The sequence below is a fragment of the Bradyrhizobium sp. SZCCT0231 genome, from assembly GCF_018130245.1.
Lineage (GTDB): Bacteria > Pseudomonadota > Alphaproteobacteria > Rhizobiales > Xanthobacteraceae > Bradyrhizobium > Bradyrhizobium japonicum_F.
The window spans coordinates 282,221-328,915 of the sequence record NZ_JAFCKP010000006.1 but is presented as its reverse complement, the minus strand read 5'-3'; the positions used below and the strand labels follow the sequence as shown (position 1 = coordinate 328,915).

Genomic DNA, 46,695 nt, shown 5'->3' with positions numbered 1-46,695 from the left:
CTGGAACTGATCGAGGTCCAGACCGGAAGCTATCTGGGGGAAGACGACATCATCCGGATTGAAGACGACTATCAAAGAGCTTGAGGGAGACTTGAAATGCGCATCGCGATGATAGGCACGGGCTATGTGGGACTAGTGTCCGGCGCCTGCCTTGCGGATTTCGCCAAACGACATCACCTGCGTCGACAAGGACGAGAAGAAGATCGCTGCGCCCCATCGCGGCGAGATCCCGATCTATGAGCCCGGGCTCGACGAGCCGGTGGTGAACAATGTGACGCGTTCCTGGCGACCAAGGTCACCTTCATCAATGAGATCGCCGATCTCTCCGAGAAGGCCGGCGCCAACGTCCAGGAGGTCGCGCGCGGCATTGGCCTCGACAACCGCATCGGCACCAAGTTCCTGCATGCCGGTCCCGGCTTTGGCGGCTCGTGCTTCCCGAAGGATACCAAGGCGCTGATCAAGATCGCTCAGGACTATGACGTGAACCTGCGCATCGTCGAATCCGTGCTCGCGGTCAACGAGAACCGCAAGCGCGCGATGGCGCGGAAGGTGAGCCAGGCGCTCGGCGGGGGCTTGCGCGGCAAGACCATCGCCGTGCTCGGCCTCACCTTCAAGCCCGACACCGACGACATGCGCGACGCGCCGTCGATCCCGCTGGTGACAGGCCTGATCGACATGGGTGCAAACGTGAAGGCGTTCGACCCCGTCGGCATGGAGCAGGCCAAGTGCGAGTTGTCCGATATCACCTATTGCGAGACGCTTATTCCCGCGCGCTCGATCTCGACCGGTTGAGGGCGACAGTGGCGCTGCCGGTCGTCGTCGACCTACGCAACATCTATCGCCCCGAGGAGCTTGGAGGCCGCCGGCTTCGTCTATGAGAGCCTCGGGCGGTCTGCTGTTCATCCCAGAAGTTAGTTCGGTTATTGAAACCTGATAGTGCGGAAATGGCTCGGAACGCTCCTCTGCCAAAACTTTGCTCGCCGCTTATTTGACGAATGCATCACGTCCCCGATTGAGTGGGACCCACGTTCTGATCATATGTGGCGCTACGACACCGTTTTTCCAGTCGATCCTCTCGTGGGATACGTTCTGTCACATGCCGGGACGAATTGGATTTGGCAGAACTAAGCAAGATGACGCAGTAAATTGCGTCGAGGGGGGCTTACGCACCGAAATGACTTTTACATAAAGTGTGCGCATTATCCCTGAGGTGAGATTAGCTATTGATCGCAGCATCGATTGCGCTGAACATTAAAGGAGGCTGGAGGCAAAAGCCGAGGGACCGGCTGATGCCAAGAACTCTCCAGGAACGACTGGATCAGGTTGACCGTGATATCGAAAGGTACATAGAATTTGATAAGGCAGAGAGAATTCGATTCAATCGCGAGTCTTTATTATGGACTGCTGAAGATCGCCTCGAGTGGCAGGAGACGCAATTCGCAAATGCTCAACGTATTCGCGAATTACTCAAAGAGCGTGACGCTCTGCGCAGGTAGTTGAGCCCGTGAGAGCGTGCTCTCGCATTTTCTCTAGCCTGAGGAGAGTAAAAACATTCTCAAACAAATCATTGGCCTCTCAAGAGTTCAGATCGTGCCAAAAGACGCTATCGGGTAGGTCCACGTTGGGACTTCGTCGTGCAAAATCGGATGGGCGTCTGCTTAAGGAGCTTCGTGGGCAACTGCTCGAGGGGAGGTAAGCGTTTGAGAGGATAGAGAGAGCGCGCGCGTCAACGCCGACCGGGCAGCAGGAGCAAGACGGGGAGGCGAGTCGTCGCGATGGGATCGGATCGGGAGCAAGAACTCAACTCATGATACGGCGAAGAAATTTTGACGATGGCTGATCCTCTGTTGGCTCGCGCTTAACTTGCCCAACGCGTACACTAGGCCGAGTACGATTACAGCAAATATAAGAACCGCAGCGCTTGCCGATGATGCTCTGCATCCCCCATCTTAGTGGCAGCCGGCCAGTCGCGTCCACTCCCTCGGTGCAATTGATGCACCTGCGGACGAAATAGGTTGGGAGCTCATGAAGTCTTATCCTGGCGCAACCCGCGAGCGGGGGAATAGACGATTCAGGAAATATCGCGCTGGCTTCTCGACGATGTAGAAACTGAAGGTCGCGCTCACGAAGGCGAATATCAAAAACATCAGTCTCGGCTGGTTGCCCGCAAATGGTTGCTGCCAAAGATAGAGCGAAAAGGACCAGACTCCGAGAGTTGTGAGGGCAGGTATCGAAAGAAGCGATCGGACAAATCTTGCCGAGCTTGGCAACGTCGCTAGCGCAAGAGACAACCCGAATGTTCCAACAGTGTACCTCACTGGGTCTGGGACCAAGAAACTCATGGCAAGTCCGAAGGCGCCCGAGATGATGGGGATTGCTGGGTGAACAGCTCGGTCTCGAAAAAGCAGGAAGAGTGCCGCCGAAACAAAAACCGAGGCCATTCTGACATCACTATGCCAGTAGACTTGGTTAAACCCGCGATGGAAAATCCAAGTCTGTATCGCTCCGTTAAGCGCGCAGGCGAGGCTCAAGACTATAAGCACTGGCGTTGGCCGGATCGAAAAGCGCCTTTGCAGGAATGCAATGATCGATAGGACGACGTATGAGTGTTCTTCGATGCACAGCGACCAGATGTGACCAAGAGTTGTGCTCTCGCTCGGAAAATAGTTGATGGTGAAACTCAGCGCTGCCAGAGCCGACCAAGGGTCAACGGCAAGCTTGGGCCAAACTGTAGTCGCAAAAAGCATCGCGAGGGTGAAGAGCCAAAGTGCGGGGAAGATGCGGGAAACGCGCCGCCAATAGAACAAATCGAGCGGAACGCGTCTAACGAACAGTATTTCGGCCATTAGTCGGCCGCTAAGGACGAAGAAGCACTCGACCCCGAGTCTCCCAGTATAGAACGGCAAGAGCGAAAAGTGCCCAGCCAACAGCAGCAGAATGGAAATTCCTCGCCAGCCGTCTAAGTACAATTCGTGCTTTATTTCTTTAGGGATATCGGTTTGCAACTCAGTCTCTGAGGAATGACGTGAAGGGATGGGAACCTTACCCCATGCCGAGAGACCCGCCTAGGCCCTACGGGTCTCGCCGCGTAAGTCAGGGATTGCGGACCTTGTGATTCCGCCCGGAGCTTCGGCCGCTCGTGAGCCTGCTATTTGCCAACTCAGAGAGGCGCCGGTCCGCCGTGAGCATTGCAGCGAAGAAGGAAGAAAGCGAACCCTTGATCGTTGAAACCGGCGCACGTTCGTGCACCGGTGGTTGGAGCCGGGGCGGGGCAGGACTACGATAGGGCAGAAGAATACCCGCCCGAAAGGCGCTGCCGGCGGCAACGGGGTTCTGGTGGAGGATGCCGTTCGGTCGTCTTGAGGCTTCCATCGCCATTGGGTGCCGTGATTTATAAACAAAAATGAACGCCGCGACGGGCGTTCATTTGCTTGGCTCGGTCGCCCTCTGGTCTACGAGAACCATTCGTGTCGCGGATAATATCTGAAGCCGTACTGCTTGATCAGCTCGTCGCGCTTTGCGGACTCGAGATCTTGCTTCATCATCTCTCGAACCAGGCTTTCAAACGGCGTCTTGGGCTCCCAGCCGAGTTTCTGCCTGGCCTTTGACGGATCACGAAGAAGCGTCGCAACCTCAGTGCGCGGAAGTGGCACGATCGACGGAAACGACACCCTTGCCGGTCTTGGCGTCATATCCCTCTTCTTCGACGCCGCTTCCTTTCCAACGGACCGTCATCCCGACATTGACCGTTGAATTGATCTGCGCGAGTTCTCGCCAGCGCTGAATTGAGGAGCGGAAATCTCTGATCCTGCGATCATCGTGGTGCTGGCAATCCTCGGGATATTGAATGCAGAATTGTGAAAATGACAGCGGTGGTGTCACCGCTTGGAATTCGTAGTTTGAATAGGCGGGCTGGCTGCAAACGCAATACATTATGGCCAGCATGCGGGCCGCATGTCGGATCATCGAAAGTTCGCCTGACATTCTTGATTGCTAGGCGAAGTATATTGCGATGCAATGCAAGCGCTATGACAATTGTGAGGCAATCGATGCACAATCGTGGAGCAGGGGCGTGCGCTCGATCTCCACTGGGCTGAAGGCGACCATGGTGCAGGCCGCGGCCTTAAATTTCTGCAAGATCTATCCCCTAAGGACATGGAAGCCGGCTGCTCCTGCTCCATCATCCTGTCCTTAGACTAGAGGTCGAATACCGAATGAAGCTACGGTCCATGCAAAGCCCCGTCAGCAAGACCTCTTCTGTGGAAACGTGACGTCGCTTGGCTGACTTTTACGCCCAGCAACATTGGCAAGATCTGCCATCTTTGAACGTCGAACGTTGTTGATCTCCTTCAGCAGCATCAGGCGTCGAAGCTGTGCTCCGTTCAGGAGTGATTCAAACAGCGCGAGGATCTCACGCGCCTGAACGTACACTTCCATGCTGATAGCGTGTTGATCGAAACCGTACGATCGAAGACGCGCTTCGATATCGACCGCAGCAGAAGCGTCCAGTTGCCAATCCAGGGCGTTATTGATGGTGTAGATTTCGGCTACATCCTGGAAGTCCGGGGCAATGCCTGCCAGATCGACGCGGCGAAGGGTCATCTCGACGGCCTTTTGGCGATAGGTGCTCAGGAGCCTATGCCGCAGAACCCGGTAGCGTTGCATCTCCCAGGAGAGTTCTGCGATGTCGATAGCGAGCAGCCATTCGATGGCAGACTGGGGATCGAGGTCGCGGAAGATGACAGCCTGAAGAGCCTGATAGTTGTCGATGTTCTCTCCGGGAAGAAGTTGCGGCGGAGGACACAGCGCCTCGAACTGAGGCGGCAAGACGCTAGCCGACTGTGGTTGACGAAGGTTGACAGGACCATTCATTGACCTTGCGCCTCTGATAACGGGCGCGAAGGCGGCGCAGAAACTGTTGCTCCGTTCGCCAGATGGACGGGGCTGCCATCCCAAAGCTGTTTCGCGATCGGCAGCGGCGAAATTTGCAGGTTGATCCACCAGGCTCTTTCGTCTCCGTGTCGATGCAGGGATTGATGATGCGATCGGCAGAGCGGCACCGTGAACTCGTCGCTGACTTTGCGACCCAAGGTGCGGGGTTGAGCGAACTTCAGGTGATGCGCATCAGCAGGTGTCTTCTGACAAACGAGACAACCTTGGCTGCGGATGAAGGAGAGGTGGTCCTTGCTCCGTCGCCGGGGCGGCTCCTTTGGGAAGGCGAGGCCGACCTGCTGTCCGGGAGAGGGGCTGGCAGGTTTGAAAATGTCGCCTGATGCCTCCGAAGGAGAATCCCTAGGTAGAGACCGTCCGACCGCTGACACGGCCCGCTGCTCTGCTGGATCGATGTCTGGAAGGGCAGCTTCCTCGAGCCTCTTCTCGTAGGCGGCCTCAAGAGCGCGAGCGTCCGCCTCTAGAAGAGTGTTCTTGAGGGGAAGGCTGATCTTGGCCCAGGCAAGCAGCTCCTCGCCGCCCTCCTGAAGAGCAAGCTCGCCTAAGAGCCGATCGAGAAGCTCGGCGGAGTGTTCGGGAGCTAACATCGGGGGCCGGTTCAGGACGCGTCCAGCTGGCTTTCCTTTCGGTCCTGGCGGAGTCTGAGGCTCGCGGGCCGCCGGAGACCCCGTTATGACATCAGGCGCATCCAAATCGTCTTCCCCGGCGATCCCGACCAAGGCGAATAGGGCATACCGGCGGGCATAGGTTAGTGCCGCACCCATCCGGTGCGGCGCCTCGACCTCCTTGCAGGCGCAGACCGGTAGATCCGAGGAGATCCATTCCCCGGAGGCGTGGGCAAGCAGGGTGGTGAGGTGGATCTGGCCAGTGACCTGCTCAATCCGGGTGGTCTGGATGGTGGCGATCTCCTGCTGGCTCAGCGTCTTGCGAACGATGTCCAGGCCGGAGGCCAGGGACGCGTAGCGGAAGGTTCGATCATCCTCCCGCGGGAATGGCGACCGGATCACGGCGGTCAGGGTCTTCTCGGGGTTGGTCAGCTCGGCCTGAGCTCGGGCGAGGGCGGCCGCGATCGTCCCGATGCGCTCACTGGACTGATGCATGGGGCCCCTCCGTCGCCTGGGCTTCGAAGCTGATCGCGCCAGACTTGGACCGCTTGGCCTTGATCCCGTGACCGCTCGCCTCTTTGGCATCCTCCGGCATGAGCTGCTTCAGTTCGGCCTTAGCTGTCTCGTGCTGCCAGTGTGCGTCTCGGGTTCGTAGGTATGTGGCCGCCAGCTCGGCCCATTGATTGGAAGTGGACATATCGACGACCTTGATCGCCTCCAGCCGCGGGCGCGGCGTCTCGATGTTGAACAGAACGGGCGGCTCGCCACTCTGGACGCAGCGCCAGAATTTTTTCTCGGCGGTGAGGAGAAGATGTTGGTAGAGCGGGTCAGCGTGGATCTTGATCTCGACCCATTTGCCGCCCCCGGTGATGATCGAGAGCACCGCATTGCGGGCGGCGATGACCCACATGTTGTGCTGCAGCTGAGCCATGTGCTTCTCGGCCGCCGCTTCCTCCGTGAAGGCCCAGGGCAGCATGAACTTGGCCTCGAAGACCGCGCCGGTCTGCTCGACGGTCCCGTCCAGCGTTGCGGCCATCCATTTGTGAATGGGATGGCGGACGCGCTTTTGGATGTCCTTGACGGTGTGGCCGCTCGCGCGCTGGTACCAGGCGCGGTTCAAGACCTCGGTGACCGTGCCAAGCTGGACAATGAGATTGTCCGAGAGATCCTCAGGCTCTGCTTCGCCGCGCTTTTCGCGCCAAAGGCGGATGAGGCTTTCCTGGTCATCCCCCATGATGATGCGGGCGTCGGAGCCGCCGATGAAATGGCGGCGGTCGTTCGGGTTGAACCTGATGATTTGATATTGTGGCCCGGCCGGGCCGTCACTCTGTACGCTACGCACTGGTATCTCCTACTCCAGAACAGCGGCTCTCGTCGCCGCACTGCCTGAAGCCCCGCATCTGCGAGGTGAGATACCGGCGGCGCCATCGCGCGCCCGGCCGACTCAGTAACGCTCCAATAGCAGCGGAATGCCAGTCCTTTTTGCAGCAATCTTATTGCTCGAGTTGCCGCGAGATTATTGGCGATGTTCAGGGAAAGCCCCAGACGAGCGGATTGCGAAGGACGCGCTCTCGACCAAAATTGACAAATCAAAGCCAAAACGGGCGAGGGGCAAGTACCAGAAAGGGGGGCCTTTGGTCTTCAACGCTTTAAGCCGGATTCGGCGGACTCCCCTCCTGAATGCATGGAAGCCACGGACCTCGCACGATCAGGTCTGTTTCTCGATCTGAGGCTTGAAGTGGTAGCCGCTTCGAGGGAAGCGTCGGGACGAGAGCAGGAGGCGGCATGGCGTCAGAACGAAAAATCGCAGTGAACCGATCGAACGCCAAACGAAGCACGGGTCCTAAGACTGAGGCCGGTAAGGCGCGGTCGAGCCGCAATGCCCGTCAACACGGTCTCTCGCGCCTGAACCGAGAAGGCGATGTCAGCTCCAGCGCATTGGCCGGCGTCATGACGAAGGGCCTGGCGCAACAAAGCTTATTTGAGATGGAGAATCTCGTCCGGGCTAATCTGTGGCTGGGCCGCATCCGGCAGGCCCGCCATGATATGCTTGTCGCGCTGTTGGAATGCCCGAACCCGAAGCTGGCGAAGCGTCTTGCTGGATTGGAGCGCTATGAGAGACCGATCCGGGCCGCGCAACGGCGGGTCCTGAAGCGCTGGCTGAACGAGGCGTGTTAAGGAAGGGAAGCGCGGGCGGCTGGAGGCTGAAGGTCGGAGGCCTTGCGTCTAGAGAGACTGTCGAAGCCAAATGGCGACAACCGCGCGAACGATGAGGGTCTCAGTCTGGCTCAATCGTGCGCCATTCGAGCAAGGAGGGTGACGGCGTCATGAAGCCGTCCAGCCTCGTAGATCAGCTGCTCAATATCCATGGAGACCCGGACCGCTTCAATCATACCACCTGCCTCAGCGCACGCCTGTGCCGCTTTGGCGGTCTGTTCGGCCGCCTTCAGCTTGGCATGTATTTCTGCGAGGCAGGCTTTGATGGCGGGTTCGATGACTTCCGCTTTCATGACTTGTCGGCCCCCTGACCAGATTCGAATAGTCGAATGCACGCTCAGGTCGGTGCAGAAGTCCAGCTGTTTCGGAGGAATCTTGTGGCTCTTCGGGAGCCCACTGGAGAGCATTGTGATTGGGGACAAGCCAGGCAGCAGGCTCCAAGCCGCAAATTCCCGTATAGGGTTCAATAGCTGCTCCCCTCGGGGCTTGCATGACCTAATCGGCAAGATCAATGGTTTCGTGCGAGGTGTCGAGGCTCTTCGAGAAGTCGCAGGGTCACAAGTGCTGAGATCAAAAAAGGGCGGCGGGACGGCAAGCGTCATCCTTCAACTTATGGATGGTTTCCTCGCGACGAATATCTCGGATTCAAGCCTCCAGTGGTCTACGGGCTGGACGATCGATCGACTGATCAATAACTTATCACACATGTATTGATTTGGACCGAAAAGTCTTCTCCCCGAAAGAAGGTCTTGATTGTGACTGCGATTGCTGTTGTCGGCATTGGTTGCAGGCTCCCCGGATATATCGACTCCCCGGAGGCCTTATGGGGCGCGCTCCTGGCAGGCACCGACCTCGTTAGCGAGATTCCGCAGCAGCGCTGGAATGCGGACGATTACTACGAGCCCGTAGCAGGCGTGGCGGGCCGCTCAGTCTCGCGCTGGGGCGCGTTCCTGGACGACCCATCGGGCTTTGATCATCGCTTTTTCAGCATTGGCGAACCCGAGGCCCTCGCCATGGACCCACAGCACCGGCTGTTGCTCGAGGTCACTTGGGAGGCCGCCGAACATTCCGGCCGCGATCCGCGCTGCCTGTTTGGGACCGATACCGGCGTATTCTTCGGCCTATCGCACCAGGACTACATGCAGGTCACGCGTGACGCGGGTGCGATGGGCCAGGCCTACGCTTTTACGGGAACGCCCTTCAGCATGGCGTCAGGGCGGGTCGCCCATGCGATGGGGCTTACGGGGCCTGCTATCACCATGGATACGGCCTGCTCGTCCAGTCTGGTTGCCGTGCATGCGGCTCGCCGAAGTCTCCTCGCGAGCGAGTGCCGCGTCGCGTTTGCCGGTGGGGTCATGTTGATGTTCTCGCCCACAACGTTCGCCTCGGCGTCCGGCCTCGGTATGCTGTCGCCGACAGGGCGGTGTCATGCGTTTGACGAGCGCGCCGATGGCTTCGTGCGCGCCGAAGGCTGCGGCGTGGTGATGCTCAAACTGCTGAACGATGCCTTGCGCGACAACGACCGGGTGCTCGCCGTCATTCGCGGTAGCGCGGTCAACCAGGACGGACGCACGCACAACATTCTCGCACCTTCCCGCGCGGCCCAGATCGCGGTCATCGATCGTGCGCTTGCCGAGACACACGTTGATCCCTCATCCATCGGCATGATCGAGGCGCACGGCACTGGTACGCCGGTGGGCGACACTGAGGAGTTCCACAGCCTCTCGACGCACTATGGACGACACTCGCCCTGCGCCCTGGGCTCGCTCAAAAGCAACCTTGGCCACGCGGAATCGGCGGCGGGCGTCCTTGGTCTGATCAAGGCGACGCTCGCACTGGCGCACGGCGTCGTACCGCGATCACTTCACTTCCATCGGTTGCCTGCGCATCTCCAGCCAATCGCGACGCGGCTCTTCGTCCCCACTGACACCGTGCCCTGGCCTTCGACTGGCCCCGACGGACTCCGCCGCGCGGCCGTATCGTCTTACGGCATGTCGGGCACGAACGCGCACGTCGTGCTCGAACAGGCTCCCCAGACACCTGCCTCATCTTCTCGACCAGAGGCCGCCAGAACACAAGAGCAGCCCTGGCTGTTTCCAATTTCTTCCACCTCGCCAGAGGCGCTTCGTTCAACGGCCGCGCGCCTCGCGGCTTGGCTGGACGCGAGCGCCGGCGGTCATCGCCCCGGTGAAGTCGCGCGGACCCTCGCCTGCAGGCGTGGGCACCGGCCGGTCCGGCACGCGCTCATAGCGAAGACGCTCGGCGATCTGACAGCGCAATTGCGCGGACTCGCAGCCGATCAGTCTATCGATGCTGATTGGGCCGACCATGATAGCCGCGGTCCCGTCTTCGTATTCTCCGGACAGGGCTCGCAGTGGGAGTCAATGGGCGCGGAGCTGCTCGATATCGACCCGGTCTTCGCCGGGATGGTGGCAGCCATCGAGCCTCTGATTCAGGCGATCGGCGGCTTTTCGGTGACCGATACCCTGCGTCGGCCCGCGCAACTCGAAAGCATCGAACGTGTCCAGCCCGCCATTTTCACATTTCAGGTCGCGTTGGCGGCGTCGTTGAAAGCCCAGGGGGTGGTGCCGTCGGCAGTAATCGGCCATTCGATGGGTGAGGTATCCGCGGCAGTCGTGGTCGGCGCTCTCTCGCTCGAAGATGGCGTGCGGGTGATCTGTCATCGCGCCATGCTGTGCCAAACGCTCGCTGGATCCGGCGCGATGGCAGCTGTTGGGATGGCACCGGCGGCGGTTCGCGAAGATTTGGCGCGCCGACGGATTGACGATGTTGAGATAGCCGTGCTGGCTGCGCCGGCCTCAACGGTCGTCGGGGGCTCTGTCGAGGCCGTGCAACGCCTCGTCGCTGCGTGGCAAGCCGAAGGCCTTTTCGCCCGCGGGGTCGCGGTCGATGTGGCCTCACACACGTCGCAGGTCGAACCGATCCTCGCGCAGCTGTCGGAATGCCTCGCGGAGGTGACTGCGCGCAATCCGCGCACGCCCATGTACTCCACCGTGCTGCTTGATCCGCGAGAATCCCGCGTTTGCGATGGCGCCTACTGGATCGACAACCTTCGGCAACCGGTTCGCTTCCGGCCGGCCGTGCAGGCTGCGCTCGAAGACGGACACCGCGTATTTGTCGAGCTTTCGCCGCACCCGATCGTGACCCGCGCGCTGTTGGAGAATGCTGCCGCAACGGACTTCGCCGTCCGCGCGCTTCCGTCGATGACGCGCGGCGAGCCCATGCCCAACGGGGTTCTGGGCCTGGTCGGCGCCATCTATGTCGCCGGCGCGGCGATCGATTTTGATGCCCTGTATCCGGTTGGCCAGCTGCTTGACCTCCCGTTGCCGGCCTGGACGCACTATCCCCTGTTCCTTGCGCCGGCGACGCCAGCCGCAGGTCCGCATCACATGCCATCAACGCATCCGCTGTTGAACGTCCACCGTGTCCTGCACGAAGAACCGGAACGGCACATCTGGGCATGCGAGATTGGCCTCGACGCCCACCCCTGGCTCGCGGACCACCGGGTGAACGGTACGCCGCTCTTCCCCGGTGCTGGCTTCTGCGAAATGGCGCTTGCCGCCGCTCGCACCGCCCTTGGTACATCGCTCGTCGAAGTGCAGGCGATCACGTTTGACCACGCGTTGCGGTCGGAAGCCTCGATGCCGATTGTCTGTACGGCGATGTCGGATCGCCCATGTGAGTTGAATTTCAGGCTCGAGAGCCAGGCAAGGAATGAGGCGCCGGTCCATGCACGTGCCCGGCTCTCTGCGGCCGCCTCTGCAGAGTCGCGTGCAGCGTACGATGTCACCGCGCTGCGCGCCGCTCACGTGACGGCAGTCGCCGCGGATGAGGTGTGGCGGTGGTTCGAGACTCATGGCATTCAGTACGGGCCGTCATTTCGCGCACTGGCCCCGGGCTTGGCGTTGTCCGCGGACGGCGCCTCGCTCCTTGCGGATCTTCGGCTCCCGAGCTCGCTCCGAACGAACGGACGGGGCTACACGGTGCACCCCGTGCTGCTTGACGCGTGCTTCCAGTCCGTCGGCGCGTTCCCCCGGGTCGTTTCGGCTACAAACGGACGCCTGCTGCTGCCGCTCTCGGTGCGAAGCCTCCGGCTCCAGCGCACAGACGCCGACGCCGCCCACTGCATCACCCGCCTGGTTGCGGTCGACGCGCTGCACGTCGAGGCGAACATCGACCTGCTCGACGCCTCCGGTCGCGTGCTGCTCAGTGTCGAGGGATTGGCAATGGGGAGCGGCGCCGCCGAACAGCATGCCGATGCCGTCGCCTGCAACTCGCGCCTGCTCGATATAACCTGGCAGTCATGGGACATCCCTCGCGCCACGGTCCGGCCGGACGACGGCGCCTGGCTGTTGCTCGATGCCGATGATGCGGGGCACGGCTTGATGTTGGATCTTGAAGGAAGCCTGCGCGAGAAAGGGTTCACGTCTCGCATCCTCGGCAGTGCCGGGGCCGAGAAGGGGGACGCATGGCGCGAGCAGATTGAAGACGCTCTGCGTCAGCATCGCCCTGGAGGCGTGGTGGTGGTCTTGCCACGCGGCAATGAGCCCGCGAGTCCCGACGCATCTCGGGCGAACATAAGCAGGCTGCTCCACCTGACCAACGCACTGAGGCAATGCGAGCGGCGGCCCCGGCTCTACGTCGTCACATGTATGGCTCAACGCGTACTACCTGACGACAATGTTCAGCTCGCGCATGCCGGTGTGCGTGGATGGCTGCGAGCCGTCGGTGCCGAGTGTCCCGCACTCCGTCCCACCCAGATCGACGTGAACCCGCAGCCTGACGTGTCGTTGCTTCGGGCTCAGCTGCTGAGCGGCTCGGACGAAGACGAAACGGCGCTGCGCGGAGCGAGCGCGTATGTCGCACGATTGCAGCGAAGTCCGCTTGGTCACGCCGATCGCCGCATTTTGGACCGCGACGCGGCTCGCGATGGTTTTCGTTTGGAAATCCGCGTGCCCGGTGATCTGCAGAGTCTGGAGATGGCGGCGTTCGAGCGGCGTGCGCCGGGCGTAGGCGAGGTGGAAGTGGCGGTGCATGCCACAAGTGTCAATTTTGCCGACGTGCTCGTTGCTCATGGCCGCTATCCTTCATCCGATGGACGTGCGCAGGAGCTTGGCCTGGACTTCGCCGGCATTGTCACCGCCGTCGGACCAGGCGTTTCGGCATTTCGCGTCGGCGACCGCGTGGCCGGGCTCTGCTGCGGGGGCGCCTGGAGCACCTATGTGACTTGCGATGCACGCTTGCTTGTCGCGATACCCGCCACGCTCACGAATGCCGAAGCGGCCGCGATTCTCACGACAACTGCCACGGCCATGTATGGCCTCGAGGATCTGGCCCGGATCGGGCCTTGCGACAAGGTGCTCATTCACTCGGCGACCGGAGGTGTCGGGCAGGCGGCTGTGGCCATTGCCCGCGCGGCCGGTGCAGAGATATTTGCAACAGCGGGCTCCGAGGCGCGGCGAGAGCTGCTGCGCGCCGACGGCACCCGCCACGTGTACGACTCTCGAACCGCGGCATTCGCCGAACAGATCCGGCAGGACACGGCGGGTTACGGCGTGGACGTAGTCCTCAATTCGCTCACGGGCGCGGCACAGCGCGCCGGCCTGGGGATCCTTGCGGCAGGCGGGCGGTTCATCGAGATTGGCAAGAAGGACATCTATGGGGGCACGTGGCTAGGACTGTCTCCGTTCAAGCGCAACCTCTCGTTCTTCGCCGTCGATCTCGCGCAGATGTGTATGATGGCTCCGATCTGCGTGCAGGCACTGCTGTTGCGGGTCATGCATCTTGCCAGGGAGGAGCGGCTGCCCCTGCCGGACATCGCGACCTATCCCCTTGCCGAAGCGGCTTGCGCCATTCGCATTGTCGGCAGCGCCGGTCACACCGGCAAGCTCGTGCTCACCGTCCCGAGGACCGGCCGCTACCGGGTACCGGCGGCACCGGAGCGCTTCACGCCGTTCAGGCGCGATGGTGCTTACATCGTCACCGGCGGTCTTGGCGGGCTCGGCCTGTTCTTCGCTGACGCGATGTCCGCCGCCGGGGCCGGTCGCGTCATCGTCAACGCGCGGTCCAAGCCCACCGACGCCGCGACGAGCGTGCTCGTCGCGATGAAAGCACGGGGCACCGAGGTTCGGGTGATTAGTGCGGATATCGCGGAGCCATCGACGGCGCGACGTCTTGTCGAGGCCGCGACGGCGACGGGCCTGCCGTTGCGAGGTGTCCTGCACGGTGCAGCCGTCGTCGAGGACGGCATCCTTCCCTCCGTGACTGAAGAGAGGCTGCATCGGAACTGGGCACCCAGGGCGGAGGGCGCCTGGCATCTGCATGTGGCAACGCTGGAGCAACAACTCGACTGGTTTTGCTGTTTTTCTTCGGTTGCGGCGCTCTTTGGTTCGCCTGGGCAGTCCGCGTACGCAGCCGCCAACAGCTGGCTCGATACGTTCACACAGTGGCGGCGCGCCCAGGGGCTGCCGTCGTCGGCGATCGCCTGGGCGGCGTGGGCGAATATCGGTGCCGGTGCGCATCTGTCGGCCCGCGGCGATACGCGAATGATCGAGGCGCGCGACGGTGCTTATGCATTCGAGACGCTGCTGCGGCACGACCGCGGCTATGCCGCATACGTCCATCTCGACGGCGCCCCATGGCTGACGGCGCTCGCTGCGCGGAGCCCGTTCGCGGCGGCGTTGTCGCAGGCTTCAGAAGCAGCGGGCGAACCGGCGCGCCGCCTGCGCATGGAGTTGAGACGCGCGCCGCCCGGCGAGCGGCCGGCTCTGCTGCGGCGTCTGATCATCGAGCATCTCGGTGTGATCCTGCGCCGCAAGGTGAATCCAGACCGCTCGCTCTTCGATTACGGCCTCGACTCACTCGGCACGCTTCAGTTGCTGATCGCGCTCGAGGCCGATACAGGCATCCGGCTCCGGTCCGTGAACGTGACGACTGTGCGCGCACTCGCCGACGCACTGAGTCGCGCCATGCAGGAGTTGCAGCCCGCTGGAGCAGATGCCCGTGACTGACCTGCGTCCGCTGCACGACTGGTCAGGGCCTCCCTCGACGCTGACACTCTGGTATCCGTCTGCTGCCTCAATCGAAAGTGCGAAGCGCGCACCGGTGTCTCCGGTATTGCCGAGCTACGAACAGGAGCAGCATCTGCACGCTTTCCGCGCCTGTGAGCAGCGGCACGAGGCGATGGCGCGGCTCCTCGTCGTCGTGTGGGACGAACCTGGGCGGTGTGACCTCAGAGCCATGACCCATGTCGTGACGGCGCATCTGCGCAGGCACGACACATATCACAGCTGGTTCGGAGAGCGTGGCGGAGCGATCGTACGGCACGTGCTCACGGACCCCACGGCCATCCAGATGGAGCCTTCGACGCTGGGCGAGGTGCGCGCGGAGGACTGGCAGAAACATGTCATGGCGACTCCTTCGCCGTTCGCATGGGATTGCTTTCGATTTGGCATTCTCCAGCGCCCGGGTGGATTCACTTGCTTCGCAAGCATTGACCATTTGCACGCCGATGCGACCGTCATAGCGTTCCTGATGACGGAGATCCGCTCGGCGTATCGCGCCGTGCTCGACGGCGAGAAGCCGCTTCGGCCCGGATTGCCAGGAAGCTATCTGGATTACTGCAGCAGCCAGCGCCAGCGTGCAGCCGCGACGACGCTCGAAGACCCCGAGGTGAAGCGTTGGATTGCGTTCCTGCACCGCAGCGGCGGGCGGATGCCTCATTTCGCACTGCCGCTCGGTGTGCTGGAGGATCGCTATCAGGCGGAGTACATGCATGTGGACATCCTCGATGATGTCGTCATGGACGCATTCGAGTCCGCGTGTCACGCTGCTGGCGCACGAGTGATCGGCGGTTTGTTGGCATGCGCGGCGCTAACCGAACGGGAATTGGCGGGGCGCTCGCGTTACAGCGTCGTCACCCCCACGACCACGCGGAGGTCGCCGAAGGCCTTCAGGACAACCGGCTGGTGCGTGGGAGTGGTGCCAATCGACTTCGACGTGCAACAACGAACGTTTCCTGAACTGGCCTTGACGGCCCAGCGCAACTTTGACGAACGCTTAAGCCTGGCGGAGATGCCGATCGAGCTGGTGCTCGAACTGGCAGCCGGACTGCCGACGATCGATTCCGCCGCCACAGGGGGCGTCATGCTATCCTATATGGATGTGAACGTTCCTCCGCTCAGCGCCCAGATTGCTCGCGAATGGCATCAGGCGAATGGGCGGGTCTATATCAATCGGGGCATTGCCGCGCAGGTTGCGATCTGGTTATTCCGTACCCAACGCGGACTCTCGCTGACGGCGGCTTTTCCGGCAAACGACACGGCCCGGGCTTCGATGCACCGCTATGTCGAGGCGTTTGCGAGCACATGCCGTCAGGCCGCCGAGGCATTGATGCCGGCGTACTCCGATGCCGGTCGTAAGGGATGACGCAAACGATGGCGGACCCCGCGAACGTGTCGCGTAGGCCGATGGCGTTCTTGTCCTTCGCAGATCAGGCACTCTATCTGGCGCATGTATCGCTCGGGCAGCATGCGGTGATTCAGGGGCTGTGGCGCTATCTGCGGCCCGTAGACATAGACGCGCTGACACGGTTTCGCGACCACCTCGCGCATGGTCATCTGGCGAGGCTGATCCGGCCGGCGCTGCTTCCGTTCGGGCGACACCAATGGGCCAGCGCGCCGCCGACGTCGGCTGCTCTGGCTGCTGCCGAGCCGCCGCTCGCTCCTGAGGCGATGCAGGCCTGGGCCGACGCGCAGGTCGAGCTTCCATTGGACCCCGTGCGCGGACCGGCATGGAACTTGACTCACCAAGGCTTCACAGATGGCTCCACCGTGGTCTCGCTTGTGGTGTCGCACTGCATCGCAGACGGACTGACGATTGCAATGGCCGTGAGCGACGCTGTGCGCGGAGAGAGGCGAATTCCAATCTATCCTGGAGTCTCGACGGCGCAGCGTGCGGCGGCAACGCTGGGTGCCGAGCTCCAGCGCGCTCTGCGTGACGCGCCAGCGACATTTCGAGCGCTCGGCCAACTGGGCCGTAAGGCATACACCTCGCTCGGCACGCCCAACACAGCCGCTGCGTCGTCGGTGTTGCCAGCCGCAGATGACCGGATGGTCGTGTTTCCGTCCGCCTTCCTACGCGTACCCACGTCGATCTGGGACGCCAGGGCGCGGAGCCGCGGAGCGAACCGTCTCGCGCTCCTGGCAGCGATGAGCGCGGCGTTCGCCGAGGCGCTCGGTCGCGTCCGTGACGAAGAAGTGACCTTGTTGTTCCCCGTGAACCAGCGCGAGAGTCTGTCGCACACCGGCGGGAACGACGTCGCGCTTGCCACATTGAAGGTGCGTGTCGACGAGCCGCGCGGCCGCCTGCATGGGTTGCAGCGGCGTCTGCGGGCTACGTTGCTGCGGACGCGACGGGAGCCCAATCGACTTGCCAAGCTGCTGCCCTTGGTGCCCTTTGTGCCTCCACGGGCATTTTCGGCCGCGAGCCATCTTGCGCTTGGCGCGCTCGCCGACCTGCCGATCACATGTTCGAACTTGGGCGACTTGCCCAAGGACGTGCTCCAGATCGACGGCCATGCGGCTGATGGAATGTGCTTTCGCGGCATCGACCGCCCGGTCGCGCGCCGCGCGATCGAGGCCCGTCAAGGCGTGGCCACACTCTTCGCCGGCGTCATACCCGGGTTTATCGCCCTCAGCTTTGTTGCCTACCAGCCTGGCGTGGTAACGGAGCCTCAGCATCTTCGTGCGCTGGTCGAACGGCTCCTGGCTGACTACGAACTCGCGGGCGAGTTTTTCGATGCTTGAGACAAGCACGGCCTGCAACGCCACATGCGCGAGGCACCGCCTCGCCTGGCTCGACCAACTAGCCTACGAATTGTTCAGGGTCACCGGCCGGAGCCAGTTGATGCAATGCCTCTGGATCTATGATCGTGACGTGAATCTCGACGCGCTGGTGCAAACATACGAACGGCTCACCGCCCTGTCATTCAATCGGCTCATTGAGCCGTCACCTTTGCCATGGGGCAGGCCGCGTTGGGTGAAGCCGGCCGCAGGGTCCATTCCGTTCGAGCATGGCTCGGACCTGCTGCCACGATCGCAGCTGCTGCACTGGGCCAACCAGCAGGCGCGCGCACCGATAGACCCTGTCATCGGTCCCCCCGGGCGAATGGCCATCCAGTCATTCGATGATGGCAGCACGGCCGTGAGCATCGTCGGTTCGCATCTGGTGCTCGACGGGATGGGAGCCTTGCGCGTCATCGCGGCTGCCGTGAACGGTACGGGCGTTCCGAATCAGTACTTGCCTAAAGGCGCTCGCGGGCTGCTGTCAGGTTGCGTGTCTGACGCGTTGCAGATCCTTGCTGACGCCCCGCAGACGGTCGACGCACTCGCTCGGATTGCGCGGGCGAACTGGAGCAGGTCCGCCGCTCCCGCGAAGGACCAGGCCATTGCAGCCGCCGAGGCGGGTCACGCTCCATCAACGATCATCGAGCTCCCAGCTGTCGCGGTGACTGTTGCGTCACGCATCTGGTCCGCGTGCGAGCAGCGGCTCGGTGGTGGGATGGGTACGCTGCTGCCGGGCTTCGTGGCGTCCCTGGCATCGCGTCTGGGCCGCCGCCGATTCTCGGACGGCGCGATCAGCCTGCTTGTCCCAAGAAGCCGAAGGCGTGGGCTGGCCGACGAACGCGCGCTGGCGATTGAATTCCACATGATGAACGTCGCGCCTGAAGGCCTCACCAGGAATCTGGAGCCCGTGAATGAGGCGAGGGCGCTGCTTCGTGGCGCGAGGAAAAGTGAGACCGATCTACTGACTTCGTTGCTCCCTGCCATCGCCTGGATGCCCCGCACCGCCGCAAAGACGCTTGTGAACCGGTTGTTTGATTATGCCGATGAGCTGCCGGTGAGCTGCTCCGATCTTGGAATGCTGCCGGACGGGCTCGCGCGCATCGACGGCGCACCGTGCCGGCGCTTGCTGACGCGAGCCGTCGATGTCAACGTCACGCGCCAGGATCTGGAGCGTTCCCATGGTCATCTCGTCGTCGTGGCCTCTCGCTACGGCCAGGAGGTTTCTCTGTGCATAGAAGCCTGCCAGTTGCAACCCACGCCGACCACGGCCGACGAACTTCGCCTGGTAGTCTCTCGAACGCTCGCCGATTTTGGACTCGAGGCGGTCATCGACGCCTGATCCCGGTACGTGAACGAAGCCGGCTATTGCATGTGAATTCTGTATCAATGGAAGACCAACTTTTGAACGGGCAGCGGTCACATCGTGCAGCAAGAAGACAGGGGGCGTGGGGGGTGAGCTCTTCGCCGGCCAACAAACGGCTCGGACGGCGCGGCGGCGCGAGCGACCTAGATGCCGGGGCGGACGACGTTCTGTGCTATATGGACCAGGCCTCATTCGTCGGATTGCGGGCGCTCGGACGCGGGCCGGTGTTGCATATCACCTGGATCTATCCTGAGGCGATCGATGAAGCCGCCGTGACGCAGTTCAGCGAGCGGCTCACACGGGGGTTGCTGGGGCGCCGGCTGCAGCGTTCACCATTGCCTTGGGGGCGGCACCGTTGGGTGGAGAACCCTGCGCCAGGCCCTGTGATGTGGCTTCGCAACCCGTTGCCCGACGAGTCTCTCCACAATTTGCGGCGTCTGCTGCTCGATCTGCCGGTCGATCCCGAGCGCGGACCTGGCTGGCGCCTGGTAGTCCAGGCGCTGGAGGGCGGTGGCTGCGCGCTGACAATGTTGGTGTCGCACACGATCGCTGACATGCAAGCCGCCGGCCAGGCCATCGCCGACGCGGTGGCTGGGCGACGCGTCGACTACGGGTTCACCGCCCCGTCCGGGCGATGGTCTCCAGCGATGCTGGCGAGCGACAGCGTCGAGAGCCTGCGCGCCTTGCCTGGCGTTTGGCGCGCCGTGGTGGCTCTCGTGCGGCGGGCGCGCAGGGGGAGGGCGGGCTTGCCGCGCCCGCGCTCCCGCGCGCCAAGCAGCCGGAATTGCTTGGAGCCGGCAGTGGACGTGCCGCTCGTGCAGGTGGTGATGGACGCAGGGGCGTGCCAACGGCGCGCGTCCGATCTGGGCGTTACCAGCAACACGCTGATCATGGCATTCGTGGCACGGCTCGCTTCCCAGATAGGCCGCGTGGACGCGTCAGGACGCGTGAAGCTGGTGCTGCCGGTCAGCGACCGCCATTCCGGCGACCGACGAGGCAACGCGCTGCGGGCGATCACCGTGATGGTGGACCCCGATACTTGCCGCAACGATCCGCAGGCCTTGCAGCGGGATATCAAGGCTGCACTGGCCTCGCTGATCCGGAACGGCGATGACGTGTCGCCGCTGCTTCCGCTGATCCCCTATGTGCCCCTGTGGCTGGCGCGCCGTCTGGAGCGGGAGGCGCTTGGTGCGGATCTTCCCGTTGGCTGCAGCCTGATCGGCGAATTGCCGCTGGACGTGAACCGCCCCTGCGGCGAGGCATCGCTTCTGCAGATTTCTCTGCTGGAGCGCTATACGGCTTCCGAGCTCGAACGGCTGGGTGGCCTGCTGTTCATCCCGTGTTACCGCGTCGGCGAGCGGCTATTCGCAACCGTGCAGGGATACGGGCCAGACCGCGTAACGACCCGCGCTCAGTTGGCGCCATTTGTGCGCGCTGCGCTCTCGGATATGTGCCTGTGCGCGACTGTGAGTTGACGAGAGCCGATCAATAACGAATATCGAGCCACGATCAGGATGAAGAGCGGGAGGGCGCTCATGCGACGCGTAGCGCGTCGACGATCTTCATGCGGGCGGCCCGCACGGCCGGCAGGAAACCGCCGAGAAAGCCCATCACGAGGGCGAAGACGAGCGAGCGCAGCACGATCTCGGGCGTCAGCACAAAGCGAAATGCGAGCTCGGACAGCGACGTCCAGTTGAGCGTCGTGATTTTCACCTGTGTCATCAGTGATGCGAACAAAATTCCAACGGTCCAGCCGATCAGCGCGAGCAGCAACGCCTCTACGAGGAATGCAATCAGGATTCGCGAGCGTCGAAATCCGAGCGCACGCAGCACTCCTATTTCCATCATGCGGCTGGCCACGGCCGCGTACATCGTAATCGTCGCGCCGATGACAGCGCCGAGCGAGAACATCACCGAGAGCGTGAGCCCGAGAATCTGGATGAAACCGGAGAGCAGGCGTGACTGCTCCTCATAGAAGATGCGCTCGCGCTTGGCCTCGATGGTAAGGCGGGGATCGGCTTCGAGGCGCGCCTTGAGGGCGTCGAAGCCGGAACGATCAGCGAGCCGCACCGTGATGGACGAGAAAAAGTCGCGCCGGAACGATTGCACGAGCTGCTCGCTGTCGCCCCATATCTCGGAATCGAACCCGCTGCCGCCCGCGTCGAACCGGCCTACGATCCTCCATTCCCGCTGAGCAAACCGCAGACTCGATCCGATCTCCACGTCTTCGAAACGTCCCGCGAGGGCGCGGCCAATGACGATCTCGTTCGATCCAGGACGAAACATGCGTCCTTCGACGATCTGCACGTGCGGGCGCACGGCAAAGGCGGCCGGACCGATCCCGCGGATCAGGAGGTTGCTCGCCTGCTTGGTCTTGCGCCTTGGCTGCGCGATCAGGACCGCCACTTCCTTCGATACGAGCGGCGCTCCTTCGGCTCCGATGACGATTTCCGGTTGGCTTTCGATGATCCTGGCCTGCCGGCGGTCGATCAGGCTCTGGATCTCGACTTCCGCGGAGCGGCGCACGAAGATAACGTTGGTGTCTTCGCCGGTCGCGACGAGCGTCTGCTTCAGTCCGGAGTCGAGCATGAGCACGGCGGCGTAGACGAACACCACGAGAGCCATGCCTGTCGCGGTGAGCAAGTTGGTGAGCTTGCGCTCCTGCAGGTTTCGCAAGCTGTAGGAGAGCAGCAGCGGCATGGTCAGCCCAACGCCCGAAGACCGTCGACGATCCTGACGCGGGCTGCCCTGCGCATCGGCAGGATCGCAGCGAGAACCCCGACCACCACCGCTGCAAGTGCCTGCAACATGACCGTGTTGAGGCTCACGATCAGCGTCGGGAACAGCGTGGCGGAGAGTTCGGCAAGGCGCGCGGCGACCGGGGGTGTGAGCCCGATGCCGATCGCACCGCCGATCGAGGCGATCAGGACGGATTCCCCAAGGATCAATCGCGCCACGTAGCCGGGGCTGAAGCCGATGGCTTTCAGAGTGGCGTATTCGCGAAGCCGCTCGCGGGCCGTCATGGCCATGGTGTTCGCCATGACCGCCAGGATGATGAAGATCACCACGAAGGAGACGACACGAATGGAAATGAGGATCGCCTCGGTCTGCTTCACGAAGCCGATCTGGAAAGAGCGCTCGGTCTCGGTGAGCGTCTCGGCAAGCGAGTTTCGAAACACTTCGTCGATGGCCTGACTGACGTCCGCGACGCTATCCAGGCTGACGACGTCCACGGCGAACACCCCCACCTGGTCGGCTTGTGCCTTGGAGCGCACACGCAGTGTTTCGTTCAGGTAGTCCCAGCGGAAGAACAGCTGCGACGTGTCGGTTTTGGGATCCCTGCCGTCGAAGACGCCGCAGATCAGAAACTCCCAATTGCCGGGGAACACGGTCCCGCGCAACTGGATCACGTCGCCCGACTTGAAGCCGTAGCGTTTGGCGAGCTTGCGCCCGACAATCGCGCCGCGGCGCTCGTGCAGGAAGGCGCGACGCACCTCGTCCGGAACCAGGATCTCGGGGAACACATCGAGATAGCTCGCGGCATCGATCGCAAACTGGGGAAAGAAGTTCTTCGGATCCTTGTAGATGCCGCCGAACCAGTTCACGTGGGTGACCCGCCGCACGCCTTCGACGGCGCTGATGCGCTTTTGATAGGATTTCGGCAGCGGCAGCGCAAAGGAGATGGCGTTGCGGGTCAACAGCCGCGAGGGAACCGCGCCATCCACCCCCGCGTACCAAGTCTTGACGACGGTCTGGAGCACGCCGAAAGCGAGGATCGCGACGATGAGCCCGACGAGCGTCAGGGACGTGCGGAGCCGGTGACGCAAGACGTTGCGGGCCACGAGCGTAAGCCACTGGTTCATGACCGGCGCTCACTCAAGGCGCTGCTCCACCAGATAGGAAAGATCGCCCTTCTCCAGACTCATGATGCGCTTGGCATGCGCGGCTGCGCGGTGATCATGTGTGACCATCACGATCGTCTTGCCCATGTCGCGGTTCAGCCGCTGCATGATCTCGAGCACCTCCTTCGCCGACTGCCGGTCGAGGTCGCCCGTCGGCTCGTCCGCCACCAGCACCGTGGGGTCGGTGACGATCGCACGCGCGATGGCCACGCGCTGCTGCTGTCCGCCCGAGAGTTCGGAGGGCAAATGCTTGACGCGATCGCTGAGGCCGACCAGGCTGAGCGCGAGTTGCGCGCGGTCCCGGCGGTCGCGCCGCCCCAGGCTGGTGAGCGTGAGAGGTAGCTCGACGTTCTCGAGCGCCGTGAGCACGGGCATCAAATTGTAGAACTGGAAGATGAAGCCCACGTTCGCCGCGCGCCAGTCGGCGAGTTCGGCTTCCGGAAGCAGCGTGATGTCCTCGCCCCCCACCTTGATCGAGCCCTGGTCAGGACTGTCGATGCCGGCGATCAGGTTGAGCATTGTCGATTTGCCCGACCCCGACGGACCCATCAGCGCGAGGAACTCCTTGCGACGGATGTCGAAGGTGAGTCCGGAGAGGACCGGGACGATCTGCGCGCCGCGTCGGTAGCTCTTGCTTACGTCGCTCAGCGCGATCAGCACGTCCTCTCCGGCGGGCCGGTCGGAGATGCGGAGTACGGTCACTTCGTGGCCTGCTTCACTGCGCGCCCGTCGACGAGATCTTCCAGCGGCCGGACCACGACGCGCGTGCCTGCCTTGAGGTCGCGGACCTCGATCTGGTCGCCTACCTTCGCGCCGACATCAACGCTGCGCAGGCGGGCCTTGCCATCCTCGGCGACGTAGACATGCGGTCGCCCCTCGAGTTCGAAGATGGCCGCCATTGGCACTGCAAGAACAGGCTTGCGCTCTTTCTCCGTTACTTCACGTTCGAGGAACGCCACCTTGGCGCTCATGTCCGGAAGCATCCTCGGGTCGCGCTGCACGAACCGGACTTTCACGAGGGTTGACGCCTTGGCACGATCCACGGTCGGCACCATCCGGCTGACCACGCCCTCGAAACGCTCGCCGGGGATCGCATCCAGCTGGATCTCGACCGGTTGCCCCACGTGGATGCTCAGATACGACGACTCCGCCACGTCGGCTTCCACTTCCAGCGAGTCCATGTCGGCAATTGTGACGACCGCGCCTTTGGTGTCGACAGCCTGCGAGAACGGTGTGATCGTGTCGCCGACGTTGGCGTGCCGCGTGAGGACGACGCCGTCGAAGGGCGCTCGGATCTGAGTCTGCCCGACTGAAACTTCGGAGGCGCGGAGATTGGCCTGCGCCGCGGCGATGGCGGCCCCATATCCGGCAAACGCAGCACGCGCCTTGGCGAGGCGTGCCTCGGCGCTTTCACGGGTCGATTCGCTGATGATGTTCTTCTCGCCAAGGGCCTCGGAGCGCTTGAAAGCGATTTCCGCCTGCGTGAGCTCCGCCCGCCCCTGTGCCAGGTTGGCTTCCGCAACCTGCACGTTGGCGGCGGCCTGGTCGCGCACCGCCACCGTGTCGCTGCTCTCGAGCCGGGCGATCACCTCACCTTCGTGCACCTTGCTGCCTTCGAGCACACCCAGCCATTCGAGACGGCCGGTGGCCTTCGAGGCGACGGAGGCCTTGCGTTGCGCAACGACGTATCCGGTCGCGTTCAGCAGCGTCAGCGCCTGTGACGGATAGACGGAGTAGACGACCGCCGTCTCGACGACGATCTGCGCATGCTGGCGCCACACCCATGTCGCGCCTCCAATGCCGACAAGCAGGGCGAGGAAAAGGATGCGCCCCAGGATGCGGCGGAATTGTCTGCGACGCCGCGAGCCGGCGCTACGGTCGATTGCAAGCGCGGACAAATCGGAGGCGTCGGGTGCGCCGTCGCTCAGGGCCTGGGGCAAAGTCATGGTTTGATCATGGATTTCCGAACAAAACAGCGCAGACTTTGAACAAAATATCTATTGAGAAAGCCGTAAGCCATGCGCTTGACCACTGTCAATTAGCATGAAGGGCCGCCCTTGACATCCATGATTTCGTATTCTCCAAATCTTCTTAAGACGAAGCGTAGCCGATGGGGGCCCCGCAACGACGCGATCGCCATAACTCGACGCCGCGAAAAACCGGAGCGGGACCATTAAGTTTGCCATTGCAGTTCACGGTACACGAGAGGCATGAGCCTGCGGCTGCGGTTGCCCGTGAGCTGGCAGCGCCACGGTCGCGACGTCAGCATGGCCGTACCTCCCAATCTCGTACGGTTTGCCGAGTCGGCCGGTCTATGTCCGGTGAATTCTTACGGCCCCGATTCCCAACGCCAGCTCGAGGCGGAGGTTTTCCAGGATTGGTTCAAGTTGCGCAGCCTCTGCATCGGTGCCGACCAGCCGGTATAGGCGACATGGATCAAACGCCTGGGTGTCGGTACCTCGCGTCGTTTCTCCGCAACGACGCAAGCGACCCTTCGCCATGACCTCCGGACTGTTCTGGAGTTAGGATGCGCCACTCGGGCGCGCGAGGTGGCCAATCAAATAACGCCGCCGGGCCGAAGCCTGACGACCACCGTAGGGCTTCTCGAAGAGCTGGCCGCCACGCGCGCGTGATGTTGATCTCAGGTTTCCGCGCACAAAATCGAGGTCGCGAGCTGTTTAGAGAACGCGATCTTGTCCTGACGAGTCCGCTCCAGGTCAAAGCTTGTCCTCGGCAGCATGGACGTGAGCTGCGTGCCTGGTGTGGGAGCCTCCGGGAAGCTGGTGCAAAGCCTCGTCCGCTAAGGGTCAACCGCGTCGGTTTGACTGCGGATCAGCCACTTCCGGTTTGGTCCGACAAGCCGACCAGTGATGAAGCCCGCCCGGGTTCGGCGAGAGCAAAAGCCCACTTCTATTGTTTTCTGTCGCGCATCCATCGCCGAAGCAGTTTCAGCGGGTCAGCCCCAAGCGCCTCGGCAATGGTGATGAACTCGATGACGTCAAGGCGCCGCTCGCCACCTTCGTACTTGGCTATGAAAGATTGCGGTTTGCGGAGCTTCTTGGCGAGCGCCTGCTGACGGATACCGGCTTTATGTCGCGTTGCGACAAGCAGGGCGATCAGGCGGGCATATTCGGCGGATTTGAGGGATTTTTCCATGGCCGCCGGGCGCGTTTCGATTCGGCGGCAGCCAATCTGATCCTAGAACGGGATTATCCCAAAACAGGATAGAATTAACCCTCAGGTGCGAAGCTGGTTGGCGAGGCGCTCGGTTGTGCTGGACTTGTGCGGTCAGCGGAGCGCAATGGCGGGGTATGACTAACCCCAAAAGGAGACTCACAATGCTCACTGAACTGCATCAGGATTCGACGACATCCCACTCTCGCGCCTCGAACATTCGGGAGCAGGCGCTCCTCCATCTTCTTCTCGGGCAGCTCATGGCCGCACGCTGGCAGCAGGGCCGCCACGACATCGAGGTGCTCACGAGCGAGGTGGACCGGGGCGGCTACGACATCGTGCTGGAAGCCAACGGGATCCTCCGGCACGTCCAGCTGAAGTCGACCTTTGCCGGCTCCAGCGTCCGGCACGTGACGGTCAGCACCCGGCTGCTCGAAAAGCCCAGCGGCTGCGTGATTTGGCTCGAGGTCGACCAGCGCACGCTGGCATTCGAGCGCTACTTCTGGTTCGGCGGCCAGCCGGGAGCGCGGCTGCCGGATCTGGGCTCGAAGGTCAGCCGGCATACGCGCGCGGACAGCAACGGCCAGAAGCTCGAACGCCCAATGCACCGCGACCTCGGCAAGACCTGCTTCGAGCAGGTCGATAGCGCGGATGAGCTGCTCGCCAGGCTGTTCGGCTAGGGCGGCGCCAGAGAGAAGAGCGGCCAGCGATCCGGAGTTCGGTTGGCGAGGCCGCTCGTTCTCTCGATGACGGCTAAAGCTTGAGTTCAGGCCTGTAGCCCTGCGGACGATCGCGCGAGGCGAAAAAGAGCAGAGAAGTCGATAGCCCCTCCAAGGCCCAGGGAAGGCCGTGGAGGAGATTTGCGTCCTCTCCGCACTCCGACAGGTCCGAAATCCTTTAAATCGCGCGCAGAACCCAGGGCTTTGCGGCGCGCTCGCCGAATTCCGCCCAAGAACAATCAATAAAGACAATGCCTTAGCGGTGTGCCGGGGCGAATAAGGATCGTGGTTCTCGTGCAAGGGGGCCCGAGGCTGCGCAGGGATAACTCGCCTGGAGCCCCGCGGGTAGGGGCGGGACTGGCACAAGTTATGCTATAGTTGGCTCATACATGATTGAGGAGCCAATTTGATGCAGCAGCTTCCCAAAAAGGTACAGCCGCCTGCTTCCCAGTTCGAAAAGCCCGCCAAGGAGCGCTTGATCGAGACTGCCGACAAGCTGTTTCGGCTGCTCGGGATCAGGGTCGCACCAAGCTTGATCGCTCACGAGGCGCATACGAACATGGACACCTTGGTCAGGTATTTCGGCAATGGTGATCCGTTGGTGGCTCGTTTCATCAAATCGTTGATCGCGGAATGCGAGGAATACTGGCGCGGTCTCGCCGCGGAGTATCCGAACGATCCCGCATCACAGCTGCGGTGGTGGCTTGCCTTCGAAGAGGATCAAATCGGCTATATGATGGAGCCGCGAGTGTTGCTCTCGCGCACAGCGGCGGAATTGTTTGAGCCTCGCAAGCAGCAGCATCCGCTGCTGAGGGAGATCGAAGAACATTGGCAGGCGGAGCGGCGGCGGGTGGTCGGATTGTGTCGGGCCGCGGGCTTGCGCGATCCCATCGAGCTCGCAGATAAGCTGCTGTTGCTGGTGCACGGCGCACGCAACGAGCGGGGTGCTTACGGGCGCTTGAAGCCGAGCCGCGTGCTGCGCCAGGCTGGTATCGAGCTTATGGTCGCCCACGGGGCTGCTAACATGCCCGTGACCGACCACGCCCCCGACTTGGATTGAGACCGAGCATGACCAAAGCCGATGACGCCGCAGTAGTCGTCTTTACCTCCGAGACGCGGCAAGAGATCCTGAGGCATGCGGGGTCCCGGGGCTGGGTCCTCAGTCCCAAGAGTGTCGAGCAATGCCCCTATCTTGTTTGCTGCAGGCGGCAAGACTGGGATAACAAGGCCGAGGGCGTTCCGGCTCGGGCCGCATTCCTGGTCGGCCGGATTTCATTGCTCGCGCCACTCGATGAGACCAAGAACTCGCGAGGGCAGGCTCGTTTCCACATCGGAATCTCGGAGTTCGCCGACATTGCCGTTGCGGAGGTCTGGCGCAAGGAGCTGCGCAACCCGGTCGCTTATATCGGCTTGAAGCAGCTCGGGATTCAGCTCAAGCGGCTGAAGTTTCAACCGGTGCCCGACGCGCGGCCAACCGGCTCTGATGAGGCGCGGAGAGGGCTGACCATCGCCGAGGCGAAGAAAGCGTTGGCCGCCACCTTTGGCGTGCGGCCCGAAGATATCGAGATCACGATCAAGGGGTGATCGGATTAACCAATGCCGCGATCGCGGGTCGTCTATTGGGCGAGTGTGTTTGAAGTATATTGATAGATGATGATATAGTTGAGGCCTGACTGCTGGAGAGGTCTCATGAGTGATTTCCGCGTCGACCACCTGCCCATTGCCGAGCTGAAGCCGAACCCGGCCAACGCCAGGCGGCATTCGCGCAAGCAGCTGCATCAGATCGCGGCCTCGATCCGCGAGTTCGGCTTCAACAGCATCGTTGTGGTGGATGAGGAGGGCATGATCCTGGTCGGTCATGGCCGGGTCGAGGGCGCGCGGATGGCCGGGCTGGAACGGGTGCCGGTGCTGCGGGTCGGCCATTTGACCGCCGCGCAGAAGATCGCGTTCTCGCTCGCCGACAACAAGATCGCGCTGAACTCGGACTGGGACATGGACCAGCTGCGCGAGCTCTGGCGCGAGCTGATGGGGGTCGAGATCAATTTCGATGTGGAGGTGACCGGTTTTGAGACCGCCGAGATCGACCTGTTGGTGGACGGAGAAGCGGCGCGCGAGAAGCCTGACCGAAGCGATCTCGTTCCGGCCGTTCAGTCAGATCCGGTCTCGCGGCTCGGTGATCTCTGGGTGTTGGGAGAGCATCGCCTGCTGTGCGGCGACGCCTGCGATGCCGCCTCCTTCGCCGATGTGATGGATGGCGAACAGGCGCGCCTGGTGTTCACCGACCCGCCCTACAACGTGCCGATCGACGGGCATGTCAGCGGGCTCGGCGCGGTCAAGCACCGCGAATTCAAGATGGCCTCTGGTGAGATGAGCTCTTTGGAGTTTGCCGGCTTCCTGGCTGTGGTGTTCGGCAATATGGCGCAGGCGAGCGTGGATGGCGCCATCCATTTCATCTGCATGGATTGGCGGCATATGGACGAGGTGCTGAAGGCGGCCGGGGGCGTCTACTCCGAGCTGAAGAACCTGTGCGTCTGGAACAAGAGCAACGGCGGCATGGGCTCGTTCTACCGTTCCAAGCATGAGCTGGTGTTCGTCTACAAGGTGGGGCAGGGGGCGCACGTGAACACGATCGAGCTCGGCAAGCACGGCCGCTATCGCACCAATGTCTGGGACTACGCCGGCATCAACGGCTTTAGCGCGAGCCGTGCGAGCGAGCTCGAGATGCACCCGACGGTGAAGCCGACCGCGCTGGTGATCGACGCCATCAAGGATTGTTCGCGTCGCGGCGACATCGTGCTCGACCCCTTCTCCGGATCCGGCACGACCATCATGGCTGCGCAGAAGTGCCGCAGGCGGGCTCGCGCGATTGAGCTCGATCCCCTCTATGTCGACGTCGCCATCCGCCGTTGGCAGACCTATACCGGGCAGGCTGCGACTATGGCGGTAACAGGGGAGACCTTCGCGGAGGTCGAGCAGCGTCGCGGTGATCCCCTTCAGTAGGACGAAATCTCCACAATTGACGGGTGCTGGCTTCGCGCAGCAAACATGTGCTCCGGAGTGTTGCCTGATGCCCCAAAGGCAAGTTGCTGCTTGCAAAATTCGTCGTTTCAGGTGCGTATATCCCGATTGGATAGGCTTGTTCCATGACCCGTTCCACGGTTTTCACCAGCCACCGCACTCAGGCGGTCCGGCTGCCCAAAGCAGTCGCGTTTCCAGCGAGCGTGCATCACGTTGATATTTTGAAGATCGGCCGGAGCCGCCTGATCGTGCCTCAAGGCAAGCGGTGGGACGATCTATTTGGAAGCGGACCAGGCGTCAGCAAGGATTTCATGACGGAGCGCGAGCAGCCTCCAGCCGAGAAGCGTGAGCCGTTTGGATGTTGACCTACATCGACCTGCGCGAGAAGTGCCGTTGAGCGAGCCGCGATCGAGCTCGACCCGCTCTATGTCGATGTCGCCATCAGCCGTTGGCAGGCCTACACGGAACACGCTGCGACTATGGTCGTGACCCGGGACCTTCGCGGACGTCGAGCAGTGCTTCAGTAGGGCTGCCGTTGAGGTTCTCAAACCGGCCCAAGCAAACTAGCGATGTATCAGAGACTTGAATGCGCTGGTTTGTCGGGTAGAAGGTAGAAAATGAGCTTAAACATCAAAAGCCCACAAGCGCATCAGTTGGCGACAGAGCTTGCCCAGCGGACCGGGGAGTCACTTACAGCTGCTGTCACGAACGCTGTTCGTGAGCGGCTGGAGCGGGTTCGCCGCGAGCAAGGCGTAGGCCTATCGGATCGCTTGCTGGCGATCGGCCGGGATTGCATCGACACTTGAAAGAACCGTACCCGCTCGACCGACCACGGCGATCTGCTCTATGACGAGCGCGGACTGCCCCGATGATCATTGCCCCCCTTGGCTCATCCCATCCTGTGCGATGAAGCCGATCCACAGCGCGGCGCATTGCGATCGCTAGTCGTCCGGGGGACCACTTGTTTGGAAGGGCCACGCACCAGCAAGGAATTTCATGGCCGAGCAGCCAGCCCGATGCCAAGCCGCGAGCCTCGATCCTGTTGAACATCCCGCGCCGGCCTCAGGGCGAAACAGCCGATTGATGTTGCAGCAGCGATGGCCCGGTGGGCGCACGCCGAGCGCAACCTCTTGTTTCCGGCCTTGCGAAGCCGTTGAACAATAGCTATCTTTTGTTGAACGTTGGAGATTGCCATGGTTGTGCGGACCCGCACGTCGACAGAGACCGAGGAGCAGATCGCCCTTAAGCGCAACCGGCTTGTGCTTGAGCAGGCGCGCGCCGTCGGGCTGCTCGGTGAGGCCAAGAACACGCGCTTGTCCGGCCGCGTGCCGGCAGGCCTGATCGAAGCTGCTAAGAAACGGGCTCACGTATCTTCTGATACCGAACTTTTGGAGCTCGCCCTGTCGCGTTTGGCGCTCGAAGACGACTTCGGCGCGCGTCTTGTCCGGCGCAAGGGAAGCATCCCGGCAGATATCGATCTTGCCATTTGATCTCCAGGCAGCGTTGCGAAGGCTGAAGCCGCACAAGCGTTCGGAGCGGATAACGCGACGGCCGGATGTCGAGCTTGCCTGGGTATCCGACGAACCGCTGATCGGCGGCGCGCTAATTCTCGATACCAGCGTTTATCTCGACGTCTTGCAGGCACGCACCCCGGTCGCCGTCGATGAATTGCTGACATATCGCGTGTGCCACCACTCGGCCGTCTGCCTTGCCGAGCTAACGCATGTGTTCGGGCGGCTCGATCCGGCTCACCCCTCAACGAGTGCAGTGCTGCAAGCGGTACGAGGTGTGATTGAAGACATTCCGGCGCATCGCTTGCAAGCTCCGGACACCGCAATGTGGGGCGAAGCGGGGATGCTTGCGGGCGAGCTGGTTCGTCTCAGCGGCGCGCCGAAGGGGGCCGGTCATGAGCGGAAATACCTCAACGATGCGCTGATCTATCTTCAGGCGCGCAGTATAGGTGCCAGCGTCCTGACAGGGAATGTCGGCGACTTCGACTTTCTGAACCAGCTTGTTCCCGGGGTTTCGATCATTCTCTATCGGCAGGCGTGAACGATGCCTCCTATCGCGCAAGATGTTCGCGGTACCGCAAGTACTATGGAAAACAAGCAATCAGAAGCATGCTGGTTATTCGCGGGAAGGCAGGGAATGGATAGAGAGGCCGCGATGGCCGTGCTGGTCGCAAAGCGCCGCGCCGAGGCCGGCGGCCGCTATGGTCATTTGCACCTGTATGACGGCGGGAGTTGGAACTTCGACCCGTCAGCCCTGGGGCTTGGGACGGCTGCGATGGCAGGACGCCTCATTCCCCCTTGCGCACACAAGGACGGGCGCCACGGAGATCGACGGCGTCCCTCATACCGGCGATTGGGGTCCGAAGAACGCGGGAGGACCACAAGCGGTCGACGCGATCTGGGCAACTCTTGTTCGTCGCTTCCACGTGCTCGCAGGTTCTGCTCGGGAGTCGTTTGCTGGTCATCGATGTCGATCGATGTGTTGAGATGAAGAGCGCCCAAGCTCGACCAGCGCATGGCGCTTTTCAAGAATGCTCGCATTTGTTGATTACACCGCTGGCCTGAGCTATAAAGAAGTCACCTCGCACCAGAGCTTCGGTTGAGCCCATGTGGGTTTTGCGTGATGCACAAGCCGGGCAAGTAGTGCGTAAATGATGGCGTGACGCCTGATGGGTCCAAATTCCTGCTTGCAGGGATTTGGCAAACCCGGAGGCCACGCCATTTTTGTTTGGGTCAGTGTCCTCCTGAAGTCATCAATCAAGACTCGAGGGGCTCACTATGGCTCGTAATCGTAAGGGACAGTTTGAAAAGGGGACGACTGGCAATCCGAGGGGGCGGCCGCGGAAGCAGCGGCATCCTATCTCGGACGATCAGGTCCGCCGCGACTTCTTCGAAGCCGAGGAGACGCTGGTGCCGATCGTCGTCGGAAATAAGCGCGAGATGGTCCCTGCGCGTGTCGCAATAGACAAGCAGCTGATCTTTAAGGCGGCGACAGGCGATCCGCGCGCTATGGCACAGTATTATAAGCGGAAGGATCGGTTTATCGTCGAGTACGCCAACCAGCAGCTCGAGAATCTGCGCGTCATTGTCGAAAGCGAAGACCGTTTGCGTCAGTTCCCCGAGGACGTCACAGACGAATTTAAGAGGGCACTAAGCCTGCTGAAGCAGACTATAGATCGGCATTATTATCCGATTTAGTCTGATTCGGCGCTAACAGCCGCTTTTGAGCTGATTGCGAGAGGAGTGCATTATTGCACTCCTCTTTTTAGTTTGGCTTGTTCTTGTCACCGGCAAATCCGGCCGACGCTCTCAAATATACCGCCGTTCAACCTTGTGCGGATTTTCGCGCCTGCGTCGAGCCTGCTAGCGCCCTGCTAAGACCTTGTAAGAGCCCTGATCGCCTCCTGTTCAGAGACCTGTTCACGTCGCCGCCGCGCTTCGCTGCCGCCTCGTAAGCTACTCAAAGGTCGCCGTTTTCTCCGGCGTGGCGGCCTGGCCGCGGGATCACGCGGCTTTTTATCAGGCGCATCAGGTCAGGCTCGACAGGCTGGCGATGCAGGCCCGAACCGTCGCGCCCGACGTGGCAATCTTCTCAGCAGCCCAAATGAGAACCGCCGCTACCGTTTGCTCGGCGCGGCGGTTGATGATTGCGGGCGTCTGGGTTGCGGTTAGCCAATCGCTCCGGCGCGTCAGCGCACGTACCAATATCCCCACCAGAGCTGGGACACCGGCCGTGCCTGTGCCTTCATGGCTGCGACTTCTGCGGCGGGGCGAAGCTGGGGGCCATAGATCGCGGGCGGATAAACATTATCCCACAGCACAAGTCCGCCTTGGACGGAGGCCGCCCGTGCCGGGGCAACGGAGAGCTCGGCAGCCGGCGCCATGGATGCCGTCAAGGCGAGGCCGAGAGCGGACAGGGCAATGGATGGAATAGCGGCGCGGAAGTTCATTGGATGAATCCCTCATGAAATGCGACGCGCAATAATGCGACGGGCTCCGGACGGTTGCAAGGGCACGGGCTAACCGGTTGACGCGAAATTTCCCCGTCGTGGAGGTGCTCGGTCTCGCCGACGCACGCCTGCTCGACCGCGATGGGCCTGAACGTCTCAGGCCGCGAGCACGTCTCTCATATATAGAGCGGTCGCCAGATAGAGCGTTCGGTGATCACCGCCGGCCGAGACGAGATGCGGCGGAGGTAGGCAGATCTGGCACGCGCTGCATGCGCAGAAGGGATCAACTTTGAACAATCTTTCAGCGCCCGTGAGTCCTCAAGAACCATGATGTCGACACACTGCTCGCTCTTGATAGGAGTGGTACGATCCAGGACGACTCCCATGACTTCCGCGTTTGTCTCCGCTTTTATTTTTGGTGCTGGCCTCATTCTGGGATACGCGCTGCGCGCCTGGCGCGTCCAACGAAGAATCGTGAACGCATCCTGCGGCCCCTCACGCCGGACGTCCCGGCCCGCTCCCACCTCGACGTTCGGCCACGCCCGACGAGCCTTCTAGGCATCGTCCCACTCGTTGGCGGCATTCCAGCACTGAAACGATGGGACATGATGAAATGAGTGAGCCCAAGAAGGATGCGCCGCGACGCTATATCGTGGACGGTGCCGGACAGCGCGTGCTCGTTGGTTTGACGATCTCGGAAACCATCGAGTTCGAAGCGCTGGACAAGCCGGACACCCGCCCTGGCGCCGACCTGCTTGGGGAGGCGGCTCGCGTCGGTCAGGCCAAGCATGGCGAACGTTGGGTGGAACTCTACGTCAAGCACGAACGAGCCTGGAGCGACTGGATGGCCAAGACGCGTGCGCGGCTGGAGAAGCCGTCTTTGCTCAACTAGAGCATGATAGCACCAAGGGCACTCCATCGTTGCTGCGAATCCATTTCACCCGCCGGTGGCAGGCGTGGGCTCCCTATCACACCGCGAGCATGCGGCTTCCCTGGATGCTCATCAGGGTGAGGTTGCCGGTGGCATAGGCGCCGGTGTCGATGTTGACACGGTTGGCCATGAATTCCGCACTGCGCACCGGCGTATGACCATGGACAATATACTTGCCGAACTGCTCCTCGCTCCGCAGGAATTCCTCGCGAATCCAGAGCAGATCGCGCTCCGTCTGCTCGGCCAATGGAACGCCGGGGCGAACGCCGGCGTGGACGAAAAAGAAGTCTCCGCAACTGAAGCTCAGCCGCAGGTTGTCCAGGAATTCCAGATGCTCGGCCGGCATGGCGCGAATCAAGTCGCGCAGGATCGATGCCGGCTCGTCGCGCTTGAGATCCGGCGGGGCAAGCCCGTAGGACATCAATGTCTGGGTCCCGCCGAAGGCAATCCAGTCCTCGAACAGTGAAGGGTCTTCGAACACCCTCACCAGAAAGGCCTCGTGATTGCCCTTGAGGAAAACCGCATTTCCCCGGCGGCTCCGTTCGACCAGGATGTCGAGGGTGGCGCGGGTATCCGGGCCGCGATCGATGTAATCGCCCATGAAGACTTCGACAGCATAGCGCGGCCGGCTGCAGGCAACGTCGGCGTCGATCACCCGCAGCATGGGCTCGAGCAAATGCGCGCAGCCGTGAATATCCGAGATCGCATAGATGCGGACTCCGTCCGGCAATTGCGGTTTGGGGAGGGACCGGTGTGGTCGCGCGAGAGATTTCATGGCGCTCAATCGATCGGGTGGTCGAAAAAATCCCCAAGTCGTCGGCACCGGAGAGCTTCCATCCAACACGAACAACCCGAGTTCGGTGAGGCCGCAACTTGTTCTCCAACCGGATCATGCCAAAAGAAGGGCGGCATTTTATGCCGACCTTGTTTCGTGGCGGACCGTAGGAACAAGATCGGTCCGCAGGAATTGCATCGCTGCCCCGAAGCGTGCGGCAAGTCTGCATGACTCAGCGGTGAATCTTTGTACGCACCCATAGATAGAAATCCGAAGAGATTCTCGCAGCCGACTCGATGTGCTTTCGGCGGGAGCAACGCAGCGCCTCAAAGTTGAGCGAAGAGACGCATCGAGTGCGGAACTTGATTCAAAATAGGGCAGTCGGTTCGCTCGTATGTCAGCACTGTGACGACATTTTCAGCGCGTCGAATTTCGCCGCGTATTTCAACACGACGCATCGTTCGTGCGCCGCAAAAGTTTTGCGTGCAGCGCCACAATGTCGCTGCGATCAATCAACACTTTCCGTGCGGGGAATTGACGAGTCTTCAGCATCACGATGAGCGTCAGGCACTCTCGATAAGCAGAGGTTCGAATGGCTGTTGCAACTTATGGTTCTGAAAACGCTCATGTGCTGTCATCCGCGCGCGGCAGCGCTCTTCAGAGGCCCTTCCAGATCGTCGTCATCGCTGCTGACTTTCTGTTGATCCTGCTGAGTTATGCTGCCGGCGCTTCGCTGTATGGCATGGCGGTCGCTTCGCCTCCCGACGGCGCATCGGTGGGAGCCGGGTTGTTTGTCGGCGTGGTGTTCGTCGGGATCGCCTATTTCCGCGACGTCTATTCCACGCACCGCCTGCTCAATCTCGTGTGGCAGCTTCGAATGGCGGTGTTTATTTGGCTGACGTCGCTCACGATCCTTGCCGTTGCGGCGTTCCTGCTGAAATCGACCGACAATCTTTCGCGCGGCACCGTCATCGTCTTCGCCGTGATCGGCGGGCTTGGCTTGATCAGCCTCCGCTTCGGCTGGCAGGCCGTGTTCGGCACGAGCTTTGCGCGAAGCCGGTTGGTCGATCGCAAGGTGATCCTGCTCAGCCTGAAGCCGCTCGACTTCACCTCGAGCCGCTTCAAGGATCTGCGGAGAAATGGCTTCGACGTCATGCGCCATTTCGTGCTCGGAGACGACCGGGATGATGGCCAATGGGAGCGACAGATTCGCGACGTCATCCGTCAGTCGCGCTCGGCTGATGTCGACGAGTATCTGCTTGCGATCGACTGGAACGAATTGCCGATGCTGCGCAAGCTGGGGCCGTACCTGCGCGCCGTCCCGCAGCCCATTCGCCTGCTGCCGGACGACCCTGTTGCGGACCTCGTGACCCGTCCCTTCTTGCCGGTCAGCGGAACCGTAGCGGTTGAGATCCAGCGGCCGCCGCTCACGATTCTCGAACGGCTGCAAAAGCGCTGTCTCGACGTCGGCGTCGCTCTGTTCGCGCTCGTGCTGCTGACGCCGCTGCTGCTGACCGTCGCCGTGCTGATCAAGCTGGATTCACCTGGAACCGTCATATTCCGGCAGTCGCGCCGCGGCTTCAACGGCAGGCCATTTGAGATCTGGAAGTTTCGCACCATGACCGTTTCCGAGAACGGCGAAACGATCGCCCAGGCGACCAAGAGGGACGCGCGGGTCACCAAGATCGGGCGCTTCCTGCGCATGACCAGCATTGACGAGCTGCCGCAGCTCTGGAACGTGCTGCGCGGGGACATGTCACTGGTCGGACCGCGTCCGCACGCGCTCGCGCATGACAACTACTACGACGAGCTCATCAGCAAGTACGTCTACCGCCATCACATGAAGCCGGGCCTGACCGGCTGGGCTCAGGTGAACGGATTCAGGGGGGAAACACCGACCATCGATCTGATGGAGAAGCGGGTCGAATATGACGTCTGGTACGTCAGCAACTGGAGCATCTGGCTCGACCTGAAGATCATGGCCCGCACAGCGTCCGCAGTGATGTTCCAGGAAGCCTATTAGTCGCTTGATTTCTCTATTGCCCGGAGCCTTCGACCCGAGGGCTTCAGGTTCCATTGCGCGGCGGCTTGCCGAAGAGCCGCATGATCGCGTCGCGCAGCGCCAGCAGCGGCGGCACGAGCACGAAGAAGGCGCCCATTGCAACGGAGGCGATGACGTGGCGAATCGAGAAGGGCTCGTCCTGCTCGATCTCGCGCCGGCTTGAGTCGATCGGCGCCGGTGAGAGCGTCGTCGCCACAGGCAGCCGAAGCGGCTTGCGTGGGGGAACCACGATCAACACGAAGAGAATGTTGAGCAGAACCCAAATAGTCAAAATCGTAAGGACGATCAGCATCCGAGCTCACCGGAAAACAGCTGCGAGTATGGGCCGAGATTAGCCTCAGGGAACCGAGAAGGAAAGATGCCTAAAGTTTCGGCATTTTGAGGCATCAAGCCCGGATTATCTCGTGTTAACGACAGATGGTTTGCCAATGGCGCTCCGCCTTCGTCAATCCTTGCTTTTGGCTAGAGCAATAACTGCAAGTTGTGGATTCCGGACGAATACGGTGGCCCGGGCGTGCCTGGCACAATCTCCGACCGCCCGACGGGCTCGCGCTGTCTCGTTGCGCGACGGCGCACTCGATCGCCTTTCGCGCGGCAATTCCGCTAATCAAGAATAAGGCCCGCTGCCAAACGGCTGCGGGCCCGAGATCGTCCCAGTTCGGCTAAAGCGCGTCGCCGCGCCTGCGCCTAGGCGTGCTCGACGTAATAGCTGTTGTGGTGCTTGCCCTTGTAGGCCTCGATGCGCTTGAGCATCTTCGGGTTGGCGCGGTTGAGCACGGCGCCGAGCAGCTTCTTCTGGAGGACCTCCGACCCCGAAACCGACTCCTGAAGAGCGCTTCGTGTCGTCTGTCCCCATTCGATGACGTAGACCATGGCATCGATCAGGAGGCTGACGGCCTTGGAGTCCGCCACCGGCATCACCGGGGCAAGATCGATCACGATATACTCATAGTGCTCTCTCAGCACCTTGAGCAGCTCGGCCATCGCCTTCGATCCAATGACGTCGGCCGAATTCACCATGCGGGACGCTACGACGGAGGGGAGGAAATCCAGTCCCGTCTCCTTGCTCCGCTGCACGTGGTAGCCGAGGCTCCCGGGGTCGTTGAGCGCCTCCACAAGTCCGCTCTTGGCGTTGGGCGCGAGCTCTCGCGTCAGCGAGCGCGTGTGCAGGTCGCCGTCGATCAGCACCGTGCGATGCCCCGTGAGGGCGATCAACTGTGCGAAATTCGCGGCGACGGTCGTTTTTCCTTCCTTGGGAAGGGAAGAGACGATGCCGATCACCTTGATCTCGCGGGTCAGGCGCGCAACGTCGATCGATACCTTGATGTTGCGCAACGTCTCGGCAAACCGCGAGAATGGATGATCGACGACATAGCGAGATATATCGGATGCGCCGGTCTTCGCGGCCGGACCGATATCGGGCAGGACGCCGAGGCACTTCACGCCGAGCTCGTCCTCGACCTCGCCGGGGGTCCGCAACACGTCGCTCAGCAGTTCGCGCGCAAATGCGACGCCGAAGCCGAGACAGAGGCCGCCCACCAGGCCGCCAACCAGTGCCAGGACGGTGCGCGGCGAGCTCTTGCGATCCGGCTTGGTGGCGGTGCTGATGAGACGCGACTCGCTGAGCGGGAAGCTCTGATTCTGCGTCGCGCTCTGCAGCTTCTCGAGGAAGTTGTTGTAGAGATTGCGATAGGTGTCGGCAGCACTTTCGAGATCGCGCAGCTTGACCTCGGCCTGGCCGGTGTGGCCGGCTTGGGCAACGAGCTCCTTCACGTTCTTCTCGAGCGAGGCCTCGCGGCTCTTTGCGATCTCATAGTCGCTGCGATAGGCGTCGCCGATCCGACGTAGCTCATCCGCGATGTTCTTGCGCAGCTCCTCCATCTTGTTGGCCAGATTGACCGCCGCAAGGTGAGTCTTGCCGTAGCGCCTGGACCAGTCGGCATATTGGGCCTGGAGGTCGAGATATTGGGCGCGCAGGCGGGTGATGACCGAGTTGTTGAGCGCGTCCGTCACCGTCGGCTGCGCGAGATCCTGGTCGGAGATCGCCTCGATCCGGTCGAGCCGGGCCTTGGCTTCGGCCGTCGCGGCCCGGGCCTGAACCAGCTGGGTATTCAGATCAGACAATTGCTGCTCGGACATCAGGCCGCGGCTGGTTCCGACGATGTTGTGCTCGGCCTTGAAGGTCTGCACAGCGCGATCGCTGGCCGACGCCTGCTCGCTCAGTTCGAGGCTGCGCTGCTGAAGCCACTCGGTGGCCCGCTTGGTGGATTGATATTTGGCCTCGAGAGCGCCGACCAGGTAGGCATTGGCGATGGCGTTGGCGATCTTGGCGGCCTTGTCGGGGCTCCGCGCGCGATAGTTCAGCGACAGAACATAGGTCGTCAGCACGCGCTCGGTCCGCAGGTTCTTCTGAACCTGCTCGACCACCGCATGTTCGATTCGCTCCTGTGACGCCGGCTCGCCGGAGCCGAACAGCGAGGTGATTTTGCCCATGACGAGGGAGAGAAGGCCCGGATTGGAGCCGTTGAACTCCGGATCCTCCGTCAGCTTCAGGCGACGGACGACGGACAGGATCAGGTCGTCCGAGTTGATGACTTCGACCTGGCTGTCGACATAGCCGGTGTCGATCAGGGCGCTGCTGGTGTTGCTGTCCTTGTCCAGCACCTGCGCCTGGCGCGTGTCCATCATGATGCGGGCATTGGCCGTATACATGGGTTGCGCCGTGACCAGATACAGCATCACCAGGGCCAGCGAAGCTCCGACACACGCCGCGATGATCGGCCATTGGCGGCGCAGCACATCGGCCACGCGCTCGAAGCTGAGCACGGCGCCGCCGAATTCGATGCCGAATCGGTGTCCCGACTGGAAATGTTCTCTGGGCTGGTACATTTGCTAATTCGCTGCCTTTGACGATCACTGATCAATTCGGAAGGGGGACGGGCTTGAATGGGTTGGCCAGCTTGGTCTTCCATTCGCCGTCGAGCAGGGCTCCGCCTCGCGCCGGCTGCGCAAGACCCTTGCCTCGCGATTGGGCCTGCTGGGCGCCGGAGTTGTCCTCCCCCTCTGCGGAATAGCCTGCTTGCACGTTGAGATCGCCGATCCGCTGCGCGAAATCCCTGATCTTGCGCGCCGCGTCAGGCTTCGTCGACGTGCACCGCCCTTCGGCAATCCGCAGCGCGCCGCCGATGGCCGACCGATCGCTTGAAGCCGATGCGGAGATGAGCGTCTGCACGGAGGGCAACACCGATGGATTGGTCGCGATGAGAGCCGCGAGCCGATATCTCAGCTTCTCCTTGTCATTACGCAGTCGCTCCAGAAGCGAGGACGGCGACTTCACGAAGGTGTCGAGTTCGAGCTGCGAGGCGCGGTCAGAGAACTCGACGCATTGGGCGCGGCAAGCATCGACGCTCGAAACGATCAGCGCAGAACCTATCAAGACAGTCGGCAGCCATCGCGGCTGTGCATGACGACGTGTTAGTCCGCGGCCCATCCGTGTTCCTTGCTTCTGTTGCAATGGGAGAACACGCGAAACCTGGCAGGTAACTGTGTCATCTTTTTGTGCGGCGCAAAAGCTGGCGCAGATCGTCGACAACGATAACGTCGTCCGGCTTTCCGCCGGTTGCAAAAGCACGACTTACAATGCCTGCGAGATTGGCATGTCGCGCTCATGAATGTTGCAACTTGAAAACATATCAGGCACTCGCAGACCCGCGGGTCGCAAAACCGACACAAGTCACGACGCCCGGTCATTGTTCCCTCCGATAAAAGATTTTCCGCGCAGACAAATCGATGTCGCTGCGGAAAGCCTCCATCGCAACAGCGCCGAATTTCGCGCACACTTTGCGCGCAAATACGCGCAATCATCACATCCTGATCGCCTTGCACGCCGACGCACGCGCGTATCGGATGAAAAGTGGCATGAACTTGGCGCTCGCATGTCCGAATGATCTGCAAGGTTTGAAATTATCGTCGGTCGTCATGCATCGAGTGCGAGTCCGCGATCGCAGAGATTGAACATGCGCGAGACCTGATACACACTGCTGCGGTGCAATAGCTATGGAATGTTGATGTGACGGAGTTGGTTCATCGTGAGAAGGCGCATGTCCTGCCGCTCGACAGCATTCGAGGGATCGCCGCGACTTCGGTGGTGATTCACCACCTTCTGCTGATGCCGACTTTTCTCGCGGCGTTCCCGCACAATGCGTGGATCAACTGCTCGTTCTTCAGAAGCGCTTGGCTGCTGGTCGATTTGTTCTTTGTTCTCAGCGGGATCGTCATGTCGCTCAGCTACGTCGAGGGCGACTTCGGGCGCTTCTCGCTGCGCGAATTCATGGTACGGCGCCTGGCGAGGGTCTATCCGCTGCACATCGTCATGCTGATGGCGAATCTGTTGTTCCGCCTGCTGCGCATCAGCCTGGTGATGGCGGGCGTCGTGGTCGCCGCGCCGGCAGCCTTCGAGGTGAACAACGCCTATTCCTTCGCGCTCAACGTCCTGCTGCTGCACTCCATGGGGTTCATCGACTATCTCAGCTGGAATGCGCCGAGCTGGAGCATCAGCGTCGAGTTCTACACGTATCTGGTGTTTGGTCTGATCATCCTGTTCGCCCAGCGGATGCGTTCCCTGTTGTGGTTCTACGGTCTCTGCGGACTGCTTGCGGTGGGGAGCCTCGTCTTCATCATTTTCGTGCTCGACAAGAGAAGTCTCGGGCTTCAGACCGATTTCGGCATCCTGCGCTGCTTCGTGAGCTTCTTTCTGGGCGTGCTGACGGTGCGGATCGTCGATCGCCTGCCGGCCAGGCCGGGCCCCGCCGTCCAGGGCGTGGTGCAGTTCGTCGCCATGATCGCCAGCATCGTCCTCGTGTCCGTGGCGGAGACCAATCCTGCGGCAACCTTCCTCGCGCCGGTGACGTTCGCGATCTTCCTCGGCAGCTTGCTGGCCTTTCCGGATGCGCTGCTGGTGCCGCGGATGCTGGTGGCCAGGCCGCTTGTCTGGCTCGGACGTCGCTCCTACTCGATCTACATGGTGCATGCGCTCGTGGTGCTGCTGGCCGAGTATTTCGTGCGCGCGCTCGGGGCCGGGCGGATCGCCGCTCTCGATTCGGTCTGGGCCGGTCTGCCGGCCACGCTCAATCTCGTCGTCTCGCTGGCCGCCGTGCTGGCGGTTTCGCACTTCACCTATCTCTACGTCGAGATCCCTGGCGGCAGGTTGATGCGGAACGCTCTCGGGAGCAGGTCCGATTTCTCGGCTTCCCCGGCGCCATCGGCGCGGCCGACGAACTGAGCCGGGTATGACCATCCTCGCGCTGAACCGGCCGAAGATCACGCTGATCAGTCTCAATATCGAGGCGATCGCGCTCGGCGTCTATCTGGTCCGTGACGCCTTCGGCGGCGTGATCCGCTATTATACCAGCATCTATCACGTGGACACGCTCTGGTACCTGCCCGACGCCGTTGCGCTTCTGTGCCTCGTCCAGTTCTTCGTCCATTGCATCCTGCGCAATCGCAGCACGCTGGCCCTGCTCGTGCTCGTGCAGATCATGCTGTCGCTCGTGCTCGGCTACTTCATGATGGGCACGATGAACGCGGCGATCTCGTCCTTCAAGATGATGTTGCCTGTATTCGTCGGCTTCTGCTTCTGCGATTCGAGCCTCGGCTCGTATCGCAAGCTACTGTCGGTCATCGCGGTGACCTTCTATCTGTCCGTGATCGGCGTCTTCCTGACGAAATTCTACCTGATGCCCTGGGTGGGCTACAAATACGAGTCCTTCGGCGCGGTGCGCGAGGCCGGCCGGTTGTGGTGGGCCTATGGCGGCGACGACCAGCGCCTCATGGGCTTTGCGGCCGACAACACCATGGCCGCCTTCTTCATCCTCGTATCGTTCGCGATCACCTCCATTCGCATGAGCACGACATGGTGCCTCCTGCTCGGTTCCATCGCGATTTATGCCATCAAGCTGACCACGAGCAAGACGACCATGATCGTCCTCGTGCTCTACCTGGTCTTGCTGGTGTTCGTGCGGATGCTGCCGGAGAAATCGCGCTTCCCCGCGATCCGATCGATCGCGCAGTGGTCCTTCGTCGCGATCTTCGTGCCGTTCTTCATGATCGTGGTCGCTTCCGGTACCGCCGCGGTGCCGCACTCGACCTTGTTCAGCATTGTCGATCGCATCAACAACAGCTGGCAGTTGCCGTTCGTCTACATGAACCAGCTCATGCCGATCGGCTTGGTGACCGGCTGCGGCGCGGGCTGCTTCAACTATCCGCAGAAACTGTTCTCGCCGCTCGCGCATTTCTGGGTTCCCGTCGACAATTTCTACATCGGGACGTACCTGATGTTCGGCCTGCCGTTCGTGGCGTTCATGGTGATGGTGTTCCGGGCGACATTCGGTGCGACCGACGTGTACAAGCTGACGCTGCTCTTCGTCGTTAACCTGTTCACGATCACGGTGCTGAACTACGGCCCGGCATCCGGCCTGCTGATCATCGCATTGAGCTTCAGCGAGGTGTTCTCTCGGCGCGCTACCTCCGCGCGGGGGACCGACGCCGTGCCAATCGTCATGCGGCCGCCGATGCGACCATTGGAAGACTTCCGCCCGGATCTACCGGCGGCGAGCGGGAGCAGGTGAGAACGAACGATGCATAGACGGCTCGCATTCATCGATACGCTGCGCGGCATTGCCGTGTTGTCGGTCCTGGTCCAGCATGTGTTCGAGGTGATCGTCGAAAAGCACCCGACGGGCGCCTATTACTGGCCTATACATGACGTGTTCGGTTACTACATGAACTTTGGCCGGTTCGGCGTCGTGTTGTTCTTCTTCGTCAGCGGCTTCGTCATTCCGTTCAGCTTCCCGGACAGCACCACGCCCGTGCGGGATTTCACGATCAGCCGCTTCTTCCGGCTCTATCCAGCCTACTGGACGTCGCTCCTGGTCGGGCTCGTGACGATGCAGCTGCTGGAGTCGAAGGTCTATCCGCTGGGGCAGGTCGCCGCGAACGTGACGATGTTGCAGACTTTCGTGAACGTCCCGAACCTCTGGGTGTTCTACTGGACGCTGGCGATCGAGCTGCTGTTCTACGTCGGATGCACGATCCTCTTTGCGATGGGGCTGCTGAACCAGCGTTTCACGGCGGTGACGATCGTCGTTGCGGCCGCGCTGGTCGGAACCACCGCTGCGCTCCTGGTCGAGAACAGGACCGTTTCCTCGGTGATGGAGGTCGGGTTGAACCTGTCGGCCATGTTCCTGGGCAAGATCATCCGCGACACCGTCATTGGCGGCAAGCTGCGATGGACCCATGTGGCCGTCTGCACGCTGCTGTATGCGGTCTTCGCCGCCACGCTGTCCGACCGGCGTTTCGGAGGCGTGTATCACGAGAACTTCTTCTACAGCTATTCGATCGGATCGGCTTATGTCTGCGCAGCGCTGGTCTTCATCGCCTTTGCCGTGTTCGGCGAGCGAATGGCGTGGCGCCCGATGGCGTTCGTCGGCGTGGTCAGCTATTCGGTCTACCTGATGTCGCCGTTCGTGATCGTCGTCATCCATCGCCTTTTTTGGTTCGGCGACGGGCCGCTGGGATGGTCGATCTTCATGGTCGTGATCCTGGCGTTGTCGATCCTGGTCAGCTGGATGACCTACGCCTTCGTCGAGAAGCCCTGCATTTCCTTCGGGCAAAGGTTCCGCTCGGCGCGAAGAAGGCCGGTCGTTCTCGAGCCCGCCCTCAGCACGCAGGGTGCCGCAGAGTGATCAAGACACCGCACCAGCCGGGCGCCGCCTATGATGGATCGTTCGTTCCTTCGGTCCAGGGCCTTCGCGGCATCGCGGCACTGAGCGTGCTGATGGACCATTTCTACGACATGCCGAAGGCAGGCATGTACGACATCCCGGATCCCGGCTTCCTGCCGCCGCTCTGGTCCTGGCTGCAATCGGTGATCAATGTCGGCGGGCACGGCGTCGAGCTGTTCTTCATGATCAGCGGATTCCTGATCCCGGCGAGCCTGGTGCGGCATGGGTCACTGTCGCGGTTCTTCTTCGACCGCGTCCTGCGCATCATGCCGGTATTCGTCGTCCTGCACCTTGCGCTGTTTGCGATCGGTCCGATCGTGGCCTACAAGTTCTTCCGCGGGATCGATCTGACCAGCTATATCGCAATCTTTGCGGCCAATCTGTTCTTCGTGCAGGATGCGCTCGGCCTGCCCATCGCCCAGCAGAACGCCTGGACATTGACCTATGAGTGGGCGTTCTACATCTGGTTTGCGCTGACGTTCTCGATGTGGCGCACCGGGGGCAGGCTGCTGGCGGCGCCTCTGATCCTGCTGGGTATCGCCTGCCTGATGCATTGGCCGATCACGGCATTCTTCTGCATCGGTATGCTGTTCAGCGCCATTGGATTCCGCATCTCGATTCCGGGACGCGTCGGCTTGCTCGCAGGCCTGGCTTGCGGAGCTGCGCTGTATGCGAGCCTGGTGCTGTTTCATCCGTTCGTGGGGCTCGTTCCCGGATTTCTGCTGTTCGGCATGGTGCTTGCCCCGGAATCAGGCCTCGGGAGGGCTCTGAGTACGCCGGCCCTGCAATATGTCGGCAAGATCAGCTACAGCCTCTATCTCGTGCATCCCTTCGTGCTCTTCCCCTTGCAGGTGCTCGGCCTGAAGCTGGTCGCCGCCGGCGTCGACCGCTGGCTGCTGTGGGCCGCCTTCATCGGGCTCGGGCTGGTGATGTCGTTGGTGGCAAGCGCGATCAGCTATGAATTGATCGAAGTCAGGCTGAGGCGATTGCTGGACGGCGCGATCCGCGGCCTGTTCTTTCGGCCGCAGATCGAGCAATCGGTTTGAGGGGCCGCCTGTCGTGGTCAGCTCACGGTGCGACCGGCGAGCCGGTGATACGATCCGAGTAGCTGCTCGGCGATGCGGTCCCAGTTCAAGAGGCCGGCCGCGGTCTGCCGTGCGCCTTCGGTCAATGTCGCGGCCAGAGGCTTGGAGGTCAGCACGCGTTCGAGCGCATCGGCCAATGCCGTGGCGTCGCCGGGAGGGACCAGCAGCCCGTTGACGCCGTCGGTCACGACGTCGGGAATGCCGCCGGTGGCACTGGCGACGACGGGCCGCGAATTGCCATAGGCGGATGCAAGCACGCCGCTCTGCGTAGCATCTTTATAGGGCA

The 46,695-nt window shown here is 61.9% G+C and carries 39 protein-coding genes and 2 pseudogenes (1 of these 41 running past the window's edge); 23 read left to right on the top strand and 18 right to left on the bottom strand.

The features are described 5' to 3' along the window. Nucleotides 1-84: hypothetical protein (locus JQ566_RS18185; protein WP_212374131.1), on the top strand; the 84-nt coding region annotated here is incomplete at its 5' end. A 12-nt stretch (nucleotides 85-96) separates the two neighbouring features. Beyond that, nucleotides 97-915: pseudogene (locus JQ566_RS18180) on the top strand (UDP-glucose dehydrogenase family protein). A 1,118-nt stretch (nucleotides 916-2,033) separates the two neighbouring features. Here the strand turns inward: JQ566_RS18180 and JQ566_RS18175 are convergent. The 6 genes and pseudogenes from JQ566_RS18175 to JQ566_RS18155 all read right to left on the bottom strand — a co-directional run bounded on the left by JQ566_RS18175 (nucleotide 2,034) and on the right by JQ566_RS18155 (nucleotide 6,852). After that, on the bottom strand, nucleotides 2,034-3,005 hold the full coding sequence (locus tag JQ566_RS18175; protein ID WP_212374098.1) for an acyltransferase family protein: 972 nt from the start codon (nucleotides 3,003-3,005) through the stop codon (nucleotides 2,034-2,036). 582 nt (nucleotides 3,006-3,587) lie between these two features. Continuing rightward, a pseudogene (locus tag JQ566_RS34985) lies at nucleotides 3,588-3,653 on the bottom strand (hypothetical protein); the annotation flags it as partial. After that, nucleotides 3,634-3,984 (bottom strand): transglutaminase-like cysteine peptidase, encoded by a 351-nt coding sequence (locus tag JQ566_RS18170; RefSeq protein ID WP_249139533.1) that lies wholly within the window; start codon nucleotides 3,982-3,984, stop codon nucleotides 3,634-3,636. The pseudogene JQ566_RS34985 and the gene JQ566_RS18170, both read right to left, overlap by 20 nt. Before the next feature lie 258 nt (nucleotides 3,985-4,242). Continuing rightward, nucleotides 4,243-4,872 (bottom strand): hypothetical protein, encoded by a 630-nt coding sequence (locus JQ566_RS18165; RefSeq protein ID WP_249139532.1) that lies wholly within the window; start codon nucleotides 4,870-4,872, stop codon nucleotides 4,243-4,245. Continuing rightward, complete coding sequence (locus JQ566_RS18160; protein ID WP_212374096.1) at nucleotides 4,869-6,050, bottom strand: ERF family protein; 1,182 nt, start codon at nucleotides 6,048-6,050, stop codon at nucleotides 4,869-4,871. Before JQ566_RS18160 ends, JQ566_RS18165 begins: the two co-directional genes overlap by 4 nt. Further along, nucleotides 6,034-6,852: a YqaJ viral recombinase family protein gene (locus JQ566_RS18155; protein WP_434057825.1), complete on the bottom strand. Its 819-nt coding sequence runs from the start codon at nucleotides 6,850-6,852 to the stop codon at nucleotides 6,034-6,036. Before JQ566_RS18155 ends, JQ566_RS18160 begins: the two co-directional genes overlap by 17 nt. A gap of 488 nt (nucleotides 6,853-7,340) precedes the next feature. Here JQ566_RS18155 and JQ566_RS18150 point away from each other — a divergent pair, with 488 nt between their 5' ends. Then, the gene (locus tag JQ566_RS18150; RefSeq protein WP_212374092.1) at nucleotides 7,341-7,733 is read left to right on the top strand and encodes a hypothetical protein; all 393 of its coding nucleotides are present in this window, start codon (nucleotides 7,341-7,343) and stop codon (nucleotides 7,731-7,733) included. A gap of 110 nt (nucleotides 7,734-7,843) precedes the next feature. Here the strand turns inward: JQ566_RS18150 and JQ566_RS18145 are convergent, their stop codons facing one another. Beyond that, nucleotides 7,844-8,065, bottom strand: a complete 222-nt coding sequence (locus tag JQ566_RS18145; protein ID WP_212374090.1) for a hypothetical protein — start codon at nucleotides 8,063-8,065, stop codon at nucleotides 7,844-7,846. 462 nt (nucleotides 8,066-8,527) lie between these two features. Between JQ566_RS18145 and pks2 the strand changes: the two genes are divergently transcribed. From pks2 to JQ566_RS18120, 5 genes are all read left to right on the top strand, one after another. Then, the gene (gene pks2, locus JQ566_RS18140) at nucleotides 8,528-14,803 is read left to right on the top strand and encodes a sulfolipid-1 biosynthesis phthioceranic/hydroxyphthioceranic acid synthase (RefSeq protein WP_349643336.1); all 6,276 of its coding nucleotides are present in this window, start codon (nucleotides 8,528-8,530) and stop codon (nucleotides 14,801-14,803) included. Then, entirely contained in the window at nucleotides 14,796-16,220 is a 1,425-nt protein-coding gene (locus JQ566_RS18135; protein ID WP_212374086.1) for a condensation domain-containing protein, read from the top strand. The genes pks2 and JQ566_RS18135 overlap by 8 nt, the downstream gene beginning before the upstream one ends. Before the next feature lie 41 nt (nucleotides 16,221-16,261). Beyond that, entirely contained in the window at nucleotides 16,262-17,599 is a 1,338-nt protein-coding gene (locus JQ566_RS18130) for a hypothetical protein (RefSeq protein ID WP_212374084.1), read from the top strand. After that, nucleotides 17,592-18,977: a hypothetical protein gene (locus JQ566_RS18125; protein ID WP_212374082.1), complete on the top strand. Its 1,386-nt coding sequence runs from the start codon at nucleotides 17,592-17,594 to the stop codon at nucleotides 18,975-18,977. The genes JQ566_RS18130 and JQ566_RS18125 overlap by 8 nt, the downstream gene beginning before the upstream one ends. Before the next feature lie 113 nt (nucleotides 18,978-19,090). Then, on the top strand, nucleotides 19,091-20,476 hold the full coding sequence (locus JQ566_RS18120; RefSeq protein WP_212374080.1) for a hypothetical protein: 1,386 nt from the start codon (nucleotides 19,091-19,093) through the stop codon (nucleotides 20,474-20,476). Between the two features lie 58 nt (nucleotides 20,477-20,534). On the opposite strand, the gene JQ566_RS18115 is transcribed toward JQ566_RS18120, so the two are convergent. The 5 genes from JQ566_RS18115 to JQ566_RS18095 form a co-directional block, all read right to left on the bottom strand. Next, nucleotides 20,535-21,701, bottom strand: coding sequence for an ABC transporter permease (locus tag JQ566_RS18115; protein WP_212374078.1), 1,167 nt, complete (start codon nucleotides 21,699-21,701; stop codon nucleotides 20,535-20,537). A gap of 2 nt (nucleotides 21,702-21,703) precedes the next feature. Next, nucleotides 21,704-22,864, bottom strand: a complete 1,161-nt coding sequence (locus JQ566_RS18110) for an ABC transporter permease (RefSeq protein ID WP_212374075.1) — start codon at nucleotides 22,862-22,864, stop codon at nucleotides 21,704-21,706. Between the two features lie 9 nt (nucleotides 22,865-22,873). Next, entirely contained in the window at nucleotides 22,874-23,563 is a 690-nt protein-coding gene (locus JQ566_RS18105) for an ABC transporter ATP-binding protein (protein WP_349643335.1), read from the bottom strand. Between the two features lie 38 nt (nucleotides 23,564-23,601). Beyond that, entirely contained in the window at nucleotides 23,602-24,849 is a 1,248-nt protein-coding gene (locus JQ566_RS18100) for an efflux RND transporter periplasmic adaptor subunit (RefSeq protein ID WP_212374072.1), read from the bottom strand. Between the two features lie 964 nt (nucleotides 24,850-25,813). Then, nucleotides 25,814-26,059, bottom strand: a complete 246-nt coding sequence (locus JQ566_RS18095; RefSeq protein WP_212374070.1) for a helix-turn-helix domain-containing protein — start codon at nucleotides 26,057-26,059, stop codon at nucleotides 25,814-25,816. A 182-nt stretch (nucleotides 26,060-26,241) separates the two neighbouring features. Here JQ566_RS18095 and JQ566_RS18090 point away from each other — a divergent pair, with 182 nt between their 5' ends. The 9 genes from JQ566_RS18090 to JQ566_RS18050 all read left to right on the top strand — a co-directional run bounded on the left by JQ566_RS18090 (nucleotide 26,242) and on the right by JQ566_RS18050 (nucleotide 33,023). Beyond that, complete coding sequence (locus tag JQ566_RS18090; protein ID WP_212374069.1) at nucleotides 26,242-26,757, top strand: hypothetical protein; 516 nt, start codon at nucleotides 26,242-26,244, stop codon at nucleotides 26,755-26,757. Nucleotides 26,758-27,205: 448 nt separating this feature from the next. Then, complete coding sequence (locus JQ566_RS18085) at nucleotides 27,206-27,856, top strand: hypothetical protein (RefSeq protein ID WP_212374067.1); 651 nt, start codon at nucleotides 27,206-27,208, stop codon at nucleotides 27,854-27,856. An 8-nt stretch (nucleotides 27,857-27,864) separates the two neighbouring features. Then, nucleotides 27,865-28,380, top strand: a complete 516-nt coding sequence (locus JQ566_RS18080) for a hypothetical protein (RefSeq protein WP_212374065.1) — start codon at nucleotides 27,865-27,867, stop codon at nucleotides 28,378-28,380. Nucleotides 28,381-28,485: 105 nt separating this feature from the next. Continuing rightward, nucleotides 28,486-29,796, top strand: a complete 1,311-nt coding sequence (locus JQ566_RS18075) for a site-specific DNA-methyltransferase (RefSeq protein ID WP_212374063.1) — start codon at nucleotides 28,486-28,488, stop codon at nucleotides 29,794-29,796. A gap of 143 nt (nucleotides 29,797-29,939) precedes the next feature. Beyond that, a complete protein-coding gene (gene vapB, locus JQ566_RS18070; protein ID WP_212374061.1) occupies nucleotides 29,940-30,179 on the top strand; it encodes a type II toxin-antitoxin system VapB family antitoxin in 240 nt (79 codons plus the stop codon). Nucleotides 30,180-30,431: 252 nt separating this feature from the next. Then, nucleotides 30,432-30,620, top strand: coding sequence for a type II toxin-antitoxin system VapB family antitoxin (locus tag JQ566_RS18065; RefSeq protein WP_212374059.1), 189 nt, complete (start codon nucleotides 30,432-30,434; stop codon nucleotides 30,618-30,620). 387 nt (nucleotides 30,621-31,007) lie between these two features. Continuing rightward, on the top strand, nucleotides 31,008-31,304 hold the full coding sequence (locus JQ566_RS18060; protein WP_212374057.1) for a hypothetical protein: 297 nt from the start codon (nucleotides 31,008-31,010) through the stop codon (nucleotides 31,302-31,304). Next, the gene (locus tag JQ566_RS18055; protein ID WP_212374055.1) at nucleotides 31,294-31,866 is read left to right on the top strand and encodes a type II toxin-antitoxin system VapC family toxin; all 573 of its coding nucleotides are present in this window, start codon (nucleotides 31,294-31,296) and stop codon (nucleotides 31,864-31,866) included. Before JQ566_RS18060 ends, JQ566_RS18055 begins: the two co-directional genes overlap by 11 nt. Before the next feature lie 737 nt (nucleotides 31,867-32,603). Further along, nucleotides 32,604-33,023 (top strand): DUF5681 domain-containing protein, encoded by a 420-nt coding sequence (locus tag JQ566_RS18050; RefSeq protein ID WP_212374054.1) that lies wholly within the window; start codon nucleotides 32,604-32,606, stop codon nucleotides 33,021-33,023. Between the two features lie 491 nt (nucleotides 33,024-33,514). On the opposite strand, the gene JQ566_RS18045 is transcribed toward JQ566_RS18050, so the two are convergent. Beyond that, nucleotides 33,515-33,775, bottom strand: a complete 261-nt coding sequence (locus JQ566_RS18045) for a hypothetical protein (RefSeq protein ID WP_212374052.1) — start codon at nucleotides 33,773-33,775, stop codon at nucleotides 33,515-33,517. Between the two features lie 613 nt (nucleotides 33,776-34,388). On the opposite strand from JQ566_RS18045, the gene JQ566_RS18040 reads away from it, so the two are divergent. Continuing rightward, nucleotides 34,389-34,667: a hypothetical protein gene (locus tag JQ566_RS18040; protein WP_212374050.1), complete on the top strand. Its 279-nt coding sequence runs from the start codon at nucleotides 34,389-34,391 to the stop codon at nucleotides 34,665-34,667. Between the two features lie 76 nt (nucleotides 34,668-34,743). On the opposite strand, the gene JQ566_RS18035 is transcribed toward JQ566_RS18040, so the two are convergent. Then, complete coding sequence (locus JQ566_RS18035; RefSeq protein ID WP_212374048.1) at nucleotides 34,744-35,481, bottom strand: metallophosphoesterase family protein; 738 nt, start codon at nucleotides 35,479-35,481, stop codon at nucleotides 34,744-34,746. Between the two features lie 592 nt (nucleotides 35,482-36,073). Between JQ566_RS18035 and JQ566_RS18030 the strand changes: the two genes are divergently transcribed. After that, nucleotides 36,074-37,504, top strand: coding sequence for an undecaprenyl-phosphate glucose phosphotransferase (locus tag JQ566_RS18030; protein ID WP_212374046.1), 1,431 nt, complete (start codon nucleotides 36,074-36,076; stop codon nucleotides 37,502-37,504). Between the two features lie 43 nt (nucleotides 37,505-37,547). Here the strand turns inward: JQ566_RS18030 and JQ566_RS18025 are convergent, their stop codons facing one another. The 3 genes from JQ566_RS18025 to JQ566_RS18015 form a co-directional block, all read right to left on the bottom strand. Then, nucleotides 37,548-37,835, bottom strand: a complete 288-nt coding sequence (locus tag JQ566_RS18025) for a hypothetical protein (protein WP_212374044.1) — start codon at nucleotides 37,833-37,835, stop codon at nucleotides 37,548-37,550. Nucleotides 37,836-38,230: 395 nt separating this feature from the next. Continuing rightward, complete coding sequence (locus JQ566_RS18020) at nucleotides 38,231-40,432, bottom strand: Wzz/FepE/Etk N-terminal domain-containing protein (RefSeq protein ID WP_212374042.1); 2,202 nt, start codon at nucleotides 40,430-40,432, stop codon at nucleotides 38,231-38,233. A gap of 31 nt (nucleotides 40,433-40,463) precedes the next feature. Next, complete coding sequence (locus tag JQ566_RS18015; protein WP_249139531.1) at nucleotides 40,464-41,135, bottom strand: hypothetical protein; 672 nt, start codon at nucleotides 41,133-41,135, stop codon at nucleotides 40,464-40,466. 477 nt (nucleotides 41,136-41,612) lie between these two features. On the opposite strand from JQ566_RS18015, the gene JQ566_RS18010 reads away from it, so the two are divergent. The 4 genes from JQ566_RS18010 to JQ566_RS17995 are packed head-to-tail and all read left to right on the top strand — an operon-like array spanning nucleotide 41,613 to nucleotide 46,370. Beyond that, nucleotides 41,613-42,824 carry an acyltransferase family protein gene (locus JQ566_RS18010; protein WP_349643334.1) on the top strand — a complete coding sequence of 404 codons (1,212 nt, stop codon included), beginning with the start codon at nucleotides 41,613-41,615 and terminating at the stop codon, nucleotides 42,822-42,824. 7 nt (nucleotides 42,825-42,831) lie between these two features. Beyond that, nucleotides 42,832-44,169: a hypothetical protein gene (locus tag JQ566_RS18005; protein WP_212374040.1), complete on the top strand. Its 1,338-nt coding sequence runs from the start codon at nucleotides 42,832-42,834 to the stop codon at nucleotides 44,167-44,169. Between the two features lie 9 nt (nucleotides 44,170-44,178). Further along, a complete protein-coding gene (locus tag JQ566_RS18000) occupies nucleotides 44,179-45,285 on the top strand; it encodes an acyltransferase family protein (protein ID WP_212374038.1) in 1,107 nt (368 codons plus the stop codon). Continuing rightward, a complete protein-coding gene (locus JQ566_RS17995) occupies nucleotides 45,282-46,370 on the top strand; it encodes an acyltransferase family protein (protein ID WP_212374036.1) in 1,089 nt (362 codons plus the stop codon). Before JQ566_RS18000 ends, JQ566_RS17995 begins: the two co-directional genes overlap by 4 nt. 17 nt (nucleotides 46,371-46,387) lie before the next feature. On the opposite strand, the gene JQ566_RS17990 is transcribed toward JQ566_RS17995, so the two are convergent. Continuing rightward, a protein-coding gene (locus JQ566_RS17990; RefSeq protein WP_349643333.1) for a glycosyltransferase family 4 protein crosses the window boundary here: on the bottom strand, nucleotides 46,388-46,695 show its end. It continues 790 nt past the right edge of the window; the window shows 308 of its 1,098 coding nt (coding positions 791-1,098); its start codon lies off the right edge, out of view — the gene reads right to left on this strand; it ends in the stop codon at nucleotides 46,388-46,390.

Coding starts and splice junctions, on each gene's coding strand:
- JQ566_RS18100 (WP_212374072.1), bottom strand. CDS start 24,849: ATGACTTTGCCCCAGGCCCTGAGCGACGGCGCACCCGACGCCTCCGAT.
- JQ566_RS18050 (WP_212374054.1), top strand. CDS start 32,604: ATGGCTCGTAATCGTAAGGGACAGTTTGAAAAGGGGACGACTGGCAAT.
- JQ566_RS18045 (WP_212374052.1), bottom strand. CDS start 33,775: ATGAACTTCCGCGCCGCTATTCCATCCATTGCCCTGTCCGCTCTCGGC.
- JQ566_RS18165 (WP_249139532.1), bottom strand. CDS start 4,872: ATGAATGGTCCTGTCAACCTTCGTCAACCACAGTCGGCTAGCGTCTTG.
- JQ566_RS18170 (WP_249139533.1), bottom strand. CDS start 3,984: ATGTCAGGCGAACTTTCGATGATCCGACATGCGGCCCGCATGCTGGCC.
- JQ566_RS18060 (WP_212374057.1), top strand. CDS start 31,008: ATGGTTGTGCGGACCCGCACGTCGACAGAGACCGAGGAGCAGATCGCC.
- JQ566_RS18145 (WP_212374090.1), bottom strand. CDS start 8,065: ATGAAAGCGGAAGTCATCGAACCCGCCATCAAAGCCTGCCTCGCAGAA.
- JQ566_RS18025 (WP_212374044.1), bottom strand. CDS start 37,835: ATGCTGATCGTCCTTACGATTTTGACTATTTGGGTTCTGCTCAACATT.
- JQ566_RS18065 (WP_212374059.1), top strand. CDS start 30,432: ATGAGCTTAAACATCAAAAGCCCACAAGCGCATCAGTTGGCGACAGAG.
- JQ566_RS18085 (WP_212374067.1), top strand. CDS start 27,206: ATGCAGCAGCTTCCCAAAAAGGTACAGCCGCCTGCTTCCCAGTTCGAA.
- JQ566_RS18080 (WP_212374065.1), top strand. CDS start 27,865: ATGACCAAAGCCGATGACGCCGCAGTAGTCGTCTTTACCTCCGAGACG.
- JQ566_RS18030 (WP_212374046.1), top strand. CDS start 36,074: ATGGCTGTTGCAACTTATGGTTCTGAAAACGCTCATGTGCTGTCATCC.
- JQ566_RS18075 (WP_212374063.1), top strand. CDS start 28,486: ATGAGTGATTTCCGCGTCGACCACCTGCCCATTGCCGAGCTGAAGCCG.
- JQ566_RS18125 (WP_212374082.1), top strand. CDS start 17,592: ATGCTTGAGACAAGCACGGCCTGCAACGCCACATGCGCGAGGCACCGC.
- JQ566_RS18150 (WP_212374092.1), top strand. CDS start 7,341: ATGGCGTCAGAACGAAAAATCGCAGTGAACCGATCGAACGCCAAACGA.
- JQ566_RS18095 (WP_212374070.1), bottom strand. CDS start 26,059: ATGGAAAAATCCCTCAAATCCGCCGAATATGCCCGCCTGATCGCCCTG.
- JQ566_RS18035 (WP_212374048.1), bottom strand. CDS start 35,481: ATGAAATCTCTCGCGCGACCACACCGGTCCCTCCCCAAACCGCAATTG.
- vapB (WP_212374061.1), top strand. CDS start 29,940: ATGACCCGTTCCACGGTTTTCACCAGCCACCGCACTCAGGCGGTCCGG.
- JQ566_RS18130 (WP_212374084.1), top strand. CDS start 16,262: ATGGCGTTCTTGTCCTTCGCAGATCAGGCACTCTATCTGGCGCATGTA.
- JQ566_RS18160 (WP_212374096.1), bottom strand. CDS start 6,050: ATGCATCAGTCCAGTGAGCGCATCGGGACGATCGCGGCCGCCCTCGCC.
- JQ566_RS18040 (WP_212374050.1), top strand. CDS start 34,389: ATGAGTGAGCCCAAGAAGGATGCGCCGCGACGCTATATCGTGGACGGT.
- JQ566_RS18020 (WP_212374042.1), bottom strand. CDS start 40,432: ATGTACCAGCCCAGAGAACATTTCCAGTCGGGACACCGATTCGGCATC.
- JQ566_RS18000 (WP_212374038.1), top strand. CDS start 44,179: ATGCATAGACGGCTCGCATTCATCGATACGCTGCGCGGCATTGCCGTG.
- JQ566_RS18115 (WP_212374078.1), bottom strand. CDS start 21,701: ATGCCGCTGCTGCTCTCCTACAGCTTGCGAAACCTGCAGGAGCGCAAG.
- JQ566_RS18005 (WP_212374040.1), top strand. CDS start 42,832: ATGACCATCCTCGCGCTGAACCGGCCGAAGATCACGCTGATCAGTCTC.
- JQ566_RS18110 (WP_212374075.1), bottom strand. CDS start 22,864: ATGAACCAGTGGCTTACGCTCGTGGCCCGCAACGTCTTGCGTCACCGG.
- JQ566_RS18090 (WP_212374069.1), top strand. CDS start 26,242: ATGCTCACTGAACTGCATCAGGATTCGACGACATCCCACTCTCGCGCC.